We start from the raw sequence: 42624 nt of genomic DNA on the forward strand, positions 1-42624 counted from the left end.
TGCCGGCATATAAGCCTGCTATAGCTTCCTTTTTGAAGCTTTCAAAGTCAAAGTCTTCTTGTGTTGCCATTGTTTATGTCGATAGTTTAAAGTTACACTATTGACACAGTTCAGGAAACACCCTCATCATTAGCGCTAAAATTTTTGTGCCGAGTCAGTAATTAGCTGTGTCGATTGCTTGTCTCCGGCTGTCCGTGTCCGACATGCCTTTGCAGCAACCGTAAGGCCGAAGAATCGCATCCTAATAGAAACCGTCTCCATATCAGTCATAGCATTTTGCAGATTATGCAGAACTATCCGGAGGTTTGAATTCACCCGCTTGGTTCGCGTACAACTATCCTTGTAGTAGTTTCTTCATCTAACTTCCTTTAGTGAATTTGCTTTTCTACTGACAGACTTATCCAGTAAATTCCCATTTGTCCCCTGTGATCCATTGTGCCTTTCGGCAACTGATTTTTCGGACAGCTTAAAATGGAAGGATCTACCCCTTTTACAAATGCCGTTAGTGTCTCAAACTTATTTTCTGAAAATGGAAGTATCGTATAGTCCCAACTGAAATAGAAAGATAGCATCCACTTAAATTCTGCATCGATCTTCCTCTCGGTTAAATATTGATCTAAAATGGAATACGATGTCATTATTGTTGTATTATCGAGATATTCAATTCCTGTATAACAACTGGGCTCCACCTGAGCGTACCAATTTAAAAATATCAGTCGCTTTAAGCTTTCAAGCTCTGCTGCATCATCATCAATCCGAAGATAGAGTTCAAGGTAAGAGCTGTGGATATTTCGATATTGCTCGAATATTCCTTCTGAGGACAGTTTTTTGTTAACAAACTCCATCGTTCCACTTTGAGATTCGACATAGTCAAAAATTTCTATTTCTCTATCAGATAAAATGTCGATTTCTGTTTTCATGATCTTACTCCGACCCATGTTTTTCGGATAAACAGGACTCTGCATAATCAAGAACACCAGCATTTTTTAGCTCCGTAAGCTTATCCTGTATAGCTGCATAGTTCAAAGCATGAGGAACATCAATTACAAAATATCCTTCACTGTACTTTTCGCTGGAGCAGCCAAGCAAGTCGAACACCATTCTAACTTCATTTGTAACAGCGTCAGAATCCATTATTACAATCTGAACGGTAGAATTACCAGAAGCTTTAACTGTGTATCTGTAGGTTAGCCGGTCTTGATCTTCACCAAGTTCTGCGTAAATAATGTCGTCGGCTGCTACATTGGGTGCATAAAAGGGAATACTATCCAATTTGTAAAGGCCTTTTTCTTGGTCAATTGCCACAGCCCACATTGTCTCAACTGTTTCCTCGTCCAAGACATCGCTGAAAAACTGGAAAAGTATTTTCTGGTATTCTTCTGCCATTTATATCAGATATGAAAACATTGCTATTCTATGTGGGGGTAACCTATCGATCTTCATCGCTCTCGTCTATTTAGCTTTTTGTGGTTTGATGTAAAGTCTTTGTTTACTATCTATACCAATTTCTGATATCTGGTCGGTCTGCATCATTTTTATTTTTGTAGCTCACTTACTGCGCAGGCATAAGCACCAGCAATTTGACGTCAGTTATGTCTTCGAAACAGCTCTTTGGGCTTTCCCTGTTAAGAAATAAAAAGTTAGTCCATTCCGGATTGTTCCTCTCAAGCTATTTCCTTAAAATCTTATCAAGAACTTTGCCTTTCGCCAATTCATCAATCAGCTTGTCCATATACCTTATTTCACGGATCAGTTTATCTTCTATTTCTTCGACCCGGTAGCCGCAGATCACCCCGGTGATTTTTGAAGCGTTTGGATTGATCTGTGCCTGACTAAAAAAAACTTCAAAATTGGTGTTCTCTTCAAGATGCTTTTGCAGAGCTGCTTCGTCATATCCGGTCAGCCAGAATATGATCTGATGGACCTCGTCTTTTGTGCGGTTCTTTTTCTCGGCTTTCTCAAGATAGTGCGGATACACGGACGCAAAGGGCATCTTCAAGATTCGTGGTATATTTTTATCGTGCATTGTATTTATTGATCAATAAGTCTCCTCGATGGTGGATTGTCATGTATTGCAATGTCGCGTTCGGATCCGAATATTGCAAAAAAATTGAGTCCACGATTTTGCAAATTTTTATCTATAATAATAGAACCAATTGGTGTCGTAATTTTCATCAAAGTTTTCCTTGCTGTCGAAGAGAAGCATGAATTCTTCACGTTTGAAGTACCCGTAACGATCGTATCGTTTTAAAAGTTGAAAGTACTGGTCAGTAAAGTGTTCACGGGATCCGTTTCTTTCGTGTTCTTCTTCTTGCTTCCTGGTGTAAAAAAAGATTGTTGCGGTCGAAAACGCCGGAACAATTTGCCAGATCTGATCGTTCCCAAGGTTTTGCTGCAAAGCTTCGATTTCAGTTGTGGGAATGCTTCCGTTGATTTCCTCTTTTGCTACGGGTTCAAACGCGGAAAATACAACCAGCAGGTCTTCCATAAGATCTTCGACCTCTAATGCACGATTAAAGAGATGAAGCAGCGCCTGATTTGGGGCGGACTTCCGCTTTTCCATCAAAGCCGCGAAATGCCGTCTGATCGCAGCTTGCTTTCCGGGATTAAAATTGCCGCTGGATTTTAGGAAAGTCGAGACTTCATGCGGGTACTCAAAAACAATATTTAATCGAGGCCTTCTTTCCGTTCCAAATGTGTCGGATAAAATATTCAGTGGGCGGTGCTGATAACGATCATGAATCCAGTCCGCCAATTCAACAAAATCCGGATTTATCGGTGTGATGCCCTCCTTAACTTTTTTGGTGAGCCGGTAATCTTTGTCTGAAGGGTTTATCATTATGACGTTCGCAGTCTCTAAAGTTGCAAACAAGTGGTCATTTTCGCAAGCAATGCGAAACTTGACACGGTGTTATATAATTATACGCTAAAGGAAGCATCAATTGTGTTATTTTTTTGACCATATTATTAAAAATGGAGGGAATTCCGACGGAAAGTCTTTTATTGCGTGGCAGCATTTCAGAACGTGCAAAGAATTCCTGGGAGTCCCAAATCCGCTGCAGCTTCAGCTCCTGGCAGTAAGCAGTGCCACCGCCCAACTTCCGCTTGCTGCTTTGGACCTGAACAAAAGAATCACTCGCCAGTTTCTCGATACCTGACCAGTGGATGATGCTCCATAAGTACGGGCGATAGGGTAGCTGGTATCAATGTACCCGGCCGCATTCGGCTGCAGGTTAGGAGCTGTAGTTTGCATAAGCTGAAACTAATGTGCATCCTGCTATATGAATATCTAATCATCTTACCGTGGATTCTCAGGACCAGATTGCCATGCCTGAAATTATAGCTTGCATGATAGTTGGTAAATCACAAAATTCAAGTACATTTGTTGCGACTGACTAAACAGTCACTACTTATAGATGACAGGAATAAGAGAAATTGCAGAAAATTATTTTAATGCGATGAAAGCGGGCGACTTCAATACGATGTACAATTTAAAAACGCCTGATTGTGTTTATTGGCTGAGTGGCGAGGGTTCCTGGCCTTTCGGCGGTTACCAAACCCACGAGAACCAGGCAAAATTATGGGGCATTGTAGCAGACCGATTCCCGGCGGGAATGAAGATGAAGCTTCAGGCAATTACGGCAGACGAACATCGGGCAGCCCTTCATGTCCATATCCGGGGAACCCGAACCGATGGCCGTATTTACGAAAACAACGTGATGCTGCTTTTAACGTTTACGGACAACCTGATCAGCGGGCTTTATGAATATCTGGATACCATTATGGTCAATGAATTATTCTGTGGGCCACTGGACCATGAAAAGAATTAACAATAAGCCTAATAAGGCGAACACGGTAGATAAGTGTTTCTATTTCAATTGCCTTTTATAAGCAGATCTATGGATAAAAGAGAAAAGTTACTTCAAACAGCATTAGAATTATTTGTTTCAAGGGGATTTAATGATACGCCGACTAGCAAAATTGCAAAAGCCGCAGGCATAGCCACGGGGACCTTGTTTTACTTTTTCCCGACCAAAGATGAACTGATCGTTTCACTTTATCTGAAATTGAAGGCGCAGGCAGCTGAAAGTATACATCTTGCGTTAACCGGGGCTAAATCAACGAAACAAGTCATCAAAGCTTATTATGAGGAATCGCTGAAATGGTCGCTCCGCAATCCCAACGAATTTTCATTTCTTGCGCAGTTTTCTAATTCCCCTTACCTGAAGAAGATTGGCGGTCATGAAATCTCAGTTCAGACAGCACCGGTCTTACAACTTTTTCGTTCGGCGATCGGGGAGCAGCAGGTCGCTGACATTGATGTAGATTTATTGTACGCCCTGATCAGTAATCAGGTGTTTGGCGTCAATCAGTATCTTTCATCGAATGAATTCACAGCAGACGAACAACAGAAAATCATTGAGCATACATTCTCGTTGTTTTGGAAAATGATTGAAAGCAGAACTTAACGTACCAGCATGCGGAAAATGAAACTCATACTTACAGGGGCGACGGGAATGATAGGGGAAGGCATGTTGCTCGCTGCTCTTGATCATCCCGATATTACCCGGATATTGATGATAAATAGAAGGGCTTCTCCGCTGAAACATGCCAGGCTCTCGGAACTTATTGTCAAAGATTTTACAAATTTAGCTGCGTATAGCGATCAGTTAACCGGCTATGACGGCTGTCTGTATTGTGCAGGGATAAGTTCGCTTGGCATGGACGAGAAGCAATACAATCACATTACTTTTTATACGACGATTATGTTCGCAAAGAAACTTGCCTCTTTGAACCCGGAGCTGGTTTTCTTTTACTTATCAGGCGTATATGCCGATAGTTCTGAAAATGGAAAAATAATGTGGGCACGGATAAAAGGCAAAACAGAGAACGCATTAAATAAGTTAAATTTTAAGGCTGTTTACAGCTTCCGGCCAGGTTTTATCATCCCGATGAAAGCACAAAGAAATGTAAGATTGATTTATAAAGCTCTAAAACTGATATATCCTCAGGTGTTTCCGAACAGAACGCTGACTTATCACGAAATCGTAGCTGGGTTAGTCCGGATTCTGGCTAATGGTTACAATAAAAGTATCTTAGAAATAAAAGATCTGAAATTACTCGCCAGGCACACCGTTATATGATAAAAATGAGCGTAAATGAGGTGGTATTGATCGGTATATAATAACTTGGCGCGAATTCAGTCATACGAAAAAAGTCCCCTAAATTGATAGGCGGTGAGTAAAAAGGTTTGTTTTAAATGTCAGAAAGCGTTCACCATTCATGATCAAAGCACAAGCAGTTTTAGCTTGAAATGTCCTGAGTGTGGCAGCCAGGCATTTGCTTACACGCATCGGTTTAGACCGCCAAAAGCGGGTGACGATAAACGCTAGCAACTTGTCAAGTTCTTGTTTGATAATGGGTTTAGATACCAGCATATTTCCGTTTATGAACCTGATCGGCACGGGATACTCAGATTTGCCCGCTTCGCCCGATACCCTGAAAAGATGATTGATGCCCTGGAGTTTGTAGCAACCTATAAGAATCAGGCGCAACTCAAGGAACCATTTGACGGAACAGGTAATGAGTCGGATGTTTCTGTATCTCTCAAATGGCAATGAATCTGTAACCTATAAAACTACCCAACTTATTTTCATTTGTTGTAAGAAACAGCATGCCTGGAATATTAATACAATAACTTTTGCTGTGATACAATGATAGCAGGTTAAACAGCATATTTCTGATAATCTAAGGTAGCCTTCTAAGTATTCCCTCGCTTTTTGATAGTTGATCATGCTGGTTCAGCTACTACAACGGCACAACCGAATATTCCGCAATTAAACCTGATCAATCGTTCCTTCTCTGCCCTCGAGCGAGGCTTGGATATCTTCGAGGCGGTAATAATGAATGCTGCCAATCTTGTTATACCCCAAAGAGCCATTGATGCGCAGGTTCTGCAGCGTGCCGGGTGAGATCTTTAGCAACTTACGAACCTCTGAACTACGCAGCCAGGTGTTTTGAGCCATCACCTGTCGCTTAAGATGCTGTTTCAGATCTTCAAGCAGCTCGGCCTTGAATTCCTGTAAGTCCTCTTTGGTAATCAAATCGAATGTTTTCATGGGTAATGGTTTAGTGCAAGTTCGCTTTCCTCGATCGCATCAGTTCAGAGCTGGGAAAAAGTCTGAATCGATCCTAGTCGCTTATTGTTTTAAGGGCGATTTGCGAATTACACTATATTTGAAATGGCGTTTTCCTATGTAGGATAAATAGCATCCACTGTGAATCTCACCCCATGCGTAATGCCAGGAACTGAGCTGGATTTGGGAAAAGCCGCTTTGGGGTGTATTCACGATAACAAAGGTACATCACATGAGAACCCTAGGTAGTAGTGGGTAGAGCGAGTTTAATTTAAAAGTTTGTCAGAAAATGTAGTCGAGGACTGATCGAAGAAAGTTAGCAAAAACCAAAGACTAAAAGATTATGAGTCTTTTAGCCTAACCGCCCTATTATGCGGCAAAATGTGCTTTTCTGACTTACAGAGGTAATTTACGATCTATATTTGGAACTGCGGCATTTTGCTCCGTTACGTATCTGTTACGGTTTTTTCAAGCGAATGGAATTCATTGGTCATTGAAACTATTTTGAAATTTGTAGTATTGATTGGTGTAGAATAAATAGTTATCTATTACTGATTCTACTCATTAGGAATACTTTTTCGTAGCGAGAAATCACCTATCAACGAAGTGATTGTTCAAAGTTCGAGACTTCCCAACAACCGGGTTTAGTCAGACCAGAACATGGCTTGCTTGACTCCATTTGATAATAACGAACATAAAAATGATTTGGGTTTTTAACAACGGCATTATGGCTATTACAAATAAACGATATTGAAATCGGCATGCAAGCTAACGCTATTTATATAAACAATTTTCAGGTAATAAATGGCGCATAAACGGTTTAAGCGTTTTACAAGCACTATCGAATAGCATCAAAAAGTGCAAGACACAAAGGATTTATAACTAACGAAAATAATGCAGGAAAAGCGGGAGAAGGAATGTAGCGGAGCGAAGAGAGCGAAATGGATGATCCGGCGTTTCCTGCATGGGCGGCTACTGCACCTATATAATACTAAACGAGGTAAAATAAACTCCGATTGAAAAGCGGGGCCATCGGAAAACAGAAGCAGTACCTTTCCTAAATAAAGATTTAAAATTAACATTGAATCTTTTCACACACCTAAAAAACTTATGTTCAATATATTAATCCTTTAGTTTACCTTTGAAATACCAAATAAATTAAACCTCAAACAATGGCCTCAACAACTAACGCAAAAAAAGAAATAATCGATTTTTTATGGGAATGGGCTGATCCGAAAGGTGATTGGGCAAAATTATTAGTGGACAAAATTGTCAAAACAGAGGCCGCTTTACCTGCTGCTGACAGGCAGGAAATATTTGATCACTTTATAGATTCCTTAAGGACAACCAAAAAATTAACTCCTGTAACCATAATCAAACCTACATTTACTGCTACCACTAAAGATATAAAGTTATCTTCCCTTTCAAATATTACCGTGGTTAACAGACTTGCTAAAAATCAAAAAATGACCTTTGCAGATAATTTAACAGTTATCTATGGTGAAAACGGCACAGGGAAAACAGGCTATGGAAGAATATTAAAATCCCTTGGATTCAGTTACGAACAGCAAACAACCATTCACCATAATATTTTTGGCACTACAGAACCTAAATCTGCTCTCATTGATTTTAACGTAAATGGTGCGGCCAAAACCTTCACCTGGAACGGAGCCAATATTGACGATGCACTATCCAATATTTCTGTATTTAATAACAACTGCGTTCAAATCTCATTATCTGACAGAAAACTAATTGTGTCGCCAATAGGCTTCCATTTATTTAATATCGTCACGAGCGAATTAGCCGAACTCTCAACACTTCTCAACTCGAAAAAAGCAGCCTACCCTGTAACCTTACTCTGCTCAGCAGCATTACATGATGGGACACCACAACACAAATTTATCACAGAACTCTCAGAAAAATCAACAGACTTAAAACTAAAAGAACTCTCCGAGTTCCCAACAGATATTACAGCGGCAGTTGAGCAAAAGGAAAAAGATCTTAAAGGTTTGAACCAAGAACTTTTAAATACACAAATTAGCAATTTAAACAGCCAACTCTCAGAGTTGGGACTTCTTGTAACAAAAATTAAAAGTATACAATTAGCATTTACTCAAACCGAATGGAATGCACTTGTCAAGCTAAATGAAGACATCCTTACACTGGAAGGAAAAACTAAACTTGGCTTGAAGGACATTGCACAAGCTAATGGAATTCAGTTTTATGAAACCCAACAATTTAAAGATTTCCTGACTTCTGCTGACCATTACATCAATCTTCTAGATCAACGCTACCCTAAAAAGGGAGACAATTGCGCTTATTGCAATCAGCCTTTAGAAGAACCTGCGCAAAAATTATTGCTATCGTATAAGAATCTCCTTAATGATACTATAGAAAATGATCTAAAAAAACTAATTCAAAGTAGGCTTGACATCATCAATAAAGTTAAACTAATTGAAGATAACCACATCCTGAATCACCCTTCATTTGGGGTGGATGCAACATCCAAAACCGTTCAGCCTTCTGAATTAACGGCATTTAATAAAAAACTAAACGGACTTAAAACTCATTTCATTAACAATACACTGACCAAAGACTTAAGTTTTGATATAGATTATCCAGCAATAATAAAAATTATTGAAGGCAAACAAAGCTCCTTAACAACTACCCTTGCGACTAAAAAAGAATCACTATTAACCATCTCTGATAAAGTAATTGCTTTACAAAAAGGAATAGACGAATTAAAGGACAGAAAATTACTGGCTGACAATGAGGTTGATATTAAGAAAGTAATTCAGAACAAAAAGAGCCTAAAACTATTAAACTCCAAGGCAACCGACTTCAGCAGCAGTTCGATTAGCAGAAAGACCAGTGAAGCAAGAGACGAACTAATCAGTCAAAATTTTGATAACATTTTTCAAACCGAGCTGAAAGCATTCGGCAAATCACATCTCAAAATTGATTTGAGTTTTGGAACCGATAAAGGAAATTCAAAAATCTCACAAAAAATAAATCAATATCAGCTTACTGATATACTAAGTGAAGGTGAACAAAAAGCAATTGCTCTGGCCGAATTTCTAACAGAGCTACAACTTGACAATTCTAAAGCCCCTGTAATTTTTGATGACCCAGTAAATAGTCTTGATCACCATATCATTGACGATGTAGCAAAAAGATTCATTAAACTATCAAAAGATAGACAAGTTGTGATATTTACGCATAGTGTTTTACTTTTTAACAGTCTTCTTTATACTTCAAGTTTGCCCTTATTCAAAAGCGTCGACAGCAAATTCCTTAATACAAAAAATGAATACAAGGAAACTGGCTTAATTTCAGAAGCGGAAGAAATAAACACCATAAAGAGTGTAATTAAAAAAATTGAGGTGCTATTACACAATACTCCTAAAGGACGACCAGAAAGTGAAGTCGCTGGAGAGGCGTATGGTCATCTGCGTTCTGCTGTTGAACTTTGCGTAGAGCATGAAATTTTCCAGGGAACGGTAAAACGCTATCAAAAAAACGTAGCATTGACTTCATTTGCCAAAGTTAAAGGCCAGTCGATTAATGATCACAAAGACAAAATCAATGAAATATTCGAAAGATGTTGCGGTTTTCTTATCGGGCATAGTAATCCGGGAGAGATTGATAACAGCCCTACACTAGTAGGTTTTGAATCTGATTATAAAGAATTCACGAACATTAGAAAAATATTCACATCTTAATCTATCAACATATTAAAGTAAAGTCTATTTATAGCCTGATCTCAAATTTACGAGCTATAAAGACATCTAATCTTGCTGTAAATTTATTTGTACTGCCTTAGAAGGACGGCAATACCTTGTTATTTCCTTTTCTGCACCTCATTATACTTCACCTTCAGAAATCGGGATTCTTTGGTGAATCTGGCGCGAATATGTTCTTCGACATCGAAATTCAGCACTTTCTTTTCTTCCATCACTTCGATCATATCCCGATTGATGGTCAGTATGTATTGAAATTCTTCGCCTCTGTTCTGCTCCTGCTGATAAACATAGTTTAGGCTTTTTTCAAGAGAATCATTATCTACATTGAAAAGATTATCATGTACCAGAAATTGTGGATGATAAATACGGGTGTACTCATTAAACATCAGCGCCATATCATAAATGAAAACTTTGATTCTTTCTGTACTCCAGCTATGGTCATCATCTGTTCGTAAATCAAAATAAATAAATTCTTTAGCCTGATTGCTATTTTTTGTACCGATCTCAAAATGAGACTGTTTATTACCGAATATTTTGTCATGAATATCCAACACGGATTGTTCGAAACTATCAATAACAGCTTCATGCCCAGTGATATTCTCATCAAATTCCGAAATTTTTATATTTTTCTGAGCGATTAGGTTTTTCTTTTCTTTATCAGCCTGATTATACTGTCCGATCAGTGATCGAAGCGTACTCAATTCCTGATTCTTTTCGTTAAATATCCTTATCGCTGTTTTTAAATTACCCAATAACTCACCGTTATCCAATATCGAAACCTTTTCTGAATAAAGAGTGTCCAGACGTCTCGCCTGTTCGTTAAGAACCTGTAGGTCAGCTTTTAATTTTATTAGATTGGTATTAACAATTGTATTTCTAAAATTATCAATCTTAGACTTAAAGGCTACCACATCGTCTAGTGATTTTTTGATCATATCTCCTAAGCCCGATTTAAACTGATTGAATAGGATCGCTATCTCACGCTCGCTTATATTTTCGGGCTGAGGCAATATATCAATCTGTTTGATCTTATACTTAATCGCCTTTTGCTGATCCCTGACTTCTCTCAACTGTGCATCCAACTGAACAAGTTCATTTTGAACGATCTCAAATGAATCATTGTTTCGCAACTGCTCCATAGAAGCATTGACACGGCTTACCTCACTTTCCAGCTCATTTAGTTTTGCTTTTGCATCATTTACGTTAACCTGACCGTTGTTGGTAAGCAAGCGTTTCGTTTCAGTCAAGTATTTCGTTTTCTTGTGAAGTTCATCCAATAGTTTAACCAACTCACCATACACGCCTAGGCCAAAACCCAGGAAAAACAGATGTGGTTTAAAATCTCTTGGAATATTTTTATCGGTATCAAAACACTTGATAATATCCTTAAACTCCGACCTTTCATCACGGATCACTGGAGCGAGCAGGTTCCTGAAACTGATACGTTCGGTATAAGCAGGATATTGCTCAAAATACATATTCTACCTCCTGGAAATAGGTTGTGAGCGCCTCTTTGTCGCTTAATGTTCCCTCTCCATGTCCATGAAAGTTCGCACTTCCGGTACCACCCTTGCCGCCTTGCCTGAACAGCTGCTTGCCTTCTTTTTCCTCGAACCGAACCACATCATCCATCCCATTAGGCAAGCCCGCTACCTCATAACGCGATAAGCCGAAAGCATTTCCCTGATAAAACTTTGCATCGTGTTTGCTGAGCGTAAGCACATAGTAGTTTTCTTGTTTGGAAATCGCCTCAATCAAAGGAACGATGTTGAAAGTATCGTTTGCGTACGACGCGCCCTCAATGGCATAGGGCAACTGAATGGTTTTGATAAAGTCTTGCGCCACATAGATGGCCAGACCTTCCTGCTGAGAGTTCCAAAACGCTTCGTCCCTTTGTAACGCATATGCGGGCGCCAGTAATTGCTCGATTTCGCTGGTACTTAACGATTTTTCCTGAAGCTGCTTCTCCAGCGACTGTAAATGGTTCTTCAGAACAATTGGGTCTTGCTTTTCGTTCACTTCGTGTCCGAAGCGATGCGTTGGCATAAAAATAGAAATGCAGGGCGACGATTTAAGCTGTAATTCCTTAAGGTCCTCTTTTGTGATGATATTCATTTCTTAGCTAGTTATTTGAATCGTCAGGTGCGAGGTCTTCTCCTTTATGCAGGTTCCTGTTGATGTGCCTGACACGTACGCCATCAGCCAGTTCATCTGATCCGTCTTTAGTGTATTTTTCCGCCAATGCGTTGTCCGCTTCCAAACTGTTTACCGCAAATGCATCTTTTAGCGGATGCGTTTCTTTGCCATTTCCTGTGGGTTTTCCCTTTGGTGCGATAAACCCATTCTTTCCTTTTGCCATAAATCAAAAATGTTAATTCAATATTGTCCGATAAAATCCGGATGTTTCATAACGGCATGTTTGCGCTGTTCGCTCATCTTTGCCGTCTTGCGTAGTTTAACACGGCCTGGTAATTTAAGTTGCTGATAAATCAAAAACACGTATTAACAAATACGTGGCAAGGCTTGTACGTATCGCCTGGCATGAAATACGGGCGCGACCGACTTAAACTAAACTTTGAAAATCACTGTAAGCTGCGGGGCAGGTCAATCGCCTGGCGACCCGGGGTCTGAAGGAAATTTTGAATGGCGCGGTGGGTTCCAGCCGGACAAGAGTATGTTACGTTTGCAAATATGTTGACGAGGAAACTATAGATCATATAAAGCCGCCAGGCGAGGAAGGCGGTGGAGGTGATGGTGACTATTTTCCACCCATCTATTACGATTGCAATGGCGATGCTAACGATAATGCAACTTGGTCAAATGAGTGCAGTACTTGCATAGGAGGACTTACGGGTCTCACAGAATGACCTAAAGTTGTGGATGTGAGAACTGAGAGCATGTTATTAGCTAATTACCCTTGTATGGTTAAGGAAGTCCTAAATAAGCTAATGTTAAATCAAAATTTTGGTAAACTAATTATGCCTTTTCAATCAGTGACCTTACCAGACGGGACAAAGTTGAATATCGTTGGGCAGCCGTCTTCGAAATTCAGCTATTCGAGCCAGCCGTATGGTGGCGTTAATAATTCATATAAATAGGGGGAACGGAAGAGTTAGCCGGACTAAGCGCGGTAATACGATTTAATCAGAATGCTATGAATAATTCTTCAACATTATTACTTCAGGCTGTGGCTATTCACTAAGCTGCTCGTGCAATAAGCTACAACAAGATAAAGGTATTCCCCTTATAACTTCAGGATTGCGGTGCTAAAATCCTCGCGCTTTAAGACACAGGAGGCAATGTTGCCACGATGTTTTGTTTTTTGCTTTTTGCCTCATTATATTAGGCTGCCAAACCAAACTCAATGAATCTGTTTAACGTTCTACTAGCCCTCCACATCGCAGGGGGAGGCATCAGCCTGTTATCAGGACTGATCGTGTTATTTTTGAAAAAGGGTGGGAGAACCCATCGCCTCATCGGGAATATCTACTTTTATTCACTAATCACTGCTTCTCTTGTTTCTCTGCCAATGGCGTATTTGCACCCGAATCTTTTTCTTTTTATCGTCGGCGTGTTCACTACTTATATGCTGCTTACAGGGAAACTTTATCTGACTAAAAAAACGTGCAGGGATGTTCGCCCTGGCGACTGGATACTTAGTGTTATTATGTTACTGTTCAGCGTAATGTTCCTGGTGATTGGAGCAATAAATCTGTACAAAGGTGTGTTTTTTGGACTGGTCCTGGTAGTTTTCGGACTCATTAGCTTATCCTTTGTTCGTCAGGATTGGATCAATTTTAAAGGTAAATCGCCAGCAGTTAATTCCTGGTTAACGACTCACCTGCAACGCATGGTTGGTAGCTATATAGCTTCTGCGACTGCTTTTCTTGTAGTCAACAACCATTTTCTACCTGGAACAGTTGCCTGGCTATTGCCGACTGTGGTACTCACCCCCCTCATAGTCAGATGGTCAAAAAAATACCTGGTGTTGAAGAAAGTTGTGTGATTAAGTTTATTCAGGCATAGGAAGTAATATTTCGCACGCCCTTACCTAATGTGGATGATAGTTTGGTAAGTGCAACAGTAGCTTCCATTTCTCATTGTACCAGCTGAAAGCGGCTTGTGTCAAACCAGGAATAGCGGCTTTGAAAAACCGGGTCTAACGAATGCGGCAGCCGGAATCGGGATTGCTGCCCACTTCAAGATCTGCGCCCGGAGACAAGGGTCCGATGTGCCCATCTGTATCGCCGATAAATTAGTTGTTCTGTTTTGAACATCCAGTCAGGCTCGGGTAAGACGATCCGCCGTTAGTCCCGACTGCAGACACTGCTATTGTGTTTCGTTAAGCCAGGCGGCAGCGGTTTTGATAACGTTATCGCGTTTGGTATTTGACAAGTCATCGACCTGTACGTCAGGTACAATTTCTCCCTTATAACTTTTACCTGTTCTATCGGTAACATAGGTCCTGGCCAATAGAAGTTGTGCACCGTTAGACAATTGGAAAGTAGAGTTGGCAGTTACATAACCAGCAGTCGTTTGCCCAAAAGACTTTACGTTTGGTAATCCAAGGAAGGATACAGCGGTCATTTCCCCGCTGCTACCGGTTTTGGCATCAAACAAAACTGCGATCTTAACTTTGTTATTTTTGATCTTGTAGGTGTTGATAGGTTGATCTTTTCCTAAAATTTTACCGTTCTCGTTGCGCCATGCGCTTTTGGTTTTTCCTTGAACGAAATAACCAGCTGTACCGTCGTCAACCAACGCATTTAACCCTGCCAGCATTGGCCACATATTTCCGCCCCCGTTATGGCGTAAATCAACAATCCAGCCGGTAACCCTATTTGCAGTGTCAATTTTTTCGATGATATTCCGGATCGAATTTGCAAATGCAAGATCTTTCTTTTCATCAAAAGTCATCAATCTGGGCACTTTGATCCACCCAATTCCGTTACCTAAGTATTCGCCCTCGGGCATTTCAATTACCGGCGTTTGACTGATTTCATTTATTGTCTTTGAAGAAATAAAAAAAGAATGTTTGTCTCCTGCTGCTTTAAATTTTTTTCTGTAAAAATTGAAAATCAACTGGTCATTGATTGAATCACTATCCGTAAATTCCAGTTTCTCACTGGCTGATTTTATCTCTTCCCAGTTCAGCTTGTCAGTGAAAAGGGAATATTTTTTAATAATCTTGAATATTTCGATATTCAGTTCCGCAGCGCGTTTATTATGATTGAGTCTGGATTGTGCCAGCACGGATATATTCAGGATAATAAAGCCGGTTAATATTGTAAATGCCTTTAAATGTTTCATTTAGTAGAATGCAGCGTCTTCGAAGGTTCAGATCCGTACCCATTTCGGATAGTCGGATTTCGACAAAAATACACACTTTGCCTGCTATTCACTCATTACAGCTGAAAATGCTCCATAATGGCTCGGATGTCTGCCGCCCGATTTCGTATCTTCGCAGACGCAGTTTAAGCTACCGTTCATAAGTATACCAACCGATGATCAAATACCTAATCTTCAGCATCTCAATCGCATTCATCTCCTGGATTGTCGGTATGATTCTAAACGCATTAGTCACAAAGACCGCGTTTTACCAAAAGAACCTTCTGAGCCTCAATTTTATCAAAAATGAGCGGATTAATGGTCGGCTTGGACTGGAACCATTCAAATGGCTCATCATGCATAGTTTCTTTAAGTATTTCAATCCGAAGCTTTCCGTTAAGAAACGGATTTTGCCGGGCGAGCTCGGTGCTTACCGTGCTCAGATGACTCTGGCGGAGCTTAACCACCTGTTCGCATTTGCGTTCATGTTACTTTTTGTTGCTTTCAGACTTTTCCAGGGTTTATATCTGTTTGCGCTGGTACTCCTGTTTGTGAATGTACTGATGAACATGTATCCAACTTTACTGCAGCAGCAGAACAAGCGGCGAATTGACCGCTACATGGCCGTCCTGCAAAGGCGTTAGGGTAGCCCCTGGCTGTTGACCGCTTTGCCTTGTCCGCTTGAAACATCGCAAAAGGCTCGAAATATGCCGAACTTCCCGGGAGGCAATCTTTCGGTGCTGATATTAGCTATGTTGCTGTTCGCAGTGCATAGGGAAGGGGATGACCGTATCGCATTTCAATTAAACCACCAATGTCTTTTCTCTGAAACCTATTTATTGGTCTTCATTGCCTGGCTATCAATCTTAGTCCGCCATACTTCGCAATAAGGGTTACATGCAATCAAGTTATCCATTCTGATCTCCGACTATCACGAGTGTTCTGCTGGATTTCAACAAAATAACCTGATATTTGGATGGCTCGGCGACTATAAATTTATCTTCATGACCATCCAGTCTTTGCCTTTCAGTAACCTGATATCCATCGACAGAACCTCCGCCACGCCGGTCTTCAGGCAATTGGCCGGTGCGATAATCACACTCATCAGCAACGGGAAAATAAAACCGGGGCATCAGCTGCCTTCCACCAGGGAAATGGCTGGCCTGATCAAACTGAACCGGACGACGGTGGTGGCGGCCTACGACGAGTTAAGCGCGCAAGGCTGGCTCGAGGCTGACGGCAGAAAAGGAATGTTCGTTTCAAAGCGACTGCCGGTGGTCGAACCACAATCTTTTAAATCAGCAAAGCGATCAACCGCAGATGGTTCAAGTAAAAAAGATTTTTATCAGCAGATAAGTTTTGGGCGGCCTCTTCGCCGTGAGGTAAAGCCCTTTCATCTGGTGATCAACGACGGGTACCCGGATCACAGGATTGCACCTCTGAACTCCATATTTAACCGTTACAAAACCCTGTTCACAAAAAATCATTTGCAGGGCCCGCTGCTCACCGGGAACCCAGCAGGCAGCTTATCCCTGCGAACTGAACTTGCCGGCTTTTTATCCAAAACAAGAGGTTTAGATATTGACAGTGAGAACCTGCTGGTTACGGCTGGCGCACAGCTGGCGATTTATATGGCTGCTAGTATGGTGTTGAAAGCCGGTAGTACGGTCATTGTTGCAGATCCGAACTATATATTGGCCAATAAGCTGTTTGAACAGTTGGGCGCAAAATTGCTGAAAGTAAAGGTTGATGAGCAGGGCATCGATGTCGATGCAATCGAAGAGATTTGCAGCAGATCCCGGCCCGACCTCTTATATATCATTCCGCACCACCATCATCCTACCACGGTAACCCTGAGCGCCGAAAGGAGGATGAAGTTATTAGACATTATCCGCAGATACCGGCTGCCGGTCATAGAAGATGATTATGACTATGATTTTCATTACCAGAACAGCCCGGTTTTGCCGCTTGCGAGCGCAGATCACGAGGGTTATGTTCTTTATATTGGGTCCATATCCAAAACCCTGGCGCCCTCCATCCGCATGGGCTACCTGGCGGGCAGCGCGGACTTTGTTAGGCAGGCTTCGCGGCTTAAACAACTGATAGACATCAGGGGTGATGTTTTATATGAAGAATCTATAGCTCACCTGTTTAGCACCGGCGAAATGCAACGGCATTTACGGCGATCAGTAAAGTTATACCGGCAGCGACGCGACCGGTTTTGTGAACTTTTAAAGGCCTCGTTAGGAAGCCTGGCACAGTTTACTGTACCTCATGGAGGCATGGCTGTCTGGATTACTTTTCCTGACGATTATTCCATAAGCGAGCTGGCTGACCGGCTGTACGAGCAGGGCATTTATATGAATGACGGCAGTATCTTCCGGTATTCGGATACAGTAAATGGTATTAGAGTTGGTTTCGCATCACTTAACGATGCGGAGATGGAAACATTTGCGCATGCGCTTGCGCAGGTGAGATAACCGGGGGCGTGTCCGCATTGGGACGCCCCCGGTTCATGCAGAATAGGCTTAGTTAACCTTTAACCACTCATCGAAAGTGATACGGCCTGACCGGAATTCGCCCAGCGGCACCAACAGATCTTTCGGGATTTCAAAAAACATATACTGATTCTCATCATTCGACACAAGGACCTTGCTGTTGCCTGTATGGTCAAGATATTTTTGGACGAAATCAGTCATGTGCGCCCTTTCCGGACCTGCAATCTCAACCGTTCCATTCCTGGGATTCTCTAACGCAATCTGTACGACAAAGTCGACCACATCTGCTGCTGCTATCGGCTGGTAGTCTACCGTAGAAATGTTCACCCCGGCCTCATTGCCCTGAACGTCAATCAGCGTGGTCATGTGTTCATGAAATTGCGTAGATCGAATAACGGTATAAGGAATACCGGAATTTTTAATGTAATCTTCCTGATTTTTTTTTGCCTGAAGATAACCGATGTATGTAGCGCGGTCCGTACCAACGATCGACAAAATGACATGGTGTTTCACGCCTGCCGTTTTTTCTAAGGCAGCAAGGTTTTTCCCCGCGGTCCGAAAGAAATGCAGCGCTGTCTGCTCATCAGGTGATGCAGCGTTCGAGAGATCGATTACGACCTCAGTCGCTTCCAGCGCTTCTGCAAGACCTTCACCTGAGACGATATTTATCCCATTTGATGGTGATCCAACGACCACTTCATGACCTGCTTCGGTCAGTTTTCTGCTAACGGCTTTACCGATCAGCCCCGTTCCCCCAAGTACTAAAATTTTCATATGCAAGTGAGTTATTAAGTCAATTCGCGCATCGCATCTGGCCGAACCACAATGGTTTGAAGCCGCAATGCTTAGACAAAATAAGTGATTGATCGGATGAGATTGACCATCCAAACTTTGCAAATGAGACCATCCAATACCAGGATGAGCCCGGTTGCAGTCGCGGATGTTCCTATGTCTAATCCGGTATGAGGCTTACAGACCCAAAATATTACCGTATGTAGCTGCGTTACAATCGTCAAGCCGCTGGAGCGCTTTGACATGGATTTTGCTCCAAACGGTTTCTTCCTGGTTCTTTTGTTCATCGAACATGTTTCCGCCTGAGGTCGTGCTTTTTTTCCTGGTGATGTAGTTGATGCTCGTATTGCTTGCTTCTCCCGAAGCCCGGTGAAATTCAGTGTGATCAAAGCCGATGAGCTCCATGGCGTTATGCTGATAGCGGAATTTATACGATGCGCTGTTTACATACCAGGATCCGCAACTAAGCCAGTAATTGAGTGCGATACAGAGCAGGCCCTTTTTTATAGAGAGATCGCCGTCCTGTAGCAAGGGGTCAGCAAGGCAGGGACTATCCTCATCATTCGCGGTCGGGATAAAACCCTGATCATTCTGCGAGATCAGCTGATATCCATTTTTATGTTTAAAAAATACCATCAGCGTCCGCGGATTCAGGTTAAGCGTATCGGCGCCTAAACCATCCTGACGTCTGAAATTATCCGGGTCGGTATCCTCAATGACAATTGCGTCGTCACTGATCCCGTCACCGTTCAAATCCCCGCTAGAACGGGCGATCACCTTCCAGCCCTTTGGAATGAAATCTTCAATCAACCGTTTAGTCTTAATTTGGACTGGTCGTGCTTCCGTATCAGGCGCAATGACAGCTGTCGCATTACCGTCATTGCCCTGGCCTGGCTTGCGGACCGGCTTGGTAGCGTTATTACAACTGGCCAGCAACATGGACACCATGATGAACAGTAACAGTGAGCAACTAAGCGGTTGACCGGCATGCAGCAAACGTCTTTTCTTTCTGGTATTTGTTTCCTTTAAGATCTTCATCATTTTACGGTACTTCTGTGTTTCAGGCGCGGCGTTTACACGATTCGAGACCTGGCAGTGCTTGTCTATTTCGACAAGAACGCATGCGCTCAATTTATTCACCTTGCACGAATGTACAAAACGGACCAGAGCTAACAAATGTTCATTGCGCCGCGGTCTTTTATCCTTTTTCTTTAATCTCATTGAGGGGTTCTGCGCCCAGGCTTTAAACTTTCCACTTCCGACTCAACAATCGGTCTTTCATCCTGGTTCTTTTTCCCTTAATCTCATTGGAAAACGGTCGCCGCTACCTCTTCGCAGGGGATCCCTCGCCGTTGCGATTCCGAAGAAAAGGTATTATGTAAACGTGCTTCGGTATGACGATGATGGGAAACGGCAGTGCCGCTTACGCGGTTTAGAAGTTAGGCGCCCAGACTTACAACTTGATACCTACAACTTAAAACTTTAGTGATTCATGGTTCGTGCTCAGTCTTTTCCCCTTTTTTTTAATCCCATCGAGGGGTTTGTCAGTGCCTGACTCATGGTTCATTGTTGTCTGGGGAAAGTTTTGCGATAGTCTTAGCCCTTCGGTTTTCAATAAATCTGAAACTGTGGTATCGGACCGCTCACCGCCGCGTGGGCTCCTTCTTTTTCTTGGAAAAGAAGCACCTGAGGCATAGCCGAAAGCGTTCGTACCATTGAAAACAACATACAAGAGACGAACAAACCGCTCCGGCTGTGTATCTCTTCTTGCATAAAAGCATCAAAAGTCCTCCGGCGGCGGGAAAAGGCCCGGATTATCCCTGCGCCATTCCGTTCCGGGCTGGTTCCCCTCCTTGGTTCTTCCCAACCTCCTTAAACAGTGCAAGACTTTTAATACTTTTCTGCGGCGAGAAGATACAAGGCCGGTTCGCATCTATCAATAGCAGTAGTCAGGCAAAACCGTTATCAAAAGCACCGCCTGTACGTAAAACCCATAGACATAAAATTCAGGGGGCTTGATTCAGAAGACTCAGGCAAATATTGTTTTGAGACTGTTCAGAAGGATCTTATTTAATCCAGCAGATTTTTCCCGGACAACACTGATTAATGACTCGTGGTTCACCTAGCGGTCATGGAGGGGTTAGCCGCCGTAGTCATTCGTCCTGGTTCTTTTTTCTTTAATCTCGTTGAGGGGATCCGCGCCCAGGCTTTAAACTTTTTACTTTCAACTAACTTTAATAGTATTTAGCCATTCGTAGTTCGTATTTAGACGTGCTGTAAAATCCCTGAAGCGCCCAAGGCTTTAAACTTTTTACTTTCAACTTTCAACTCACCTCGAAGTCTTTCATCTTGGTTCCTTTTTCTTTGATCAGTCACCAATCCCCGATTTGCATACAACTTTCAGGGTTTTGCAAACAGCCGTTCACCTCGGCTTGCCGACCTTTGAGTTATATTATTTAACACGATGAAGATGAAAACAATAAATTTAGGAAGCCAGGGTCTGACCGTACCGAAGATCGGCCTCGGCTGTATGGGCATGACAGGTTTTGAGGACGGGCATATGTATGGCGAGGCTGATGAGCAGGAAGCGATAGCTACCATTCACCGCTCGCTTGAGTTAGGCGGCAACTTTCTCGATACCGCTGATTTATATGGTCCGTTCAAAAATGAGCAGCTGATTGCAAAAGCCATAGCGGGGAACCGGGATAAATATATCCTCGCCACAAAATTCGGCTGGGAAATTAATGATGAAAACAAGGTGACCTGGGCTATCAATGGCAAAAAAGAATATGTCAGGAAATCGGTAGAGCGCTCTCTAAAAAACCTCAATACGGATTATATCGATTTGTATTACCTGCACCGGCTTGATAAAAACACACCCATCGAGGAAACCATCGAAGCGATGAGCCGGCTGGTAGAGGAGGGGAAAGTAGGTTATCTCGGCCTTTCAGAGGTATCTTCAGAAACAATCAAGAGAGCGCATGCGGTTCACCCGATCACAGCGGTACAAAGCGAGTATTCCCTGTTTGAGCGCAGCGCGGAAACGCGTGGTGTTTTGGACACACTGCATGAGCTTGGGATCGGTTTTGTAGCCTATTCGCCGCTGGGACGCGGGTTCTTATCCGGCCAGATCCGAAGCATCGATGACCTGCCCGAAAACGATTTCCGCCGGGCGATACCACGTTTCCAGGAAGCGCATTTTTATAAGAATATTGAGCTGGTGAAAGCTATTGAGACCATGGCAGAAGAAAAAAACATTACGTCATCACAGTTGGCGCTGGCCTGGATCATTAGTAAAGGTATCTTGCCGATTCCCGGCACCAAACGCAGAAAATATATAGAGCAGAACATAGCAGCCGCCTCAATCGGCTTAAGCGAAGCTGATTTGGTAAAACTGGAAAGCATTGTACCTTTGGGCACAGATACGGGTAATCCATACGATGAATTTAGTATGGGGCTTATTGATTAGTGGTATGTAGTATTTAGTAATTCGTATTTAGTATTTGGACATAGTGCCGAACCTGTTTTCGTTAACACCGAATTTAGTAGTTAGTACATAGTATTTAGACGAGGCGGCTAGCCTGATTTAAGACACAGTATTTAGTCGTTCGTATGAAGTATCTAGACATGGCGGCGAAACAGGCAGCAAGATAATAGCGGCTGGTATCCTATATTTAGTATCCAAATGACCCGCAAAACTATTAGTTTCCGTTATGAGGGGCTTATTCACCCATACTTAAAACTTACAACCTAAAACTTACAACCTAAAACTTACAACCTAAAACTTACAACTTACAACTCACCACATGAACGCCATCAATTCCATTTCAGAGTTTCACCGGTTACTGTCATTGCCCGAGCCGCGTCATCCGCTGGTCAGCGTGATCAACCTTGCAGAAAGCATTTTCCTGGAAGATGATATATGGAAGGGTTTCGTAAACAGGTTTTATTGCGTCGCCCTGAAAAGGGAAGCGAAAGGCAAGATACGTTACGGACAGCAACATTACGATTACGATAAAGGAGTGCTCAGCTTTACGGCGCCCAATCAGGTGCAATACCTGGACCTGAATAACATGGAATGCGGCTCAGGTTACCTGCTTATCTTTCATCCGGATTTTCTGCTTGCACATCCGCTGGCGGCCACTATCAACAAATATAATTTTTTCTCTTATGCGGTAAATGAGGCGCTGCACCTGTCGGCCGAAGAAGAAGACGATCTGATTACCATTTTAAACAAGATCGACCGCGAATGCCTGCATATCGACCGGTATACGCAGGAGATTATCCTTTCACAGATTGAGCTGCTGCTTAACTATTCCAACCGGTTTTACGAGCGGCAGTTTATCACCCGTAAAAACCACAACAACCAATTGCTTACGAAATTTGAACGGTTGGTCGACCAGTATTTTGAAAACAATATAACAAGCCAGGCCTTAACCGTACAGCGCGCGGCAGAACTCATGAACCTGTCGCCAAATTACCTGAGCGATCTTCTGCGGATGCATACCGGGCAAAGTACGCAACAGCATATCCACCAGCGGTTGATTGAAAAGGCGAAGGAGAAACTCTCAACTACAAACCTGTCTGTAAGCGAAATTGCCTATGCATTAGGTTTCGAACACGCGCAATCGTTCAGTACCTTATTTAAGAAAAAAACCAGCGTCTCGCCCCTCGAATTCAGGCAGGCCTTTAATTGATCTACAAAAAGCAAGAATACCTGAGACCGGGGGGAAAGCGCTCTTGCCGCTGAACGCGCAGCCGGAAAACGTCCCGAGGCTTCAGCTCTGCACGAAAAATAACATTGTGAGGGGCGCCGAGGTCTTGATGCCTGGTTCGTTACGCCTTATTCTACAAAGTTTTCCCCTTTTGACTAACAACTCATACTTGGGGCGGCAGCGCAACGTCTATGACAACCCCTCCAGTTGCCTGAATACGGAAACCAGCTGCTGACCCTTTGAAGTAAGCGTATACTCAATATGGAGCGGTTTTTCCCTGATCACTGTCTTTTGGATGAGCTCGTCATTTTCCATTTCGCGAAGGGCCGTGGATAGAGACTGTTTACTGGCGCCCTCTACCGACCGCAAAAAAGTACTGAAACGTAATGGCCGCTCGGTTGCCAGCCGAAATATCTCTGCTTTCCATTTGCCTGATAACATCTTAAGCAAGGCCTGGGCGGGGCAAATCTCTGCATCTTCAGGTATTTCGTGAGTAGTCATAAAATTCTGACTTATTGCTTTAGACAGGTTTGTTTGCCAATTTTGGCCGGGCGATTATATATCTTCAGGATACATATCTACGGCCTAAAATTAAACATACCGAATCGGTTTTGAAGAAAAAATCATGACAGAGAAAAAAAAGAATGCGAAAAACGGCTTCGATCATTTAAATGTTGAGCAGTTAACTAAGAGGCGCAATGTGCTTAAGGGTTTTCTGATCGGTTGTTGCGTGGTTTGGTTAGGTATCTTCGGACTGGCAATATATTTTTATGTCTATAAATCGACGGCTAAACTGTTTATCCCACTGGCCGTGCTGCCTGCTACTTTGCTGCCGATTTTTATCAGCCTGGCAACTATTGACAAGGAGATTAAATCCAGGCCTCAGCTTTAATGGCTTGATCAGCTCATAAAACGATGTCCCGTCGGAGTCAAAAGCAGAATCAGGCAATTTTGGCAGGCAGATCATATCTGAACAGGATCATATCTCTGAGCCTTATCCCGTTTTCTATGATTTCCTGTTCATAGTTATCTATGAAAAAATTTGGCCTCGCGCCATATCGAACAAAGCCGTTTCTCTCATAAAATCTGATCTGGCTGTATCCGCTATCGGCAGTTCCGACAATGAGGTATGTGTAGCGGCCGGTAGCCAGTTGTATTATGCGATCAACCATCCAGCTTCCAAGTCCCTGGTTTCGCCATTCTGAAGCAACGGCAATATTTTTAATCTCCAGGCAATCCCTGTCAACTTCGAACAGGCAGCATACCGCTACAGCTTTGTTATCATGCTTCAGCACGTAGACATCCGATGCAGAGAGATACCTGTTAATGGCATGCAAGGTTTCATCCGCGAGGAGCAGCAAATCATATGGATAGTCGGCATCAATGCGAACAAGCGCTTTTGTGCTCGGGTTAATCATCGTTCAAGCGCCTTTTCCATCCGGTAGTTGACAATAACAACATCTTCCAGCAGATTTTGATTTTCCCGGGTAACGACAAAACCCTTGCGCTCAAAAAATGGCCTGGCCGTCTTACTTACATCGGCGGTAACGGTTGTACCGGTATTTTTTCTCGCCCGTTCCATGAGCGCCGTATAAAGCCGGCTGGCAATTCCCAGGCCCTGGTGGTCTTTATGCACGTAAAACACGTCGAGGTAATTTCCGGGTGTTATGCTGCCAAAGCCCCCGAGACTGTTTTTAACTTCGGCCACCAAAAAGTATTGCCCGGCGATTCTTTCTTCCCAGCGGGCTGCATGTTTGCCAAGGCCGGCCCACAACTCCAGCTGCCGGCCATCATATTCATTCACACAAACGGTTAATACCGTTTGTACATACAGCTCAATCAAAGCGGGAATATCTTCGTTTCGTGCCGCGCGCAGCTTAACTTCAGGTTGCATAGTACAAAGATAAAAATAGATTTTCTGCGCTGCATCTTAACCGGCATCAGGCCATGACCAGCTTGACATCATTTTGCTGCTGTCAATGTTTATTCGCCCTTTTAGCTGTTTTGTCGTTTTTATTCCCTTTGACGTTTTTATCAGACTGGTTTGCTTCAGCCTTCTGCCTTTGCTGATCTGTATGACCAGGTCCGGCAATTACATCTGCTGCATGTAAGAAGATGTTTTGATCTCTTGCTTTTCCTTTCTGGTAAACGCCCATCATGGCCGAAGACATGCCATCCAGGGATGCATCAAGCAGAAATTTGAAGAACGATTGCCACGATTCACGCTTCACGTTGACCGGACCTTTCCTGGAGGTTCCGTTTTTCCCCGGGTTGCCGTTTGGAAGCACGATGTTGGTCATAAAAGATATAAATCCCCTGCGCTTAAGCGTGTCGGCAGCTTCCTGCCTTTTGAGAAAGGCCAGTCTCAAATCTGAATAATACATGTCTACATGACCTTTACCCTCATATTCATCAAGCCTGAGCGACAGCTCAATTTTGTCTATTTTCCCCTGTTTCACTTCAATCAGGCCGAGCGGCGCAGACAGCACATTAAATGCGCGGGCATCCATTGTCCCAAGGGTGCTGCGAACCACAACAGTGGCCGTCTTGTTGACCAAATTAAAGGTATACCAGGTTTCCATACTTCCGGCATTCATCAGTCTGCTGCGGTTATGAACCCTGGTATAGGGGTCTGCACGTATGGCTCCGGCGTTATTTGTCAGGTTGTGGATCTCCGTCCGGCTGTGCCTGAAAGCCAGCGTCGATACCCGGTCGGTCTTGCCGCCTAAAATGCGGTAAAAGATGTCGCTATTTAAAATGCTGATCTTTTTGAATGTCAGGTCGAACGCAATGGTCTGAAACTTTTCCTGTGGGAAGGCATTTCGCCGGCTTTCCCGTTTAAGCGGCACATTGTAATTGGAATAAATTTCCACCCAGGCTTTGCTGATGATCTTATGATTTACAAACAACTGCTGATGGCGAATAAAACGCGTCAGATCAAGCCCTTCGTAACGAATACCATCGAACTTCCAGTGGTAGCGGTCCTTCGCGAATCCGGCCAGCTGGTGGAAACGGGCTTTGCTGTACCGGGGGATAACGGCGGCGTGGGCGATGGTTAGTTGCTTTTTATCAGGCCGTAAAGCGAGCTGCTGCGCAGTGATGTCGTAATAGCGATCTGGCGTTGTCATTCTGAATGAATCGATCCATATGGCCGTACGTGCTTTTTTGCCTTCGGCGGAAGGACTTGTTCTAACACCCCTGATAAAAATATTGAGGTTTTTAAGGTGATCTGTCTGCTGCCTGGATGCGTTATTGTTCACATATTGAAAGTCCAGGTTTTTTATGTCTATCGTGCTGATATGCATCCGGTTGAACAGCGCGCGGAAACTTTTGTACAGCAGGGACACTTCTGTTGCCTGGTTATTGTACGGACGGAGCTGGTTGGTAACCGCTACCGACGAATGATGAATATCAACCCGGCCGACCGTGAACCGTCTGCCCTGGGGCGTTTTTGTGAAGCCAAAATTGCTGAGTTCCATTTTGGCTACGCTGATGCGGCAGATGTTGTCGGGCGCCCGTTTGGCGGCGATTAACCTTTTGAGTAAAGCGGGATCCGGCGTCAGTTTGAAGCCTGTAACCGTTGCCTGGCCCGAATCAAGACTGATTTTAAAACCGGTATAACTAAGGCGGTACAGGCTGTCGCTCGCTTTTATGACCATGTCTTTTATTTGATCTTCAAGCAAAGGCTGCAGCTTGGGCTTCAGCGTTTTTTCTGCTTTGGTAACAACGCCTTGCCTTACATCCCGGTCAAACAAAAAGAGCGCAAAAAAAACAATACACACCACGGCAATCAATGCTGAGATGATAAGGGTTAAGGTCCGGATATTTTGTTTCCTGCGCGTGGTCATTACCCTGTTTAAGCAACGTAAGACTAAATAGTTTAAACTATTTTGTATTCAGGTAGTTACGGCGCCAGGGCAGGAGGGCGCGCCGCTTTATACGTATGGAGGGACGAAGTTTGGGTTTCATCTGGCGAGAAATACCGCAGCCTGGTCTACGATGTGGCGGCTACAGCCTGCCCAGACGGAAACTCTTTACGAACGTAGGCCGGGTCCCAGAACCGTTCGAGCTTCCAATTTAGTGGTTCAAACGACTTCGATAAGTTATGGATCAAATTCCAGTATCCATCTTTATCTAAATGTGTCCATCTGACCTTCGCAAAGTCTGTATTGTCTGTTACGCCGGCAATCTTGTTTAATAGGCGGCTGTCAATTGGCGGATGTATGACCTGGCTTTTTTCGCATTTGCCGTTGCTGCATAAGATTACTGAGGTTTTGAGGTAAATTGCAATAATTTTAGCGGCCCGGCCATATGAAACTTTTTTGCCGGTTGATTGATGAAGACTTTGCATGAGTAGCCTGCTCCACTGTTCATGCAGGCTCCTGAACTCATCTGGTGATGGTTTAGAATCACTCTCGGCAAATTTGCGCAATTCGGATTTTTCAATAGCCGTTTTAACGTTCTCAGTAGTTGTGAAATTTCTTGCTACCGCTCTGGCCGCTGTCCACACAGCGTAATTGTGTTTATGTTCTTCGAATGTATAACTCTCCATAATTTTGATAGCTCATAAGGATGGCATTATAATAGACTGAATCTAGCAATTATTATTAGATGTTTAAAACCGTCCGCTTGCTTAAGACTCACATTATTCTGTATGCTCTGCACTTTTTCTTAGATTGCGGCGCCTTACGTTTACTCGGCAACCGGAAGGTGTTTTAATTCATTGAATTATCTAATGATCCATGAAGGTATACCAATTTAAAGACCTTACAGTTAAGATATATAGTGATCATCACTACAACCGGAATTCTGCAGACAATCAATATGCCTATCTTCGAGAATATATTGGTGGAGAGACAGACCAGCATGACACAATATGCTGCGGGATAAGCTTAATGAAAGATTTGATAATTGAAAGTAATTGCATTTTGGTTTCCAGTGGTGGTGCTACAGCTGTAACGTCGACGTCATCTGCAATGAATGAAAATGAATTGCTTGTGTGTTGCGGAGACTCCGTGTTCTGCCTTGAGATTCCTTCTTTGAACCTGTTATGGATGAAAAAATGTGACCTAATTACATGTTTCCAAATATTTCATTATGATGGCGATTACATCATACACGGTGAAACACAGATCACGCGGCTGAATTCTCATGGCGATACCGTATGGGAGTTTATCGGTGGAGATATCTTCGTAAATTTAGAAAACGATAGTTTTGATATGACAAACGATAATATCATATTGCTGGATTTTTCCGGCGAAAGCTATACCATTGGCTTCGACGGGCAGTTAATCACTTAACACCATTGGACGGGGACCGGCATGATGGTCTCAATCACTTTCTGCAAATTTGCGCCGTTAGGCTTCCGCGATAGCTATTTTCATTTTTTATAACTTTCCAAAATTTTTGCTGATTTCAATGGTTTATAATCAGGCGGCCCTAAGAATAATCGATTATGGGAAACGATTAAATGCATCACCTGCCGACTGTCTGTGAACTAGAGCCATTCAATGTCGAGAACATCACGAAACCTATTCAGGCTACGTTCAGATAAAAATTTAAATGAGGCCTCTATCAACAGATATCTTAACATAACTATTTGTAATAGAGGGACAATAACAGACATTACTGAGAATTTTGCAGACCCCGCGAGTACAGCTGCGAAAGACGCGATGAGTGGAAGCACTAAAATTATAGTTAGAAGTACTTTAAACGGGTTGTTTATCTCGACGCGCACACAATTATGATCAGACGCGATTACTCCCTGTAGCACACAAAACGCCCCACTGCCAGGAACTGATGATATGATTTTAAATGTATTTCCGCTTATAATACCTCGAAATGATCTTGATGTATAGGCGGAGCTAAAACTGCTCAATTTTTCAGTGCGTCGTTCGAGCCTTTCCAATGTCTCAGCAGCAGAATTAATCAGTTTAAATTCCAGGTTTTTAGCAGGGAAGAGTTGTATCATCCGATAAAAATTTATACTGGCGATTGCTGAACATAAGTCATCATCTGATCAAAAATAATTTTGTTAGCTAAATTGCAGATATCTGTCGTTAATGCCAAATATATATGGTTCCGATTAGACTGCACAGTTCCTTAAAGGAAACAGAAGAGAGTCATGACCAATAACAAATCTAACGTAACGATACGGTTGCGATATCCGGAACTCCTGCCTGCGCGGCCGTTTTGATAAGTTGCTGTTTTTGTTCCGGCCCAAGTTTTCCAGCGTTTTTTATAATCTGCGCCAGCATGCTGTTATTATACATGAACGACAGGATCCACGTCCGTTTCTCTGCCTCAGATAATTTGGTAATCTGGTTTTTAATAGAGTTTTTAGCCATGTTGCTGCGAATGGCATTGCGCAAACTGATTACCTTTTCCTTTGCCGGTTTCGCCCGATGGTACATTTCCCAGTTCCAGGCAATGCCTGTTGCCAGCAAGTCTGAAACATAGGTGTCTTTCAAACCATAGGCCCGGGCGCGGGTATTGAAGTGATACATGGTTCGGGTACTGGAAAGGAAACTGCGCATTTTGCCTTTGTCCATGCTTTTGTTGGTTTGAAGCACCTGCTCAAATATCTTTTGCTCAAACTCACGAAAATGACTGAAACCAAGGTACACGTAATCGGCATTGGCTGCTTTGGTCGCGCCGCTGCTTTTTGATGTCGCTGCAAACGCGTTACTCATAACGCTTTGTGTAAGCGCCGTGTATCCATGGCCCATGCCGAGGCTCGCACTGGCCGAAGGGTCGTACTGAGCAGATGCACTGCGTGCGATAAAAAGTAGTGTAACTGATAAGATCCGGAATCTGATAATTAGGTTTCTCATAGGTAATTTCTGGTTCGGTATAAATGGCGCGCGATTGGTGATAGCTCGCTATACTCGGGTTGCAGGATCAATCCTTCTAAGATAAACGTTTCAGTCGAAAGGTTATTTCAATTGTCAGCCTGCTGCTTTTTGTCACAATTTTTCTCTGTCCAGCCCTCAAATGTACCGATCCGTCACATTTACATTTTTGATTGGTCAGATCTGCTATCCTTGTCGCAACAGTAACAAATCTCTTCCACATGATTATGCCCAGGCTTTTTTTTATCTTATTGATTCTGCTAATGCCCGGTTTGATGTCGTCATACGCTCAAAAGTTCAGTACATATAAAACTGAATTTCAAGGAGCAGAATACCGTGTTGACCCGCGAATCGAACTTTTTAATATTGTCTGCATGTTGTTTGGTCACAACGGCATGACGCAGCACAACATTACATACAAACAACAGGCGCTTGACAGGTTTTCGCCCTACAAAAAGCATCCGGTGGTTGATTCGGTACTGAACACCTTCCGCAAAGGCTGGACGATCGACGACCCGGTCTTTTTCATGCTTTGCCTTGATAAAAAATTTAAGCTCAGGGAAGGCTTAAGCCATGAACAGCTTAGTCGCGGCGGAGGGGCCGGGCGTTTGCAGGAACTGGCGCGTTTGTTTCAAGACTTTGTGCTGAAGACCGGCTTCGATGACTGGTTCAACAACACACAGCGCCCTTTTTACCAGCAGGTTATCGCGGAAACAGCCTATAATTTCAGGTCTTTCGGGCCGGTAAGACCCCTGGAAGCGTACTTTGGTGAGCGGCACCGGAGTTATACCGTAATCCTGAACCTGCTTTCAGGCTATGGTAATTTTGGTCGCGCATTCGCAGGCCGTGGTTCGTCAGACTTATATGCGGTCGTAGAAACTACATCGGCGTCGGCCGGGAGGCCGGTTTTTACACCCAGCATCTCTGTTTTCAACCTGATTGTTCACGAATTCGGCCATGGTTTCGTTAACCCGGCGCTGGACCCGTTGATTGCCGGGGCAGACGCTTACAGCTGGTTATATGAGCCTATTGCCGGCGACATGAAACGGGCCGGTTATCAATCCTGGCGCAGTACAGTGTACGAAACTGTTGTACCCGCTATCGTTTGCCGTATTGCCCGGATAACATTTGGCGAAGAATTCGCCAGGAAAAATTTTTATAATCCGACCGTGGCAAGAGGCTTTATTTACGCAGATGTGATCATCAATAAGCTCAGGGAATATGAAGCATGCCGTAAGCAGTATCCTGATTTCAGAAGTTTTGCGCCTGAGTTACTGACCGTCTTTGCTTCGGTTAAAAAAGAAGATATTGACTTTATGCTCAAAAAAATAGATTCTATAAGGAAACCGGTGGTCGACAGGATACCCAAACCCTATGATTTTGCCCGCAATAATTCCACGTTTTTTATTTTAGGTACGCATGAACCCGACAAGCAGGCTGAAAGTGCGATGCATGCATGGGTAAAAAAATACAGGGACGTGATTTCCGGCGATAGCCCGCTGATTACAGATGATGAGGCCTTGAAACTTGACCTGCGCGGTCGCGACCTGGTTGTGTTCGGTACGCCTGCCGGAAATTTTTTATTGAAGCGCTATATGTCACAGGTGCCGGTGGTGATTGAGCAGGACGGAATCAGTGCAAACCAGAAAATAGCCGGGCAAAACCTGCAGCTTGTAACGAGCTGGCCAAACCCGGCGGACAGCAAAAAAACGATGGTTATCTATACCGCGCAACAAACAGCCGATATCGTGAACTTTCACTATTCACCAAACAAGGACCAGTATGGTTATTGGATAGCTCAGAACACCATCACCCTGGACAGGGGCGAGTATGTAAACCACTGTGGAATCTGGACCTGCGACCCTTCGAGGTAGGATTTGTGGCTGAGGCTGTAAAACTGGGTACGTAGTACTCAACGAGATCAATGAAAAAGGAAGAAGGATGAAAGACCGCTGGCTGAGTTGAGTCAGGAATAATGAGTAAGCCTAACCCCTCACTACGCAATAACCGGCTGGGGTTTTGCACTGTCTCAAGACTCAAGTATCCTATCTCAAATCTACAGAAATCCATTGGCTTCTTTTTAGACCGCAATTCCCAACGGGTCATTCAGAGCGGAGCGAAGAATCTGACTTGTAATTTCGAGCCAGATCCTTCCGCCGCTCCGCTCTGTCTGTATCAACGGGAGCCAGCAACCACGAATCATGAGTCAGGACCTGGACGAAGAACCCCTCGCTTTGCCAAGCCCGACCAACGTCCCTCCACGCCGTCATTCCGAAGCGCGTTTACTAAATCCCTTTCTTCGGTTATTCAACGGTGAGGGATCTGCGCGATAATGCAGTTGCGACCGTTTTGTTCGCACGACCAAAAGAAGAAGAAACAAGCACAAAAGACCCGTCTAAGTTAAAAGTGGAAAGTAAAAAGTCTAAAATCTGGGCTGTCATGTCCCTCAATGGCCGCTAGGGTAACCGGCCGAGGGGTTTTTGCGCCCTGTCTAAATACTCAAATCTCATATCTCAAATCTTCAAAAACGAACTACGAATACCTTTATACTATCAAAAATCTCAATCTCCACAAGCCACCTATTGGCATGGTTGTAGCCGTACTTCAGACAAACGGCACAACAGATGAAAAAATTAACAGTTCCCAGGATCAGGCAACATATTCAGCGTCTTTCTGAAGGCGGATTCAGGCAGATCTTCGACCGGATCGACCAGTTGGGAATTAAACGGGGCGTTGATGAAATGGGCATTGATAAATTCATTAACCAGTGTGCCCTGATGGCTGCCGGTTCGGGACTTATTACAGGTGTTGGCGGATTAGGTTCCATGGTCATCGGCATTCCGCTTGATATCATCAACCTTATTACACAACAGTTCCGTGTTACACTCGCCATTTCATATCACGAAACGGGCAGCTACAAAGTTCGTTTTGATGATTTCTTCAAAATCATTTCCCGGTCGCTCAAAGCAGATACAAAACTGGCCCTTAGTAAAAATATCATGGAAGAGGTGGCCGAAAAACTGCTGCTCTCGGCCGGATCAAAAACGTACCAGCGCCTGGTGCCCATCGTAGGCGGCATTGTTGGCGGAACGGTGAATTATTATTTCATTAAAGGCGTGGCAAAGACATTGAGGGAGGGGTGATGAACTGTCTATTAAACTTTTTCCTTTGATAGCGAAACACGGTTGTTTGGGGTTTGGTTAGATATCTTTACTTATTGCAAAAGTATTTTATGGCTGACGCAATTGGCATTTCACTATAACTTTTCTGCACTTTGATTTTGGCATTATAGAATAGCTTGCAACGCCAATTCAACTTAAAATCCATCTGAATTCGTTATGTTCTGCTATTCATGCGCCAAATGGTCGATTACAATTTACCGTTTATTCTGATCAACCAGCGCATCTATATCACCCGGCTGTAACTGATGGATGTGATTGAAGATAACGGGTAAAAAATCGCTGAAGGTTGGATACTTCTTTCTGCTGTTTTCGTAAGTCGTAGCTAACTGCTCGAGCACTGGTAAAAGGATAAAGCCGGATTCCTGAATATGTAATTTTCTCAGCCTATTGGCTTCCTTTTCATCCTTCATAGACATTGCTATTCTGATTTCTCCTAGGCGCACAAGGTGTTCGGTCAGACAGATTTCCCAGTTGCCGATATAAGAGTTCTCTAGCGATTTGGCCAGTTTCGTCGTAAATAGCATGGAATCGCGAAGCACCAGATGTTTGAATTTTGCAAGCTGCGGGTTAACAAACGAATGACCTACTTCGTGCACGGTCAGCAGACGTGTTACGCCGGGGTTATCAAAACCAAAACGGTAATAATCCTCTAACTTTGCTTCCAGCGGCAGTTGAACGCTTGAGCTAAACACCATGGCGGAAACGCTGCCGTTCGGACTGGTCAGCATCGGCCCAAAAGCACGGTAATTGTCGTCGCCCTCTGTGATTGGCATTCCAGGCATGAGATATAATTCATATCCCGCAAAACTTTGCCCGTACCATTTTTCCATATAAGGGAATACGCCGGTATTGATGTCTTTGCGGGCTTCGGCGATTGCACCATGGAAAAAAGTGCGATGATCAGAAAGATATTTTCCGACTTGGGCCTTTCGATAAAACACTGACAGGCTGTCGGTTAATTCCAGTACCAGCGTTTTTGAGCCGGGGTAGGCCTGCTCATTAAAGACCGGCAGATCTTTTGGAACAGGCCACCGGAATCCGGCCTTCGGAAACTCATTTCTGTACAGAAGATATTCAAGCTGTGGCGAATTATCATGTTGAACATCCCGAAGCTGCCGTAAAATCTCAGCGATGCGTTTTATGAGCGGTGTGTCCTTCCACCGTGAAAAATGTTGCCGGGCAAAATATACGACCGGTTGATGTGCGAATTCCGATTCCTTATTGCTGAAAACGTAATGTCCAATGTGCTCAATAGCCAGTTTTTCTGCTATGAAATAAGTCTCGATGTTGGTGTTTACTGCAATGGTCACCTTTTTAGTGAGCTGCCGTTTTATCTGCGATGCTGCTGTAAATGATAACCCGGTCAGTATGAGTAAAATTGCTATGCGGTTCATAACAACGTTAGACGATCGGCTGCCAAAGTTGGTTGCATGAGTGGTGAATGTCGACAAAAAAAGTTCGTGTTATCGCGTTGTATCTCGAAAATTCAGGTGTTGCATTTATGTAGCGTTTGCCGGTAGAAATAATTACGTTAAACCCTCCAATAGTAGTCAGATTATGATAAAAGCGCTAGCTTAGTCGCATGATATCCGGCTGATGCAAAAAAAGACTTTAAAAGAATTCAGGCTGTCCAAGCAGCTTTCGCAACAGGAACTTGCCAACCTTTCCGGCATCTCCCTGCGAACGATTCAGCGAATTGAAAAAGGCGAATCGCCGGGAAGCCCATACGTTATACGTACGCTTTGTACAGCGCTTGGCGTTTCGCCGGAAGAATTACTGGTCGCCGATGCTGCATCGCTCCGCGCAGCACCAGATGCGGCTGCTGAGCCTGAAAAATTTGAAGAAAATAACGCGCCGGTCGGTTCAGGCAACCGGTACGTAAAGTTCATTAATTTCAGCGCGCTATTGGTCCTATTATTCCCCTTTGCCAATCTTGTTGCCGTGCCCGCGGTCTACTTGTTATCAAAGCGCAACATTCGGGCTGCCAACGATCAGGACGACGCGCATCGCATTATCAGCTATCAGATTATCTGGAGCGCCGCAGTTGCGTCATTGCTGATTCTGACGCCGCTGGCCGATTATCTGATCTGGCACATCGGCGACATTCTTGAAATTCCCCTGTTCTTATGGGTATATCTCGCTGCGCTCTTTGTCCACCTTTTTCTCACCTTATCTATCGCACGGCGGTTAAGCAAAAAGTTAAATGTCAGCACCTCATTTCCTAACTTTTTTTAACAGATGACACAGTCCGGCGTAAAAAAGTCATAAAAGTGGCGGTCGGCAGGGCAGATCTTTAGCCCGGGGGCGATTAGCTTTGCAAAAAACTTACGATATGCCCCGCAAAAATCTACTAACTGTTTTCTTTGCCCTGCTGATGCTGAATAGAACTGTCTCGGCACAAAATCGCCTGCCGGATTCTGTGGAACAGAGGATCCGGATTGGTCTGCTCGGCTTTAAAGAACGTTACCACGCGCCAAGCCTGGTATTTATCCTGGTCCATCAGGATCAGATCTTATTCTCCGATGCCCTGGGTTATACAAATATCGAGCGAAAGACCGCTGCAAGTATAGACTCCCGGTATCAGCTGCAGTCGGTAAGCAAATTATTCACGGCGACACTGGCCATGAAACTCCGCGAAAAGGGCATCGTTGATCTGGATGATGACATCAGAAAATTCGTCCCTGAATTCGAAGCCGGCAACCGCCGGGATTCCTTTTCTGGTACTTCGCTGCTTCAATTACTTACACATTCGTCCGGTTTACCCAGAAACGCCGGTGCCGATGTTGGTTTCGCCAGGCAGGTGCAGGAGTTTCAGCTTACCGGACGTGTGCGTGGCCAGATCCAGGCAGCAACGCAGTCAGAATTTCTCCGGTCGCTCCGGAAAATTCCCCGGCCCTATGCTGCGTATGAGTTTTTACCGGTGGATAGCAGACATTATTCAAACATGGGTTATACCTTACTGGGCATCGGTTTAGGCAGAGCCGCCAGGGCAAATTTTGAAGATGCTGTCATGAGTGAGATCTGCAAGCCGCTTGGTATGGCCGATTCGGGGTTCGGCACTGTAAGTAGTTCAACAAACACGATTGCAACCGGGTATAGTTATAACAACAACACAGTATCCTATATCCGGACACCGGATTTCATTGTCCATGCAAGCACGCCGGCTGCCGGGATGTATTCAACAGGCAGAGATCTGGCTAAATTTATAAGCGCCCAGTTTCCGCGGCAGCAAAACCTGTTATCGCAGCATACAATCCGCATGATGCAGTCGCTCGGTATAGGCTGGCAGCGCGCATACCCGTTCGTAAAACATGAAGGCGCCATGCTGGGCGCCAGGACGGAAGTTGTAATTCATCCCGGGCACCAGCTGGGTTGGGCTGTGCTGACCAATGTTACTGATTTTGAGTTCAACCGGCTGAATGATTATATCGCTTCATTGCTGTTGCCACTATTTACCAAACCTCCGGTGCTGGATATGAATGACTATGTGGGCGATTATTATTTGGAAGGCCGTACCGACACATTAAGGATATATCAGAAAGATGGCAAGCTCTATTCTACGTACCTGGAAGATATTTTGCCCGATGAGCCGCTGAATTGGGCCGGTGCAAATACGCTGAAGGCAACCGGCACAAACGGTCACCCGGTTATCTATAACTTCGTGGCAGTTGCCGGAAAGATCTGCCTGCTTAACCTTGACCAGCTTACCTGGGTGAAAAAGTAAACGGGTTCGACACCTGGTGCAGTTTACGCGATGTGTTTAGCTTCCAGCGGATAACTCAATATAGTGATGTGCCATCCCCGACAGGAAAACATTACAGGCGATACCACAGCCCGGCTATTTAGAGGTTGGGACGACTAAATGACCTTGTAAAGTATGATATTCATAGTCTGAATTTTCTGTACTAATACATGTATAACGTGCGCCGGATAATACATATCTTCAAGAACTTAAATCTTAAACCATGTTAACAGCTATTCATCCGAAACTGCCCATGCGGAACAAAGCGGCAACGGTTAACTATTATGTCGATCAGCTCGGATTTAGGCTGTGCGGATCAGGTGATTACCACGATTACCTGATGTTGAAGAAAGACGCAATTGAGCTGCATTTTTTTCTTTACGAAAACCTGGATCCGAATGAAAATTATGGTCAGGTTTACATCCGCACAGATGCGATTGAAACCTTTTATCATGATTTGTTGAGTCGCCGGATAAAGATCCACCCGAACGGCCCCTTGCATAAAAAACCCTGGGGTCAGCTGGAGTTTTCGCTACTTGATCCGGACAATAACCTGCTAACCTTTGGTGAGGCGGTAAAATGAACGTAGTATGGTTCAATAGAAGCTTTCACTGAAGGGCATGGCTCTGTTTAGATATTTCGAAAGATATAAAAGAACGCAGACGCCGAAAAAGACATACGCAAATACTTTTAGAGGCTTGCAGAAAAAACGTCTGTGATAATTCTTAGCTTTATGATCAGCTCTAAGTTTGCTCAATTCTGCTAACCTCAACGAATTTTCCTATGACACACCATACTTCCATTACGCCTTTTTTAACCGTTAAAGATGCCAAACGCGCATTGAAATTTTACACCGATGGCTTTGGTGCAAAAATTACCGATCGGGAAGAAACGCCCGATGGTTTTACTACCGGCAAGGTCATTATTGACGGTGCGGCATTTTGGGTCGGCGATGAACAGCCTGAATATGGTAACGAAGCTCCGAAAACGGCAGGGCAAAGTGGCGTGCGACTCATTTTAATCGCCGGTGATCCGGATGCGCTCTTTGACGCCGCTATACGGGCCGGGGCAACGGAAATCTGCCCGGTAACGGTAGAGGAGTCCTGGAAAATAGGCAAGCTGGCTGATCCGTTTGGTCATGTCTGGGAAATTGGAAAGCCGCTTTAAATACGGTACGTATAGATTATTGAAACTTTCAGGTCAGTCAGGGTGTCCGCCGTCCGCAATGGCGCTGCCTGTGCATGCATTACCTGGTAAAAAATAAGGGGAGGCCCCCCTTATTTCTCCTCGGTAGTTGCTGCCTGCTGCGGCACGGTTACGTCTATCTTTGGTGCGCCTGCACGTGCTGCGGCGACTGATTTGCCCACATCGCCCAGGCCTTTGCTTTCGTAAATCTTCATGGCAGTAACGACATCGATCGCCTGACGTGTCTGCTCTTCCGGAATGGGTACGAACGACAGGAAATTCAAGGTTACACCCTTGCTTTTCAGCAGGCCGTTCACTTCCTTCAGCAGATCAGATTCAAAATCGTTCTGATTAAACTCAACGATATCCTCATTGATCAGCAGGTTCCTGGCCACTTCCTTGATACGTTTGTCGATGACGGAGTTTTCTGCCGTTTCGTATGCTTTAGCACTATTCACATCATCGTCACTTTCACTATTCATTTTACCCAGGTACTTGGCCTCCCCGATGTACAACTTCGCATCAGTAATGGAGTAATCGTAAGTAACCTCGATCTTCGCCATGACCCGGTTTTTAAAGGCGCTCTTGAAGATACTTTCGCCCTGCATCGGATAGTCAGGTATGGTAACTTTGTACGAGCACATACCCACGCCCTTTGGCACGGTCTCACCCGCCTTAATGAGTTGCCAGCTCACCCCACAATCTGAGGTATAGAGCGTTTGAACGTTGGACTGTGCCCTGTCACAGGCGGTAGCTGCGAAGGCAACGGCAGCGAGAACTGTTAATTTGGTAAGCCTATTCATTTATATAGATTTTTTATAATAAGACATAATTTATAAGCGGCTAAGATGACCAGGACCGGAAAAAGCCCAAGCAGCACAGTCATGAACAGACCAGCATGCTCATAATAACGGCCCGAGATATACATATCATACCAGAAGTTGATCAGGCATATAGCTACTATAGCCACAACCACATAAAGCGCAATTTTCATTTATACTATGAAGGTAACATTTCCATGCAAATAGCAACTTTTTAGACCGCCTAATATTCGGAAATTTATTATGTAGTACATAATATTTATTTTAGTAATCAAATCAAACATCTAATCGAAAAAGTAAGCATAAAATACTGTGATAGTTAATGAAGTTCCCGGCCGCTTGCCAGGTCTGATCGTCGGAACGGCAATTTTTTTCCTAATGAACCTCGCAGTGGGGCACCATAAACTGTTCGCGCAGAAAAAAAATGTGCTATTTATTGTCGTAGACGACCTGCGCCCGGCACTAGGGTGTTATGGCGACAGCGCTGCGTCGACGCCACATATCGACCAGCTGGCTTCGCGGGGTACAATATTTACGCAGGCGTATTGCCAGCAGGCAGTCTGTGCGCCTTCGCGGGCATCGTTCATGACGGGAAGAAAGCCTGATCGCAGCAGGGTCTGGAACCTCGATACACATTTCAGAAAGGCCCTGCCTGATGTTGTTACCCTGCCTCAGTATTTCAAAAATCAGGGTTATTATACGCGTCAGATAGGGAAGATCTATCATGATCCCGCCTCTGCACAGGATCCGGCATCATGGAGCGTCGCCTCACTGTTCGGGATTACCACCAATACAGGGAAATATGTTCTGGACTCGAACCTTAAGCATGCACCAAAAGCTTTGGTTGCGGAAGCCGCAGACGTGGCAGACAGCGCTTACATTGACGGCATGGTTGCAGCGGCCGCGGTTAAGGAATTGGCGGCGGCAGATAAACCGTTTTTCCTGGCAGTTGGCTTTCGCAGGCCGCACCTGCCATTCAGTGTACCACATACATACTGGCAGCGGTTGGCCCGGAACAGTTTTCCGGCGGCAGCCGATACCGGAAAGGCGATCGGTGTGCCGGCTTTTTCCCTGCATCATTCTGCGGAACTTCGGGGTTATACCGATATCCCGGACCTGGGGCCGATAGATGCGCAGTTGTCGGCGCGCCTGATCAGGGGGTATTACACATCTGTAACCTTTGTCGATGAACAGATAGGCAAAATCATGGCGCAGTTGAAGGCCAGCGGACTCGACAAGAATACGATCGTCGTGCTGCTGAGCGATCACGGTTTTCATCTCGGCGAGCACGGGATGTGGGGCAAGACTACAAATTCAAAGATCGATACCCGGGTGCCGCTGATCGTTGTTGATCCTGCTATTTCCAGACAGCCAAGGAGTTCTCAGCAGGTTGTACAACTTGTTGACCTGTATGCTACGCTCGCGCAACTTTGTGATTTGCCCGAACCGGTAACAGACGGCCGGAGCCTGCTGCCGCTTTTGAAAGGCCGAAAGTTCAGGGAAACCGGCCTTGCATTTAGCCAGTTTCCCGGAAACATGAAATTCAAAGAACGCCCGGAAGTGATGGGCTATGCGGTTCATAGCACAAATTTTGGCTATACTGAATGGATTGACCTGGCGTCGGATACAATTCTTGCCCGCGAATTATATGACTACCGTAAAGATCCCGCTGAGCATGTAAATCTGGCGCAAAATCCGGCGTATAGAAAACAATTAAAAGCTTTCAGCCGCTCCATCCGAAAATATCGCCGCTAGTCCTGCTGATCAGGCCTTGCTGTAGACAAGCAGGACCAGGCCGCTGGGGAATGATTTACAGCGCTCAAGCTTTAATGATTGCCAGCTCTCGCGCGCTGAGAAAACGGGTTCACCTTTACCAAGGGCAACCGGATTTACAAAAAAGTGGAATTCATCAATAAGCCCTTCAGCGATGAGGTTCGAAACGAATTCTGTTCCGCCATATACGATGATGTCTTTGCCGGCTTCAGCCTTAAGCTGTCTTACGCTATCGCCAAGATCCCCGGCCGATATTTCGGTATTCTCCCATTCAGCCTGTGTAAGCGTCTTCGAAAAAATGATCTTCCGTGCGGCAACGATTCGCTCAGCAAATGCATGCATCGGGTCAGCCGGATTTTTCAGTGTTTCAGTCCAGTAGGGGATGTAATCAACAGCCAGTTTCCTGCCGATCAGTATGGTGTCAGTCGAATCACCCAGGGCAAGGACATCATTGTAGATGTCTTCGAGTGCCCATGTAACCCATTCCTGCGGATCATTCGGTCCTGCAGATGCAAACCCATCTACAGATACATGCATTTGTAATTTTAGTTTTCTCATATCGGTGGGATTAATTGTGCAATGATGATTGCAGCCAGGCAGCAAGCCTGGCGAACGTAGCGCCGAAACCGGTTTGCATGCTATCTGCAATGGAGGCGAAGCCGGAAAGTTCTGCCGGGTCAGAAGACATTGGCGTCCCGGTCATGGCGAGCGTAGTCTGCCCGTCTTTCTCGCTAAAACGCAATACGTAATAAATTTCTTTTGGTAACCGGATGTCGAAAGGTGCATGGATCACCTGGCCATTGGCGTCAGTAAATGCGTTGCTGAATTCGAGCAGCACGTTCTGTTCGATTTTCGAGAACAGAAACCGCCCGTAACTTGCCACCCCATTGTATTCCATGCGGTACCTGAAGGTCCCCCCAGGTTTGAAGTCAAGTGAGATCACACTGTTCACGCTTTCAGCAGGTCCCCACCAGGCGTTCAGTGCTTCGGGATCCTGAAAGGCCTGGAATACGGCACTTACCGGGGCGTTGAAGTTTTGTGAAAATCTGAATACTTCGTTACTACTTTCGTGGAGGTTATTTGTTTTCATGATTGTCTGTTTTGATTCGTGTCAGGTAGTTATCAAGCGATTTGAATTTCTGCTGCCAGAACTTCCGGTTTTCGTCTATCCAGGTGCTTACCTCGTCAAGTTTGTCAAGGCGCACTTCACAATACCTTTCGCGTCCTTGTTTGCTTATCGATAGTAAGCCACATTCCTGCAGGATTTTTACATGAAGTGATACGGCCTGGCGGCTCACCTCAAACTGGTCGGCAATTGCATTTACATTCAGCGCCGGACGGCGGGCAAGCAATTCAATAATTTGCCGGCGGGTAGGGTCGGCTATACCCTGAAATATGTCTCTTCGTAATTCCATTTGCAAGCATTTGATTGCAAATATATGCGCAAGCATCCGATTGCGCAAATAAATTATTTTTTTAGGATTTGTAATAGGGGCATCGTAGCTTGAGATGCCCGGATGAATCGTATTTATGTGGGTTTTACCTACAGGCGGGTGTCTAGACGACGGTTTTGCCAGATTACTGCCATTGATAGGTGCGGACCGGCCTTGTATCTTCTCGCCGCAGAAAAGTATTAAAAGTCTTGCACTGTTTTAATGAGGTTGGAAAGAGCCAAGGAGGGGAACTCTTTGGGAATAAGGAGCAACGAATCATGAACCAAGACCATGGCGTGTACATCCCTGAATAAGGTTGACCGTTTTAGTGATTCTTTTGATTGTTAAAAATAGTTAAGACAGGCCTGTTTTCCAAGCTTAATAATTCCCATCTTTCCTGAAAGCGAACTGGGCTTATCATCCC

At 44.2% G+C, this 42624-nt stretch carries 41 protein-coding genes; 18 read left to right on the forward strand and 23 right to left on the reverse strand.

What is annotated here, in order from left to right; genetic code table 11:
• Positions 1 to 368: 368 nt before the first annotated feature.
• From EJV45_RS07850 to EJV45_RS07865, 4 genes are all read right to left on the reverse strand, one after another.
• Positions 369 to 920, reverse strand: a complete 552-nt coding sequence (locus EJV45_RS07850) for a hypothetical protein (RefSeq protein WP_129715123.1) — start codon at positions 918 to 920, stop codon at positions 369 to 371.
• A gap of 4 nt (positions 921 to 924) precedes the next feature.
• Positions 925 to 1386 carry a DUF4265 domain-containing protein gene (locus EJV45_RS07855; RefSeq protein WP_129715124.1) on the reverse strand — a complete coding sequence of 154 codons (462 nt, stop codon included), beginning with the start codon at positions 1384 to 1386 and terminating at the stop codon, positions 925 to 927.
• A gap of 283 nt (positions 1387 to 1669) precedes the next feature.
• Positions 1670 to 2026 carry a DUF2200 domain-containing protein gene (locus EJV45_RS07860; RefSeq protein WP_129715125.1) on the reverse strand — a complete coding sequence of 119 codons (357 nt, stop codon included), beginning with the start codon at positions 2024 to 2026 and terminating at the stop codon, positions 1670 to 1672.
• 108 nt (positions 2027 to 2134) lie between these two features.
• Positions 2135 to 2872, reverse strand: a complete 738-nt coding sequence (locus EJV45_RS07865) for a hypothetical protein (RefSeq protein WP_129715126.1) — start codon at positions 2870 to 2872, stop codon at positions 2135 to 2137.
• Positions 2873 to 3416: 544 nt separating this feature from the next.
• On the opposite strand from EJV45_RS07865, the gene EJV45_RS07870 reads away from it, so the two are divergent.
• The 3 genes from EJV45_RS07870 (at position 3417) to EJV45_RS07880 (ending at position 5144) form a co-directional block, all read left to right on the forward strand.
• Entirely contained in the window at positions 3417 to 3830 is a 414-nt protein-coding gene (locus EJV45_RS07870; RefSeq protein WP_129715127.1) for a nuclear transport factor 2 family protein, read from the forward strand.
• Between the two features lie 69 nt (positions 3831 to 3899).
• Positions 3900 to 4469: a TetR/AcrR family transcriptional regulator gene (locus EJV45_RS07875; RefSeq protein ID WP_129715128.1), complete on the forward strand. Its 570-nt coding sequence runs from the start codon at positions 3900 to 3902 to the stop codon at positions 4467 to 4469.
• 18 nt (positions 4470 to 4487) lie between these two features.
• Positions 4488 to 5144, forward strand: a complete 657-nt coding sequence (locus tag EJV45_RS07880; protein ID WP_129715129.1) for an NAD-dependent epimerase/dehydratase family protein — start codon at positions 4488 to 4490, stop codon at positions 5142 to 5144.
• A 693-nt stretch (positions 5145 to 5837) separates the two neighbouring features.
• On the opposite strand, the gene EJV45_RS07885 is transcribed toward EJV45_RS07880, so the two are convergent.
• Positions 5838 to 6119, reverse strand: a complete 282-nt coding sequence (locus EJV45_RS07885; RefSeq protein ID WP_129715130.1) for a helix-turn-helix domain-containing protein — start codon at positions 6117 to 6119, stop codon at positions 5838 to 5840.
• Between the two features lie 1190 nt (positions 6120 to 7309).
• Between EJV45_RS07885 and EJV45_RS07890 the strand changes: the two genes are divergently transcribed.
• A complete protein-coding gene (locus EJV45_RS07890; RefSeq protein WP_129715131.1) occupies positions 7310 to 9859 on the forward strand; it encodes an AAA family ATPase in 2550 nt (849 codons plus the stop codon).
• A gap of 119 nt (positions 9860 to 9978) precedes the next feature.
• Here the strand turns inward: EJV45_RS07890 and EJV45_RS07895 are convergent, their stop codons facing one another.
• Genes EJV45_RS07895 through EJV45_RS07905 form a run of 3 tightly spaced genes read right to left on the reverse strand, consistent with a single transcriptional unit; the run spans position 9979 to position 12239 of the window.
• Entirely contained in the window at positions 9979 to 11358 is a 1380-nt protein-coding gene (locus EJV45_RS07895) for a DUF2326 domain-containing protein (RefSeq protein ID WP_129715132.1), read from the reverse strand.
• A complete protein-coding gene (locus tag EJV45_RS07900) occupies positions 11348 to 11995 on the reverse strand; it encodes a hypothetical protein (protein ID WP_129715133.1) in 648 nt (215 codons plus the stop codon). The genes EJV45_RS07895 and EJV45_RS07900 overlap by 11 nt, the downstream gene beginning before the upstream one ends.
• A 7-nt stretch (positions 11996 to 12002) precedes the next feature.
• Positions 12003 to 12239 (reverse strand): hypothetical protein, encoded by a 237-nt coding sequence (locus tag EJV45_RS07905; protein ID WP_129715134.1) that lies wholly within the window; start codon positions 12237 to 12239, stop codon positions 12003 to 12005.
• Positions 12240 to 13244: 1005 nt separating this feature from the next.
• Between EJV45_RS07905 and EJV45_RS07910 the strand changes: the two genes are divergently transcribed.
• Positions 13245 to 13886: a hypothetical protein gene (locus EJV45_RS07910; protein ID WP_129715135.1), complete on the forward strand. Its 642-nt coding sequence runs from the start codon at positions 13245 to 13247 to the stop codon at positions 13884 to 13886.
• 323 nt (positions 13887 to 14209) lie between these two features.
• Here the strand turns inward: EJV45_RS07910 and EJV45_RS07915 are convergent, their stop codons facing one another.
• Positions 14210 to 15190: a S41 family peptidase gene (locus EJV45_RS07915; protein WP_129715136.1), complete on the reverse strand. Its 981-nt coding sequence runs from the start codon at positions 15188 to 15190 to the stop codon at positions 14210 to 14212.
• Between the two features lie 194 nt (positions 15191 to 15384).
• On the opposite strand from EJV45_RS07915, the gene EJV45_RS07920 reads away from it, so the two are divergent.
• Complete coding sequence (locus tag EJV45_RS07920; RefSeq protein ID WP_129715137.1) at positions 15385 to 15852, forward strand: hypothetical protein; 468 nt, start codon at positions 15385 to 15387, stop codon at positions 15850 to 15852.
• A gap of 360 nt (positions 15853 to 16212) precedes the next feature.
• A complete protein-coding gene (locus EJV45_RS07925; protein ID WP_129715138.1) occupies positions 16213 to 17688 on the forward strand; it encodes a PLP-dependent aminotransferase family protein in 1476 nt (491 codons plus the stop codon).
• Between the two features lie 48 nt (positions 17689 to 17736).
• On the opposite strand, the gene EJV45_RS07930 is transcribed toward EJV45_RS07925, so the two are convergent.
• Both EJV45_RS07930 and EJV45_RS07935 read right to left on the reverse strand, forming a co-directional pair.
• Positions 17737 to 18480 carry an SDR family oxidoreductase gene (locus tag EJV45_RS07930; RefSeq protein WP_129715139.1) on the reverse strand — a complete coding sequence of 248 codons (744 nt, stop codon included), beginning with the start codon at positions 18478 to 18480 and terminating at the stop codon, positions 17737 to 17739.
• A 195-nt stretch (positions 18481 to 18675) separates the two neighbouring features.
• Entirely contained in the window at positions 18676 to 19539 is an 864-nt protein-coding gene (locus tag EJV45_RS07935) for a hypothetical protein (protein WP_129715140.1), read from the reverse strand.
• A 1429-nt stretch (positions 19540 to 20968) separates the two neighbouring features.
• On the opposite strand from EJV45_RS07935, the gene EJV45_RS07940 reads away from it, so the two are divergent.
• Together EJV45_RS07940 and EJV45_RS07945 are read left to right on the forward strand one after the other, a co-directional pair.
• On the forward strand, positions 20969 to 21967 hold the full coding sequence (locus EJV45_RS07940) for an aldo/keto reductase (protein ID WP_240755227.1): 999 nt from the start codon (positions 20969 to 20971) through the stop codon (positions 21965 to 21967).
• 337 nt (positions 21968 to 22304) lie between these two features.
• Positions 22305 to 23195, forward strand: a complete 891-nt coding sequence (locus EJV45_RS07945) for an AraC family transcriptional regulator (RefSeq protein ID WP_129715142.1) — start codon at positions 22305 to 22307, stop codon at positions 23193 to 23195.
• A 207-nt stretch (positions 23196 to 23402) separates the two neighbouring features.
• Here the strand turns inward: EJV45_RS07945 and EJV45_RS07950 are convergent, their stop codons facing one another.
• Entirely contained in the window at positions 23403 to 23714 is a 312-nt protein-coding gene (locus tag EJV45_RS07950; protein ID WP_129715143.1) for a helix-turn-helix domain-containing protein, read from the reverse strand.
• A 124-nt stretch (positions 23715 to 23838) separates the two neighbouring features.
• On the opposite strand from EJV45_RS07950, the gene EJV45_RS07955 reads away from it, so the two are divergent.
• Positions 23839 to 24105: a hypothetical protein gene (locus EJV45_RS07955; protein WP_129715144.1), complete on the forward strand. Its 267-nt coding sequence runs from the start codon at positions 23839 to 23841 to the stop codon at positions 24103 to 24105.
• 49 nt (positions 24106 to 24154) lie between these two features.
• Here EJV45_RS07955 and EJV45_RS07960 read toward each other — a convergent pair whose 3' ends face one another.
• From EJV45_RS07960 to EJV45_RS07975, 4 genes are all read right to left on the reverse strand, one after another.
• Positions 24155 to 24631, reverse strand: coding sequence for a GNAT family N-acetyltransferase (locus EJV45_RS07960; protein ID WP_129715145.1), 477 nt, complete (start codon positions 24629 to 24631; stop codon positions 24155 to 24157).
• Positions 24628 to 25107, reverse strand: a complete 480-nt coding sequence (locus EJV45_RS07965) for a GNAT family N-acetyltransferase (protein ID WP_129715146.1) — start codon at positions 25105 to 25107, stop codon at positions 24628 to 24630. The genes EJV45_RS07960 and EJV45_RS07965 overlap by 4 nt, the downstream gene beginning before the upstream one ends.
• Positions 25108 to 25189: 82 nt before the next feature.
• Positions 25190 to 27061 carry a hypothetical protein gene (locus tag EJV45_RS07970; protein ID WP_129715147.1) on the reverse strand — a complete coding sequence of 624 codons (1872 nt, stop codon included), beginning with the start codon at positions 27059 to 27061 and terminating at the stop codon, positions 25190 to 25192.
• A gap of 146 nt (positions 27062 to 27207) precedes the next feature.
• Complete coding sequence (locus EJV45_RS07975) at positions 27208 to 27765, reverse strand: hypothetical protein (protein ID WP_129715148.1); 558 nt, start codon at positions 27763 to 27765, stop codon at positions 27208 to 27210.
• 190 nt (positions 27766 to 27955) lie between these two features.
• Between EJV45_RS07975 and EJV45_RS07980 the strand changes: the two genes are divergently transcribed.
• Positions 27956 to 28513 (forward strand): hypothetical protein, encoded by a 558-nt coding sequence (locus tag EJV45_RS07980; RefSeq protein ID WP_129715149.1) that lies wholly within the window; start codon positions 27956 to 27958, stop codon positions 28511 to 28513.
• 840 nt (positions 28514 to 29353) lie between these two features.
• Here EJV45_RS07980 and EJV45_RS07985 read toward each other — a convergent pair.
• Positions 29354 to 30046 carry a hypothetical protein gene (locus EJV45_RS07985; protein ID WP_129715150.1) on the reverse strand — a complete coding sequence of 231 codons (693 nt, stop codon included), beginning with the start codon at positions 30044 to 30046 and terminating at the stop codon, positions 29354 to 29356.
• Positions 30047 to 30339: 293 nt separating this feature from the next.
• On the opposite strand from EJV45_RS07985, the gene EJV45_RS07990 reads away from it, so the two are divergent.
• Positions 30340 to 31938: a DUF4932 domain-containing protein gene (locus EJV45_RS07990; protein WP_255466184.1), complete on the forward strand. Its 1599-nt coding sequence runs from the start codon at positions 30340 to 30342 to the stop codon at positions 31936 to 31938.
• Between the two features lie 750 nt (positions 31939 to 32688).
• Entirely contained in the window at positions 32689 to 33207 is a 519-nt protein-coding gene (locus EJV45_RS07995) for a hypothetical protein (RefSeq protein ID WP_129715152.1), read from the forward strand.
• Positions 33208 to 33440: 233 nt separating this feature from the next.
• Here the strand turns inward: EJV45_RS07995 and EJV45_RS08000 are convergent, their stop codons facing one another.
• The gene (locus EJV45_RS08000) at positions 33441 to 34640 is read right to left on the reverse strand and encodes a DUF4932 domain-containing protein (RefSeq protein ID WP_129715153.1); all 1200 of its coding nucleotides are present in this window, start codon (positions 34638 to 34640) and stop codon (positions 33441 to 33443) included.
• A gap of 202 nt (positions 34641 to 34842) precedes the next feature.
• On the opposite strand from EJV45_RS08000, the gene EJV45_RS08005 reads away from it, so the two are divergent.
• From EJV45_RS08005 to EJV45_RS08020, 4 genes are all read left to right on the forward strand, one after another.
• Complete coding sequence (locus EJV45_RS08005) at positions 34843 to 35481, forward strand: helix-turn-helix domain-containing protein (protein WP_129715154.1); 639 nt, start codon at positions 34843 to 34845, stop codon at positions 35479 to 35481.
• Between the two features lie 184 nt (positions 35482 to 35665).
• A complete protein-coding gene (locus tag EJV45_RS08010) occupies positions 35666 to 36970 on the forward strand; it encodes a serine hydrolase (RefSeq protein ID WP_165305014.1) in 1305 nt (434 codons plus the stop codon).
• 241 nt (positions 36971 to 37211) lie between these two features.
• Complete coding sequence (locus EJV45_RS08015) at positions 37212 to 37571, forward strand: VOC family protein (RefSeq protein WP_129715156.1); 360 nt, start codon at positions 37212 to 37214, stop codon at positions 37569 to 37571.
• Between the two features lie 200 nt (positions 37572 to 37771).
• The gene (locus tag EJV45_RS08020) at positions 37772 to 38155 is read left to right on the forward strand and encodes a VOC family protein (protein ID WP_129715157.1); all 384 of its coding nucleotides are present in this window, start codon (positions 37772 to 37774) and stop codon (positions 38153 to 38155) included.
• A gap of 110 nt (positions 38156 to 38265) precedes the next feature.
• Here EJV45_RS08020 and EJV45_RS08025 read toward each other — a convergent pair whose 3' ends face one another.
• Positions 38266 to 38976, reverse strand: a complete 711-nt coding sequence (locus tag EJV45_RS08025; protein ID WP_129715158.1) for a hypothetical protein — start codon at positions 38974 to 38976, stop codon at positions 38266 to 38268.
• On the reverse strand, positions 38973 to 39167 hold the full coding sequence (locus tag EJV45_RS08030; RefSeq protein ID WP_129715159.1) for a hypothetical protein: 195 nt from the start codon (positions 39165 to 39167) through the stop codon (positions 38973 to 38975). The genes EJV45_RS08025 and EJV45_RS08030 overlap by 4 nt, the downstream gene beginning before the upstream one ends.
• A 205-nt stretch (positions 39168 to 39372) precedes the next feature.
• On the opposite strand from EJV45_RS08030, the gene EJV45_RS08035 reads away from it, so the two are divergent.
• The gene (locus tag EJV45_RS08035) at positions 39373 to 40749 is read left to right on the forward strand and encodes a sulfatase (RefSeq protein ID WP_129715160.1); all 1377 of its coding nucleotides are present in this window, start codon (positions 39373 to 39375) and stop codon (positions 40747 to 40749) included.
• Between the two features lie 9 nt (positions 40750 to 40758).
• Here the strand turns inward: EJV45_RS08035 and EJV45_RS08040 are convergent, their stop codons facing one another.
• From EJV45_RS08040 to EJV45_RS08050, 3 genes are read right to left on the reverse strand one after another with little or no spacing between them, the layout of a single operon-like run.
• Positions 40759 to 41325, reverse strand: coding sequence for a dihydrofolate reductase family protein (locus tag EJV45_RS08040; protein ID WP_129715161.1), 567 nt, complete (start codon positions 41323 to 41325; stop codon positions 40759 to 40761).
• A gap of 10 nt (positions 41326 to 41335) precedes the next feature.
• Positions 41336 to 41857 carry an SRPBCC domain-containing protein gene (locus EJV45_RS08045; RefSeq protein ID WP_129715162.1) on the reverse strand — a complete coding sequence of 174 codons (522 nt, stop codon included), beginning with the start codon at positions 41855 to 41857 and terminating at the stop codon, positions 41336 to 41338.
• Positions 41844 to 42182 carry a helix-turn-helix transcriptional regulator gene (locus EJV45_RS08050; protein WP_129715163.1) on the reverse strand — a complete coding sequence of 113 codons (339 nt, stop codon included), beginning with the start codon at positions 42180 to 42182 and terminating at the stop codon, positions 41844 to 41846. The genes EJV45_RS08045 and EJV45_RS08050 overlap by 14 nt, the downstream gene beginning before the upstream one ends.
• Positions 42183 to 42624: the final 442 nt, after the last annotated feature.

This window comes from Pedobacter sp. SYP-B3415, from assembly GCF_004138205.1.
GTDB lineage: Bacteria > Bacteroidota > Bacteroidia > Sphingobacteriales > Sphingobacteriaceae > Pedobacter.

Coding starts and splice junctions, on each gene's coding strand:
- EJV45_RS07930 (WP_129715139.1), bottom strand. CDS start 18,480: ATGAAAATTTTAGTACTTGGGGGAACGGGGCTGATCGGTAAAGCCGTT.
- EJV45_RS08040 (WP_129715161.1), bottom strand. CDS start 41,325: ATGAGAAAACTAAAATTACAAATGCATGTATCTGTAGATGGGTTTGCA.
- EJV45_RS07850 (WP_129715123.1), bottom strand. CDS start 920: ATGAAAACAGAAATCGACATTTTATCTGATAGAGAAATAGAAATTTTT.
- EJV45_RS07880 (WP_129715129.1), top strand. CDS start 4,488: ATGAAACTCATACTTACAGGGGCGACGGGAATGATAGGGGAAGGCATG.
- EJV45_RS07855 (WP_129715124.1), bottom strand. CDS start 1,386: ATGGCAGAAGAATACCAGAAAATACTTTTCCAGTTTTTCAGCGATGTC.
- EJV45_RS07885 (WP_129715130.1), bottom strand. CDS start 6,119: ATGAAAACATTCGATTTGATTACCAAAGAGGACTTACAGGAATTCAAG.
- EJV45_RS08030 (WP_129715159.1), bottom strand. CDS start 39,167: ATGAAAATTGCGCTTTATGTGGTTGTGGCTATAGTAGCTATATGCCTG.
- EJV45_RS07965 (WP_129715146.1), bottom strand. CDS start 25,107: ATGCAACCTGAAGTTAAGCTGCGCGCGGCACGAAACGAAGATATTCCC.
- EJV45_RS07860 (WP_129715125.1), bottom strand. CDS start 2,026: ATGCACGATAAAAATATACCACGAATCTTGAAGATGCCCTTTGCGTCC.
- EJV45_RS07890 (WP_129715131.1), top strand. CDS start 7,310: ATGGCCTCAACAACTAACGCAAAAAAAGAAATAATCGATTTTTTATGG.
- EJV45_RS08025 (WP_129715158.1), bottom strand. CDS start 38,976: ATGAATAGGCTTACCAAATTAACAGTTCTCGCTGCCGTTGCCTTCGCA.
- EJV45_RS07990 (WP_255466184.1), top strand. CDS start 30,340: ATGTCGTCATACGCTCAAAAGTTCAGTACATATAAAACTGAATTTCAA.
- EJV45_RS08015 (WP_129715156.1), top strand. CDS start 37,212: ATGTTAACAGCTATTCATCCGAAACTGCCCATGCGGAACAAAGCGGCA.
- EJV45_RS07985 (WP_129715150.1), bottom strand. CDS start 30,046: ATGAGAAACCTAATTATCAGATTCCGGATCTTATCAGTTACACTACTT.
- EJV45_RS07935 (WP_129715140.1), bottom strand. CDS start 19,539: ATGATGAAGATCTTAAAGGAAACAAATACCAGAAAGAAAAGACGTTTG.
- EJV45_RS08035 (WP_129715160.1), top strand. CDS start 39,373: ATGAACCTCGCAGTGGGGCACCATAAACTGTTCGCGCAGAAAAAAAAT.
- EJV45_RS08000 (WP_129715153.1), bottom strand. CDS start 34,640: ATGAACCGCATAGCAATTTTACTCATACTGACCGGGTTATCATTTACA.
- EJV45_RS08050 (WP_129715163.1), bottom strand. CDS start 42,182: ATGGAATTACGAAGAGACATATTTCAGGGTATAGCCGACCCTACCCGC.
- EJV45_RS07945 (WP_129715142.1), top strand. CDS start 22,305: ATGAACGCCATCAATTCCATTTCAGAGTTTCACCGGTTACTGTCATTG.
- EJV45_RS07955 (WP_129715144.1), top strand. CDS start 23,839: ATGACAGAGAAAAAAAAGAATGCGAAAAACGGCTTCGATCATTTAAAT.
- EJV45_RS08005 (WP_129715154.1), top strand. CDS start 34,843: ATGCAAAAAAAGACTTTAAAAGAATTCAGGCTGTCCAAGCAGCTTTCG.
- EJV45_RS08020 (WP_129715157.1), top strand. CDS start 37,772: ATGACACACCATACTTCCATTACGCCTTTTTTAACCGTTAAAGATGCC.
- EJV45_RS07915 (WP_129715136.1), bottom strand. CDS start 15,190: ATGAAACATTTAAAGGCATTTACAATATTAACCGGCTTTATTATCCTG.
- EJV45_RS07940 (WP_240755227.1), top strand. CDS start 20,969: ATGAAAACAATAAATTTAGGAAGCCAGGGTCTGACCGTACCGAAGATC.
- EJV45_RS07970 (WP_129715147.1), bottom strand. CDS start 27,061: ATGACCACGCGCAGGAAACAAAATATCCGGACCTTAACCCTTATCATC.
- EJV45_RS07960 (WP_129715145.1), bottom strand. CDS start 24,631: ATGATTAACCCGAGCACAAAAGCGCTTGTTCGCATTGATGCCGACTAT.
- EJV45_RS07875 (WP_129715128.1), top strand. CDS start 3,900: ATGGATAAAAGAGAAAAGTTACTTCAAACAGCATTAGAATTATTTGTT.
- EJV45_RS07870 (WP_129715127.1), top strand. CDS start 3,417: ATGACAGGAATAAGAGAAATTGCAGAAAATTATTTTAATGCGATGAAA.
- EJV45_RS07925 (WP_129715138.1), top strand. CDS start 16,213: ATGACCATCCAGTCTTTGCCTTTCAGTAACCTGATATCCATCGACAGA.
- EJV45_RS07905 (WP_129715134.1), bottom strand. CDS start 12,239: ATGGCAAAAGGAAAGAATGGGTTTATCGCACCAAAGGGAAAACCCACA.
- EJV45_RS07920 (WP_129715137.1), top strand. CDS start 15,385: ATGATCAAATACCTAATCTTCAGCATCTCAATCGCATTCATCTCCTGG.
- EJV45_RS07900 (WP_129715133.1), bottom strand. CDS start 11,995: ATGAATATCATCACAAAAGAGGACCTTAAGGAATTACAGCTTAAATCG.
- EJV45_RS08045 (WP_129715162.1), bottom strand. CDS start 41,857: ATGAAAACAAATAACCTCCACGAAAGTAGTAACGAAGTATTCAGATTT.
- EJV45_RS07995 (WP_129715152.1), top strand. CDS start 32,689: ATGAAAAAATTAACAGTTCCCAGGATCAGGCAACATATTCAGCGTCTT.
- EJV45_RS07975 (WP_129715148.1), bottom strand. CDS start 27,765: ATGGAGAGTTATACATTCGAAGAACATAAACACAATTACGCTGTGTGG.
- EJV45_RS07895 (WP_129715132.1), bottom strand. CDS start 11,358: ATGTATTTTGAGCAATATCCTGCTTATACCGAACGTATCAGTTTCAGG.
- EJV45_RS07980 (WP_129715149.1), top strand. CDS start 27,956: ATGAAGGTATACCAATTTAAAGACCTTACAGTTAAGATATATAGTGAT.
- EJV45_RS07910 (WP_129715135.1), top strand. CDS start 13,245: ATGAATCTGTTTAACGTTCTACTAGCCCTCCACATCGCAGGGGGAGGC.
- EJV45_RS07950 (WP_129715143.1), bottom strand. CDS start 23,714: ATGACTACTCACGAAATACCTGAAGATGCAGAGATTTGCCCCGCCCAG.